The following is a 57,671-nucleotide window of genomic DNA, read 5'->3' on the forward strand; positions in this document are numbered from 1 at the left end:
TGTAAGCGTTCAGAAGCGTTTTGAAGAAGTAGACGTACTCGGATGCGTCATGCTTTGGAGCTGTTTGTATCTGCGTTTGTAGGTATGGATGGTTTCTGTGCATGGGGTGAGTGAGTATGAGAAGGGCATTCGGTGGATGCCTTGGCACTAGGAGGCGACGAAGGACGTAGCACGCTGCGATAAGCTGTGGGGAGCCGCGAGCAGGCATTGATCCGCAGATTTCCGAATGGGGCAACCCACCCAGCGATGGGTATCGTGATCTGAATACATAGGGTTACGAGGCGAACCCGGGGAACTGAAACATCTCAGTACCTGGAGGAAAAGACATCAATTGAGATTCTGCTAGTAGTGGCGAGCGAACGCGGAACAGGCCAGTCATTTTTGAAGAAGAAGCAGAACAGTCTGGAAAGGCTGACCACAGTGGGTGATAGTCCCGTATGTGTAGTGTCTTTGAGAATGCTTGAGTAGGGCGGGGCACGTGAAACCCTGTCTGAACATGGGGGGACCACCCTCCAAGCCTAAATACTCCCTAGTGACCGATAGCGAACAAGTACCGTGAGGGAAAGGTGAAAAGCACCCCGACGAGGGGAGTGAAAGAGACCTGAAACCGGATGCCTACAAGCAGTCGAAGCCTCTTATGGGGTGACGGCGTACCTTTTGTATAATGGGTCAGCGAGTTTCTGTTTGCAGCGAGCTTAAGCCGATAGGTGTAGGCGTAGCGAAAGCGAGTCTGAATAGGGCGCATAGTTGCTGGCAGAAGACCCGAAACCGAGTGATCTAGCCATGGCCAGGCTGAAGGTGCGGTAACACGCACTGGAGGGCCGAACCCACGCCTGTTGAAAAAGTCGGGGATGAGCTGTGGCTAGGGGTGAAAGGCCAATCAAACTCGGAGATAGCTGGTTCTCCGCGAAATCTATTGAGGTAGACCGTCAGGTGGTTACCCCGGGGGGTAGAGCACTGGATGGGCTAGGGGGGCCCAAAGCCTTACCAAACCCAACCAAACTCCGAATACCCGGAAGTATAGCCTGGCAGACAGACAGTGGGTGCTAAGGTCCATTGTCGAGAGGGAAACAGCCCAGACCACCAGCTAAGGCCCCCAAATCGTGGCTAAGTGGGAAAGGATGTGGGGATTCCATAACAACCAGGAGGTTGGCTTAGAAGCAGCCATCCTTTAAAGAAAGCGTAATAGCTCACTGGTCTAATAGAAACCCTGCGCCGAAAATGTAACGGGGCTCAAGCCACGTGCCGAAGCTGTGGGTGCATATCTATGATATGCGCGGTAGCGGAGCGTTCCGTAAGTCTGTGAAGGAGACGGGGTGACCCTCTCTGGAGATATCGGAAGTGCGAATGCTGACATGAGTAGCGACAAACAGTGCGAGAAACACTGTCGCCGAAAGTCCAAGGGTTCCTGCGCAAGGTTAATCCACGCAGGGTTAGTCGGCCCCTAAGGCGAGGGCGAGAGCCGTAGTCGATGGGAAACAGGTGAATATTCCTGTACCTGCCAGAAGTGACGAATGCGATATGTTGTCAGGTCTTAACGGATTGACCTGGCTTTTGGAGCATTCCAGGAAATAGCTCTGGCGTATAGACCGTACCCGAAACCGACACAGGTGGACTGGTAGAGAATACCAAGGCGCTTGAGAGAACGATGCTGAAGGAACTAGGCAAATTGCTCGTGTAACTTCGGGATAAGCGAGACCCGTTGGTGGGCAACCATTGGCGGGTGGCACAGACCAGGGGGTAGCGACTGTTTATTAAAAACACAGGACTCTGCGAAGTCGAAAGACGACGTATAGGGTCTGACGCCTGCCCGGTGCCGGAAGGTTAAGAGGAGGTGTGAGAGCGCTGAATTGAAGCCCCGGTAAACGGCGGCCGTAACTATAACGGTCCTAAGGTAGCGAAATTCCTTGTCGGGTAAGTTCCGACCTGCACGAATGGCGTAACGACTTCCCCGCTGTCTCCAGCATCGGCTCAGCGAAATTGAATTCCCCGTGAAGATGCGGGGTATCCGCGGTCAGACGGAAAGACCCTATGAACCTTTACTGCAGCTTTACAGTGGCATCAGAGACATTCTGTGTAGGATAGGTGGGAGGCTTTGAAGCAGGGGCGCCAGTTCCTGTGGAGCCATCCTTGAAATACCACCCTGAATTTTTCTGATGTCTAACCGTGGTCAGTTAGCCTGATCCGGGACCCTGTATGGTGGGCAGTTTGACTGGGGCGGTCGCCTCCCAAAGTGTAACGGAGGCGCGCGATGGTGGGCTCAGGCCGGTCGGAAACCGGCTGTTGAGTGCAATGGCATAAGCCCGCCTGACTGCGAGAGTGACAGCTCGAGCAGAGACGAAAGTCGGCCATAGTGATCCGGTGGTCCCGCGTGGAAGGGCCATCGCTCAACGGATAAAAGGTACTCTAGGGATAACAGGCTGATCTCCCCCAAGAGTCCACATCGACGGGGAGGTTTGGCACCTCGATGTCGGCTCATCACATCCTGGGGCTGGAGCAGGTCCCAAGGGTTCGGCTGTTCGCCGATTAAAGTGGTACGTGAGCTGGGTTTAGAACGTCGTGAGACAGTTCGGTCCCTATCTGCCGTGGATGTTGGAGACTTGAGAGGATTTGTCCCTAGTACGAGAGGACCGGGATGAACATACCTCTGGTGCACCGGTTGTCGCGCCAGCGGCACCGCCGGGTAGCTAAGTATGGAAGGGATAACCGCTGAAAGCATCTAAGCGGGAAACCCACCTCAAAACTAGGTCTCCCTGAGGGTCGTGGTAGACCACCACGTTAATAGGCCAGGTGTGAAAGCGTGGTAACACGTGCAGCTAACTGGTCCTAATCACCCAATAGGCTCACTCTCTTACTGTCCCCTTAAAAGGACAGCCCGTGCACAGAAATCATCCATATAACGCCTACTTCTTCATAACCAACCGTCCTCCACACACACCCTTACAGGGTGGACTGGATGACCTGGTGGCCATGGCGGGGAGAGATCCACCCGATCCCATCCCGAACTCGGCCGTGAAAACCCCCAGCGCCTATGATACTGTGGCTTAAGCCACGGGAAAGTCGGTCGCCGCCAGGTCTTCCAATCCACCCTACACAAATCTTACCCCTACAAATTTCAACACATCTTCAACCGCGGGGTGGAGCAGCCCGGTAGCTCGTCAGGCTCATAACCTGAAGGCCGCAGGTTCAAATCCTGCCCCCGCAACCACTTCCATCATAAATCTCTCATCATCAACTGCTGATCGCCATGAAATACGGGCTTATCAGACAGTTAGACGCGTCTCGACCCTCAAAAGCGGGTTGGGCAATCACCCGCGTCCATCCCACGCCATGGCCTACAGGGCCGCCTCAAATGGTTTCTCCGATCCGTTCAGAACGAAACTTGGAAACCAATGAGGAATATCATCATGCGTGATGACGCAGTGAGAATGCTGTCGGGGCCAAACCAGAGGGGCTGGTTGGCACGCAATACCAGATATGACCCGGAGACTGACCGTCTTCTGGTATGGAACATCATTACATGGAAATGGTGTCTGGCCACTACGGAAAATATCCTGGAACTCTGTCCGCTGTGCGTTCGGGGCTTCGGTGATCCAGACGGCATATGGAAGGATGCCCGGAGTAAGGCTGCCAGGCAGTCTTATGCTCCACGGCAATGCGGTGACGCTCCTGTTCATAGTGAAGCAAAGCGCAGGGAGTGGCTGAGGGAAAGCCGGAGATGGAAATGTATTCCAGAACGTATCGAAATTTTTAACATAATACAGGGCCGGTGGGTGGCGGTCACTCAGGAGAACCTGGCGGAGCATTACTCGCGTTCATATTGGGAGCCCATCGGGTTGGGTAGAGCGTGGGCAGAAATCGAGGCCGGGAGGGTTGCTGACCCCGAAACAGAATTGACGCTTCGTGAACATGCTGAATTTCTGGCCGAGCATCTGTTCGGGACACTGCGCAAAACGCCTGAAACTCCCGATGAGCGTATTTCGGTCATCGTAGAGGATTTTTATTCTGCACGGGAAGAGCAGGAGCAGCTGCTACCACCACCACCTCCTCCTCCTCCGCAGCTTCCGACATTCGAGGAGCGGCTGGACGCCCGGATGCCGGAAGTGCTCGAAGTCTGGGCTACCTCTCAAAAAGGCCACATTACCTCACGGTTGGTGGTCGAAGGTTTACTTCAGTATCAATGGCCATTGTCTACGATCCATCAACGGGCACTTGCCAAAGCCATGCGGCAAGCCGGATGGACATCGCGTAGAAATGCAAAAACGAGGTTCTGGGTTAAAAACGATTGAGGAAAATATCGCCCTTCCTCGTGAAAATATTCAGCGGGGAAGGGCCCTTAAGGGAGGGGAAGCAGATAGTCGGGTATCGGGATAAGAGTGACAGAAGCCAGCCATTCGCAGCATGCACGTTCATGACAGCTATCGACTCAACCCCCACCATTCAGAGGATCCGGCGTATCTGTCTGCTTCAACCAAAACCCGCCGTTCGGTTGCATGCGGCCCCTTACATTGGGATGGGCACCAGTTCCATCTACGCATTTCGCGTTTTTCATATGTTCTGATATTGCGCAGATAGGGGGTAATAAGTGATGGCCGACGAACTACTGTTTTATAATTACGACTTGTCGCGGGTTATCGAAAACCAGCAGGCAGAGCTGCTGAAAGAGTTCGATGCCATTGCGGACAGCCGGCTGCTCAATACCGATCTGGCCGAACTTCAGAGTTACGCGCAGCAGAAATATCAACTGGAAATGATCGAACTAGGCGAGCCGAGCGTCGATGAAGGCCGCACGAAGATGCAAGTCGGGCGGTCCGGTGGTTTCCACAGGGGCTACGACGACGACGGCTCCGTGTCGGTGGACGCTCAGCGCTACACGCTCGAAATACCTTTCACCGGCGACAAAGACTTGTTCTTCTGCCGGGGTTCCACCTTCACCATAAACCCACCGCGCGGGACAGTTAAAGAGACCGTCATCGCAACAACAATGGTGGAGCGCCAGCCCACCGCTGACCAGGTCAACGCCACGTTTGAGCGGTTCCTTAAGGACCTCGACAAGCATCTGGGCTGGTTGCGTCCCGCCGTGGTGCGCTGGAACGAATCCATCGCTGCGGTCGTCGATAGCCATGTAAAGGCTCGGCGCGCCCGCGCCGACCAGACCGGGGCCGTTGCGTCCGGACTCAAATTCGCCCTCAAGCAGCGCAATGACCGCGCTGCCACCTTCGCAGCACCAGTTACGGCCCGCAAGAAAATCGCCCCGCAGCTGCCGCAGGCACGACCGGTCGCGCGTCCTGAGCCAACCCTGAGCGATGCCATTTACCGCGATATCCTCGACACCTTGCAGCAGATGGCAGAAGTCATGGAACGTAGCCCCCATGCCTATGCCGACATGGATGAGGAAACGCTGCGCTTCCAGTTTCTCGTGCCGCTCAATGCAAAATTTGAAGGCGAGGCACGCGGAGAGGTCTTCAATTATGGCGGTAAAACCGACATCCTGATTACCTCGCAGGGGCGCAACATCTTCATCGGTGAATGCAAAATCTGGAAAGGCGCGAAAGCCTTGTCCGAAGCCATCGATCAGGTGCTGGGCTATCTCAGCTGGCGGGATACCAAGGCGGCGATTCTTCTATTCAACCGCAACCGTTCTTTTTCGGATGTGCTGGCGAAGATTCGTCCGACCATGGAGAAGCACCCGCAATGTACCAGCTTCGACGGCAAGCGTGGCGAAACGGAGTTTGCGTTCACGTTCGCGCGTGCCGATGACACAAGCCGTAAGCTTAAACTGACCTTACTTGCATTTGATGTGCCGGGACATGTCGAAGGCGGCCCATCCATGCGGCAGCTCTGATATGACCCCGAGACCGCAGGGGGATCCATAGAGATCGCCAGCAAAGATGTCTGCAGCGAGCCCATCAGCAAAGGTAGGGGAGCGATGGACACAGGTTATTTCCTGACGGAACACGTGCTTGGCGGGAACATCGGTTCACGCATTCGTAGCCCGACACCGGCTATCCCGCAATCGGCCCAAGTGGCAACAGCAGTTTGCGCTAGTCATGTCCGCTATGCGGAAAGCAATCTGAGCAGTTGCATGTTGGAGAAGAGGGCGACTACAGCCTGTCAGTTCTGTTTCTGCTGAAGCCGACAGGCTGTTTAGGAGGAAAGCGGACATATCCAGTCATCGCTCCTTCTACCACTTTGTGCTCTACTCTGTCGGTAAGTTTGGACGGGATGCGTTGGGCTATGACGTGACAATCCCAAGTTGAGCAATAGGACGATATCGGCACAATCAGTCATCCTTGTCGGCAACCCAGCGATGGTAACCGCACAGGCCTGAACCCTCTTCGTATTCTTCAAGCGTCAACGGTGCATGGCAAACCGTGCACTGGGCATCGTCCGGGATGTCGAAGCCGCAAAGGGCGCAACCACCCTCAGAGAATATATATGTTTCCTCACCGCATTTGGGACAACTTCCCACAGGAGGTTCGCCGCCCTGGGTTGCGGCGATATATGCTTCAGCGCCGTAGGCATCATCTATACCGGCAACCATGAGCGCGACGATGTCGGGCTCCTTTCCGCACGCCGAACACATGAACACAGCGCTATCCTGCGCGGTGTTGCCGTCGTCCAATTGTTTAATGAGTTTAGAACCGCAGTCAGTGCACGTAAATTCCTGCGAGGCCTCCCGCGCCCCCTCAGTCTTCCACTTTATAACCTGTAGGGTCGACCGGCAGGAATCCATCTCCTGCTGGAACAGTGTGTTGTTCTCCAGCAACGATTGCCAGCACTCTGTGCCCAGGGCATCCACCGGCTCTTCCTCTACCTGTCAGGTTGTGAGACGTCATTGGGATGATGTAGCGTGGGCGATACCGCGTTATGCTTCGTTGTTTTCTTCCGTTTGCAGGGAGACCGAATGATGCTTCAGATCCACCCACAGGCACGCACGACACCGGCTGTCCGGGCTGAGATAGCTCGTTCGTCAGAACCGACATCCGTGCTCGCCAGACGCTACGGGATCAGCGATGAAACAGTCCGTAAGTGGCGCAGGCGTGGTTCGGACGCCTGTCAGGACCGCAGCAGCCGTCCCTGGAGGCTGGCCTGGAAAGCCTCGGAGGAGGAGCGCGCCATTGTCTGTCAGCTTCGGCGTTCTACCGGTTTTGGTCTGGATGATCTGACCTTTGTCTTACGGCATTTCCTGCCGCATCTGAACCGGGACAATATCTGGCGGATACTGAAAGACGCCGGATTGAACAGGCTGCCTCCTGTTCCAAAGGCCGGACCAGTTCGGGGACAGGGAAAGTTCCGCGATTACGATCCCGGTTATGTCCATATCGATGTGAAACATCTGCCAAAATTACAGACAGCAGATGGGGACCGGCGGAAACGTTTTCTGTATGTCGCCATCGATCGCTGTTCCCGTTCAGTGCACCTGGCTGTTTATGACGCGGAAAATGCGGATAATTCCGTTGATTTCCTCAATGCCGTCAAATCGGCCTTTCCTTTCCGGATCACCCATATCCTGACCGATCGTGGCTCCTGCTTTACAGCGGACGCCTTCGAAAAAGCCTGTCATGACATGGGAATCGACCGACGCCGGACCAAGGCTTACTCCCCTCAGACCAATGGAATGGTGGAACGCTTCAATGGCCGTGTCGCTACAGAAGTACTGCAGGTCTGTGTCTCAAACCATGAAGATCTGGAAATTCTGCTCAGAGGCTTCTGTTTCGCCTACAATCATCGCCCGCAGCGTGTTCTGGGCGGCATCGCTCCCGCCCAATGCATCATCTCATGGCTTGAAAAACATCCCGCGTCACGTAATCAAGACTATATCAAACCGGCTGGTCGTGACATCATGAAACAGGTCGACGAAATCCTTGATTACGCCAATGACGTCTCACAACCTGACATCTACCACTACAGTTGCATTTTGTGTTGAGTTCTGAATCTATGGGTAACCATGATTCAGGATATGATGAGTGGCGGTACGTCTGTTGAAGAGACGCTGGAATTATGGGCGCGCTCGCTTCGGTCCGCCAAGGATCGGATGGCGCCGCTGTTCACGCAAAAACGTGTCGTAGATTCGGCCTGTGCTTTTCTTGATGTTTTGATTGGCAATGAACCACGCAAGACGGGATGGATGCGAGCGGAAGCCGCAGGAGATCCTGGTCCATGGCGGCAGCAGGCGCTTCTGGGACGCGGGCACTGGGATGCCGATGCCCTTCGTGACGTCGTCAGGGATTATGTGATTGAGCATCTGGGCACTGAAGAGGGCGTGCTGGTCATTGATGAGACCGGTTTTCTGAAGAAGGGTCAGGCGTCCTGCGGTGTGGGGCGGCAGTATACGGGATCTGCCGGCAAGATCACGAACTGCCAGATTGGTGTGTTTGGCGCTTATGTTTCGGAACGGGGGCATGCCTTTATTGACCGCGCCCTGTATCTCCCGAAAGACTGGACATCAAAGCCTGAGCGTCTGAAGCGGGCCCACGTTCCCGATGACGTGGTGTTTGCAACCAAACCGGCGTTAGCCTCGATGATGATTGAGCGAAGTATTGAGGCCGGTGTGCCGTTCCGCTGGGTTGCAGCAGACAGCGTGTATGGCGTGGGCGACGTAGAACGCACGCTTCGCCGGGCAGGAATTGGATATGTGCTTGGGGTCAAGGGCAATCACTGGTTCGGATCATGGGCAACGGAACCGCTGATTGCCGGAGAGGCGAAAGATATTGCAGCAGGACTGCCAGACCAGGCCTGGCGTCGTCTGTCAGCGGGGCACGGCACAAAAGGTGAGCGACTTTATGACTGGGCGTATCTTCCGCTTGCTGATCTGGATGCTGAAGAATTTGACTGCCCTATAGCCGGACCATGGACACGTGGCCTGTTGATCCGCCGAAACATCGCTGACGGGGACCTTGCCTATTTTACGACCTGGAGCCCGAAAGGGACAACCACGCAGGAACTGGTGAACGTTGAAGGGACGCGCTGGAGGATCGAAGAAGGGTTCGAGACGGCCAAAAACGAATTTGGTCTTGATCATAACGAGACCCGCTCCTGGCATGGTTGGCATCGGCATGTCTCTCTGGTCATGCTGGCCTATGCCGTCATGGCCAGTGTCCGTTACCAGGCAAACTCACTGAAACCGAAAAAAACACAACTCAGAACACGACAGTCCTTGTCCGCTGGTCCATTCAGGAGATCAGGCGCCTCGTCGTAAAACTTGCACAACGCAGACTACCCGTCTCTCACATCCTCAGATGGTCCGTCTTTCGACGAACGCATCAGGCCAGTGCTATCCGCGCTCACTCACGACACAAAATGCAACTGTAGTGCTACGTGTCAGGTTGTGAGACGTCATTGGCGTAATCAAGGATTTCGTCGACCTGTTTCATGATGTCACGACCAGCCGGTTTGATATAGTCTTGATTACGTGACGCGGGATGTTTTTCAAGCCATGAGATGATGCATTGGGCGGGAGCGATGCCGCCCAGAACACGCTGCGGGCGATGATTGTAGGCGAAACAGAAGCCTCTGAGCAGAATTTCCAGATCTTCATGGTTTGAGACACAGACCTGCAGTACTTCTGTAGCGACACGGCCATTGAAGCGTTCCACCATTCCATTGGTCTGAGGGGAGTAAGCCTTGGTCCGGCGTCGGTCGATTCCCATGTCATGACAGGCTTTTTCGAAGGCGTCCGCTGTAAAGCAGGAGCCACGATCGGTCAGGATATGGGTGATCCGGAAAGGAAAGGCCGATTTGACGGCATTGAGGAAATCAACGGAATTATCCGCATTTTCCGCGTCATAAACAGCCAGGTGCACTGAACGGGAACAGCGATCGATGGCGACATACAGAAAACGTTTCCGCCGGTCCCCATCTGCTGTCTGTAATTTTGGCAGATGTTTCACATCGATATGGACATAACCGGGATCGTAATCGCGGAACTTTCCCTGTCCCCGAACTGGTCCGGCCTTTGGAACAGGAGGCAGCCTGTTCAATCCGGCGTCTTTCAGTATCCGCCAGATATTGTCCCGGTTCAGATGCGGCAGGAAATGCCGTAAGACAAAGGTCAGATCATCCAGACCAAAACCGGTAGAACGCCGAAGCTGACAGACAATGGCGCGCTCCTCCTCCGAGGCTTTCCAGGCCAGCCTCCAGGGACGGCTGCTGCGGTCCTGACAGGCGTCCGAACCACGCCTGCGCCACTTGCGGACTGTTTCATCGCTGATCCCGTAGCGTCTGGCGAGCACGGATGTCGGTTCTGACGAACGAGCTATCTCAGCCCGGACAGCCGGTGTCGTGCGTGCCTGTGGGTGGATCTGAAGCATCATTCGGTCTCCCTGCAAACGGAAGAAAACAACGAAGCATAACGCGGTATCGCCCACGCTACATCATCCCAATGACGTCTCACAACCTGACAGCTACGGCGTGTCGTCAGTTAAGCCCTGAGTGTGGCACGTGAGGGTTGTAGTTTGTGTCTGCGTGTGCTGACTGTTTTCCCGTTTTTTGGAGGAGACAGAGAGATGCGGCGCTATAGTTTACGCGATGACCAGTGGGAGCGGATAAAGGATCTTCTTCCCGGTCGAGAAGGCTATGTCGGCGGCACTGCGGCGGACAACCGTCTGTTCGTGGAGGCGGTGCTGTATCGCTATCGCGCGGGCATTCCATGGCGCGACCTTCCTGCCCGTTTCGGGGACTGGAAAAACGTGCACCGGCGTCTGCGCCGCTGGTGTGAAAGCGGCGTCATCGAACGGATATTTCGTTATCTGGCCGCTGATCACGACAACGAATACATGATGATCGACAGCACAATTGTCCGGGCGCATCAGCATAGTGCAGGAGCTCTCAAAAAAGGGGTACGGATCAGGCCATCGGACGATCACGAGGCGGGTTGACTACAAAGATCCATGCCATCTGCGACGCTCTGGGCAATCCGGTGGAACTCGGCATCACACCGGGACAGGATGCCGATATCACCCAGGCGGAACCGCTTCTGGAAAACATCGACCCGGAGGCTTTCCTTGCTGACAAGGCGTATGACGCGGACAGGTTGATCGATCGGCTGATACAGCGCGGGATTACCCCGGTCATCCCGCCAAAACGCAGCAGAACGACACGACGGAAAACCGATTTTTCTCTCTACCGCGAACGGAACCTTGTTGAGAGGTTCTTCAATAAACTCAAGCAGTTTCGCGCTATCGCAACCCGCTACGATAAACTGAAATCGACCTTCCTCGCAGCCGTGCAGTTCGCCTCAATCATCATCCTGCTTAACTGACGACACGCTGTAGATGACTGGTCGGAATTTGCTGGCAACATTTCAGGCGGCACGCGCAAAGCACAGGATTTTGCCGGGCAGGTTGCCATTGAAGTAGATTTGGACTGGGAAAAGATACTGAATATTCCAGATTTCACCACCACAATCACGGCGGTGCAACGTCACGGTAGAAGGCTTTCAACAGATGCCCTGCAAGATGGGGTGGTGAACCCTCAGCAGATTTATGGTGGGGGCGGTAATGTGCTCATACACCTTGTATATTTCTATGCACAAAAAAAATGGTTACATGAAAGGATCATTCTGACTGCGGGCCGTTATGCACCAGGACCAGACTTTGATTCCAGCCCATTGCAATGTTTGGTGATGGGGCAAGCAACATGTAGTCAGCCCCGTGCCACCACGTTAACAGACGGGTATTCCTCTTGGCCCGGAACAGTTTGGTCTATGGTTCTGCGCGTGAGACCAACTAAGCCGACCTACATTACATTAGGTGCTTATGAAACCAGCCCGCTCAAAGGTGGAACAGCCGGCACGGATTGGGGAGGAGATCATATAACCGGTGCTACGCTGGCGATTGGTGGCGGGTATGAACCGGTATTTGGCGCTCATAAACTGAATGGTCACTATAAGATCGGCATGTTGTGGGATACCTCGCGGCACGCTTACAATGAAGTAGACACAGATGCGCCCACTCGTTGGCGGCATGGACAGATGATTAGCTACATTGCCTTTGACCAGATGCTTATGCGGAATGGCCAATATTCAGATAGTGGGCTTATCATTCTGGGTGGTTATACGCATGTTACTTCTGGAATATCAGTTATTTCAGACCAAGCTTACGTAGGGATTGAGGATATTGGTCAGTTTGCTGGCCGCCCGCGTGATGCATTGGGGTTAACATGGTCTGCATTACGATATGGGCCAAATATTAAATCCATATGGCAACCCGAACATGGCGCAATTCTGCTAGATCCACTCGCGCCGGATAGACCACTTTTGGCAAGCCGGGAATCAATATTTGATGCGACTTACAACGTTCATGTTGGTGACGGCATCGATATTGCTCCAGATTTTCAGTATTTTTGGCGCCCAGGAGGCTCTGGGCGTGTAAAGAATGCTGCAATATTGGGGATAAACGCTCATGTAACTTTATAAATATTTGGGCACATAATCTTACACAATATAAAGGAAAAGAAATGGGTAAATTTTCACAAAGAGCAAACTTTTAAATATGTAATGAGTTTTGTGTGGTTGTCATTGAACTTCCATACAAGTGTTTTGGTTTTGGCATCTTTTAGAAGAAGAATACTCATGTCTATGAAACCAAATGTATTGGTTCCCTCCTTTGCTGCACTAAGACCGCGTTACGTGCCTTTATGGCTTTTATGGGCATCGCTGGCTGTTTCTATCTGCGCAATGGCTTATTCATCTTTTATTGTGCCTATTATTCCTGATTTTGCGCGCTTATCCACAATAGGGCTGGACTTTATTGCATTAGGTATAGCCGTTTCTGTTATGCCCAAAAATTTTGTAATTGGTTTTTTGGCCTCCTTGCTGCCTTTCATAATCAGTTGGCGTGTTGCTGCCATACATGGTTCGTTTCCAGGTATGGCAAGTTCCACAATCGTGTTTTTAATCTATCTGGCGCTTTATATTGACTGCATGATGCATGACTGGATGCAGTATCGTCTCTCTGGATGGAATGGTCATCTGCAGTGGCAAGTTGCAACAATACGCATCTATTTTGGTTTTGATATGGTCGGGCATTTTGCAGAAAAGCTTTTTGCAGGAGCAGAGTCTTTTTATCATATGTCTCAGGTTTTTATTGGTTTTGGCCTATCCTCTGGGGGTTTTTGTGTAATTGTTGCGGGCTTGTGTGAGCTAGCAATAGCCATTGGCGTTGGTATGGGGTTTCTTACTCGGTTGGCCGGTATTGGTGCTGCGCTTTATTATATTATCGCCAATCAGTACGGTCGGCATTTTGAGGATGGATTTACGTGGAATAATCTACCAGTTGGTGGTTGGGAATATCCAATGCTCATGATCGTATTTTTTGCAAGTTTTGTTATTGCAGGGGCAGGGAAGTTCTCCATTGATGGATGGCTTATCGCGCACGGCCGGATGCCGCAATTTCTGAGACCATTTTGTGTGTCAACTCGACCAGATTATGTGACGGCCGAAAAATGAACTGGCTACACGTTACCACCAGAAAGAGATATTTTGGGAAATATTACACAGGACATGCATGTAATGTTCCGAAATAAAAATATAATAAACCACATTAAAATAATCAAATATATGTGAATAAGAAAATAAATATTACATTTATTATTTATACTGTTGTAAATTATTACTCGATATGATGATTCTCATGTCAAGTTATGTGGTGAAAGGCGTTTACATTCTTTGGTATTTTGCTGGGGATAATAAACGTCACGATGGGTCAATAATAACACTTCCAATAAGGTACCCTTGGCAATGAAAAAGATACTTGCAGCGTTTGCATCTACTGCGTTGTGTGCATCTACTGCGTTTGCTCAATCTGCATCCACAGCACCGCAGCTTAATATTACAACAGAGGCAGCGTTGGATATGGCGCATTATGCAGTTGGTTTGGCTGAAAGCCGACACCTTAAGCTATGCGTTGCAATTGAAGATACAGATGGCAATCTTGTTGCTTTTATCCGTATGCAGGGAGCATATGCCGGATGCGTAGAAGCTTCGATTGCCAAAGCTAAATCGGCTGCACGATTTGCACGCAATACTATGGAATTTTTTGAAGCAGCGCGTGCACAAAATCTTCCTATTGGTTTTGTTCCTGGCATTTTGCCATCTGCTGGCGGTGCAGTCTTTAAACAGGGCGATACTGTAGTTGGCAGCATTGGTACAAGTGGCGATACCAATGAAGCAGAACAGGCTCTTGTTGTCGATACAGCCAAGCATTTTCGTTAATGTGTCTTCCTGAAAATACAAGTTGTTAAAACAGCTTTAGGATAAGATATCAGATGAAACGTGCATATTTGGGGCCATTGGCCATTTTGGCATGCTTGTCTACAGTAACCGTGGCACATGCAGATGACAGCAAGATACTCACGCGTGATGTGCTGAGTAATGCTGGTGCAAAAAGCCTGCTTAACGCAGCTGAGGCAGAAGCCAAACAACGCGGCATGAAGGTAAGCATTGCTGTTGTTGATGGATCGGGCAGACTGCTTGCATTTACCCGGATGGATGATTCTCAATCCGGAACCGATGAAACTGCCATCAAGAAAGCACGCACAGCAGCACTATATCATTCACGAGGAAAAGTTCTTGCTGAGCGTGTCAGTCAAAATCAGGCATTTTTAACAACATTGCCGGGCATTACTGCAGTGCCAGGGTCTGCTCCTGTTATGAATGGCCAATACCTTATTGGTGCTGTGGGCGTGAGTGGTGCAACGGATGATTTAGATGATGCGGTTGCAACAGATACCGCTTCGGCCTTCCATCCCTAAAGTGTGAGGGCAGGGCAAGATTTCGAGACATCTAGATCTTGCCCATACCTGATACACTAATCTGATTTAATGATGGGTTGGTCTTACGGCCACAACTTCAATTTCAATCAACCATCCGGGATTAGCAAGCTGCGCTACGGCAAAGGCTGAACGCACAGGTAAGTTAGGTTGTGCTTTTGTGCCAAAGAATTTTTTGTAACCATCCATCATTCCTGCAAAATCCAGTTTCTTGGTTTGGGCATCGGCTACCATAAAAATATGCATCTGCACGATATCGCCCATGGTTAGCCCCATGCCTTTGAGTGTTTCCTCTATTCGTTTAAGTGAGCCTTCCGTTTGGGTTGCCATGTTACCGTAAGCTTCCAGAGATTTCGCAGGTGCCTGAGGGTTGATTACGGGAGCGCCCATACCACTCAGATAGATGGTGGAATATCCGGCTGGTACTTCAATTGCAGAGGCAATAGGAAAAGTCGCTTCGTTATGCCGTATAATATCGCTTTGGGCATATGCTGGTGCCGCTGATCCCATTGCTACAAAAACTGTTGTCGCAAGTAAGGTTGAAACCCCGAATAATTTGAAGAAACGCATGAACTTATTGCTCCTCTGCAGTCAGGTGAGGGCGCATGAGTGCCACTTCCGACGGGTTAAGTTTATCTTTGTAATTATTGCCAAAATGCGTGCGAATATAATCCACCACATCCGCAATTTGTTTGTCATTTAACAAGCCCGCAAACCAAGGCATGGCTCCGTAACCGTTAAGGATAACCGTGGCAGGGTAGCTTGCAACCTGTAAATGGGAATTATGCGCCAAGGCAGGAATTTGCGCCCCGGCTCCAACAGCACCCTGTCCATCGGGCATATGGCAGCTCTGGCAGATATGGCGATAAATAGCCTCACCTGATGGTAAGTCTTCCATTTTGCCGGATATGGCGCTTGCACTATCTGCCCGCGCCCAACCACAAGGCACAAGAATGCTCACCAGTGCCGAAACAAGAAGAAATTTACGCATCAGGCGGCTCCCAGTGCTCGTTTGTGCAAACGTGTGACGGCATCCAGCGCGGAAAGAATAGCCCCTTCTTGCCAGCATCCTACGTAAGAGGCATGTTCTCCGGCCAGAACAATCCTCTGGTCAATCGAACATAGGGTTTTGTAATGGGTTTTGCGGGCTTCTTCACTCCACATAGAACAGCACCCCAATGTCCAAGGTACGCGGCTCCAGGCAAAACTCACGCCATTAAGGAATTCCTTGCGGTATTGTGGATGAAAGGCCAGCCCCTGTTTTATGCCTTCTTCAAGTCTTTCTTGTGGTGTCATGCCGGCAAAGTCATATGCTGCTGGGCCAAACATATACCCTCCTAACAGCACGGCTGGTCCTTTGGAAAAAATACCGTGGCTTGGATAGGAAATCTGGCTGATCGGTTGATCGGTAAAGCTGATACCGCCGTAAATCTGGTCATCTTCCTCCCAAAAACGCCGTTTGAACTCCAGACCAAGTTTGACGGAAGATGCGTAAGGCACAGCGCCTATGGCTGCTTTCATGCCAGCACTTACCTGCACATCCAGTTGTGACAGAATGGAAAGGGGGATGGTGCATACACAATAATCTGCCTTGGCTTGCCTTACCGCACCAGCGTGCTGCATATCGTTATAGGTTACAGTAACGCCATTAACGTCTTGATGAATGGCTGTAACCTTGCATTGAAGTTGCAGTAAATCCCGCACCTGCTTGGTAAATGCCTTGCCAATATTATCCATGCCCCCAACAGGTTGGAACATGGTTGTCTGCATATCCAGCCGCTCATGGAATGCCATCCAGTTCCACATGCCGGATTTCCAAATTTCGTTTCGCTGCATCAGATCAGAGGGAACCGGGGCACCATTCAAGCCACCACCCTGCGGTTTTTCAAACCCACGGCGTAAGGAGCTGGTATTCCCCTTAGTATAAGCCAATTCAGGTGTAAGTGCGCCCCAGCCACGCATGGCCTCTTTAAGGTGGGCAACCTCATCCGTGCTAACCAGATCATCCAGCTTGTGTTGATCTACTGCCTTGGCCAGCAGTTCTGCTGTAAATCCATTAAAATCAGCCGCCAATTCCCGGTAGCGCACAGCTTTGCCACCAAAAGAGCCCGTTGAATGAAGCCAGCTGTTATGATTGAGCTCAATAAATGGTTCAAGCTGCACACCAAATTCGCGGCAGTAGTGCAAAAGTCCTTGATGGTGGTAGGGAATACGCCACGGGCCTGGATTAATATAATTCCCTGAAGCAAAACCAACCTTTTGCGTTGCTCCCCCCAGTTCTGTTACTGTATCTCCCCCACGCAGGCTGATATTACGACCACCACTACGTGATTGAAATTCAAGGATTTTAACATTGTATCCTGCCTTTCGTAGTTCGTAGGCGCTCAACATACCCGCAAGGCCAGCCCCCAGAACCAGAACTGATGTTCCTTTTTTTGTCCCTGATAGTTTGGGCGGGCCAGAAAAATCTGTTCCCATGGCATGACCCATGCTGGTCATGGCCTGATAAAGTGCAGCACTTCCTGCTACCATGCCAATGCGGCTCAACAGTTGCCGCCGTGTTTGCGAAGGGGTGCGTGATGGACTTGCCATTGAGTATTCCTGCTTTTTACTCATGGTCCCTTACAAAAAGAACCGGTAAAAATGCAGAACGTTTAAAATTAAACGCTCTGCATTACTTATTTTAGAAATCTGCGTTCAGGCGGCCATAGTAGTAGGCACCTGTAATTGGTACCTGCAGTGAGAACTGGTCATATGGTTGTGCACCGCGCGAATTATTGATCTGCGCAACAATACGGGGCCGAACATTGGCAATATTGTTGACGCCAACAGCCATGTGCCAGTTCTTGTTAAAGCGGTATCCAATTTCAATATCGGTCATCCAACGTGGCGTGTTTTTAAACTGGCTAAAGCACGTGTTGGAGTAAGCCAGATTTCCACCTCCAGAGCAGGGCGTGTTCTGGTTTTGCCAGTCGTAATAGGTCAGCATGGAGGTTGTTTCACCATACCGGGTTTCTCGTACGTTAAAGTCCCAGTTTTTGTAATGGTAAAATGCGTTCAGAATAATTTTACTACGTGGGTAGGCAGTCGTGATGTAGGCAATGTTTTGTGCATTCAGCAAGGAATTGCCATTTGTATCCAGAGCATTGTGGTGCAGGCGCGTGCGATTGAGATCTAGCGCCAGTGTTAAAGCCAGAGTGCCTGCTTTACGAAAACGGAACGTATAGTCTGCTTTGATATCCAGCCCCTGAGTACGCGTGCTGGCACCATTGGTCATGTAATATGCAGATACGTTGTCTGCAATCAGACCATTGGAAGGTAGCAGATAACCAAGTTGTTCAATGGCCGAAATGGCCGATGCGCCTTTAACCGTGCCACCGCCCACAATACGATCTCGCAGGTTGATCTGATAAACATCCGCTTCAACATGGAAGCCTTCAACAGGTTCAACAACAATGCCACCACTGGCACTGACAGAACGTTCAGGCTTGAGTTTGCTAGCCCCCAAAGTACGGGCTGCTTCGGAATCAACCGGCAACAGGCCGGATGCTCCGTTTGGATCCACGTTCATGGCGGAATAATGCTGCTCTGGCAGGGTAGGGGCACGAAAACCGGTGCTGATGGTTCCGCGCACACCAATGCGTCGGGTTATATCATACCGCGTAGAAACCTTGCCGTTTTCGGTATTTCCAACGTCTGTATAGTGCTCGAAACGCCCAGCAAAATCCAGATCCCAGTTTTTAAGCGGGTGGAAATCACCATCCACATAAGCGGCCCAGATATCACGGCTCCAACTACCTGCGCTTTGTGGCCCAATACCGGCGTAACCTTGTGTTCCTCCCAGAATATAGGATGCGGCATTGCCAGCTTTTAGATCATATGTTTCCAGCCGGTGTTCGCCGCCAAATGCCAGCAGCATGGGAACTTTCTGGGCAATATTAAAATGCCTCCGAAAGTCCAGATTATTGGTCCACTGTGCCAACCTGTATGTTTCAGCTCGAACTGTTGTTGGGGTCCAGCCACAACCAAGGGATGAGTAGTTGGAAGATGTTGGATCTGAAGAACAATCAGAAGACAGCATACCCGTATTGGCTGTATTTTTATTGCCAATTTTAGTTTCATCTGCACCATAAGTGGTGCTTAGATCCCAATCAAAACCAAAAAAGTTATCACCTTTAAGGCCAAGGGTTGCCGCGTAATCATCTTCCCGAATGGTTTCGAGAGGTGAAAAGCCGTAAGGATAATAAGAGGGTGCTATGGTTGGAATACGATAGTTTTCGTAGGCTTCGCCATAGCGATGCGCGTAGGTGATCAAACCATAAAAGTTGATGCCATCGGTAATTTTCTTCCCAAAATCAATGGCAAGGTTTTCCCGTGTTTCCTCTGGTGTGCTCATGATCTTGTTGGAATCCAACGGCACATTCATGGCGTTGGGCACGATACCATTATAATAGCCCGTCGTTGTTGCCCCTTCAGGCCATGACCCTAAAAGGCGATGATCTTTTGTTTTTACAACGTAATGATCTGTGTGCGTGATCTGGCCGGATATATGGATGTATCCATCTTCACCCAGCTTCAGGCCACCATCTGCATTTAATTGGTACTGCCAGCCATCACCATTATAAGCATTGGCGCCTGTCTGGGCAGACATATGCAGGCCGTGATCTTCCTTTTTTGTAATAATGTTTACAACACCCGCAATGGCATCTGAACCGTACATGGCGGCTGCGCCATCTTCCAATACTTCAATATGATCAATAGCATTTGCCGGAATCATGTTCAGATCAACGCCGGTTGAACCAAACTGCGGTCCGGCATCGGCAACAATATTTGCGGTTGAATGACGGCGCTTGCCATCAACCAGTACCAGTACTTCGTTCGGGTTAAGCCCGCGCATCTGAATGGAGGACGTAAGGGCGGCACTATCTGCGGCCATAGCCTGCACGTTAATGGAAGCATAAGTGCGGACCAATGAATCTGCTAAGTTGACCTGCCCTGAACGGCGCAAAGTTGCTGCCGATACAACTGTAACGGGAGATGTGCTCTGCCGTGCCTTGCGGTTGGTTGAATGGGTGCCGGTTGAAACATTTACGGTTTCTACATCCGTAGCATATAGAGCTTTTGTATTATTTTTTTTATGGCTGGCTGTTGCTGCCGGGGGAGCTGTAGTTTGAGCAACTGATTTACCAGCTACACTCCCAGCATGCTGATGTGAAACTTTACGGTGTGTAGCTGTTGTTTCGGTTGTTTCTGCAACTGAAAGTGAAGGCAAAACGGTGCAGAGTGTGGTGGCAAGAAGGGAAAAGCGTCTGGCTAATCGCATGTTTCATGTCCCACTGATGAAGCGTTATTGCTTTCACAGCCGTAAACTATTACGTTCAAGAAACGATATAAAAAAACATATCAGGGCCGTATATTTTGCATTGCGTTGCGGAAATGCAACATTTTTATCCCGTTCAGCTAAATCCATAAATAATTGTAAATGCAAATATCATGATGGAAGACGACGAGAGATTTCCTCATGTTCTCGGCTGAGGTATGGCGGAAAATATACGTATTTATAAGGGGATATCAGAATATTTGGCTTTAAATGTCTGCTCCATTATCGACGGAGTAATTCATCAATAGATTTCTTAAAAACCAGCATTCTATGAGGGTTACACCTTAAGAAAGTGTAGATATTTGCAGCTTGGCAAAGCGATTAAAATATTAATCTTATGCCGCAAGTAAAAGTGAGATTAAGTATTTTGTTTATGTAGCAATCCTGCGCAAGGAGCGCGCCGGGTTGCCTACCACGGTTACGCCAGAAGGCACGTTATGCGTAACAACACTGCCAGCCCCGATAATGGCGTTATCCTCAATCATAACCCCGGGCAAGATAATAGCTCCGCCGCCAATCCAGACATTTTTCCCGATGGTAATAGACTGGCCAAACTCCAGCATTTTTTGACGTAGTTCAGGATCCCGCGGATGGTCTGCCGTCAGAATCTGAACACCGGGGCCTATTTGCGTGCCGCTTCCAATCCTAACAGGCATCACATCAAGTATGATGCAGTTAAAGTTCAGAAATACATTGTCGCCTAGAAAAATATTATAGCCGTAATCACAATGAAAAGGAGGGCGGATACAGGCGTTCTCTCCAATGGCTCCCAGTTGTTCAGCCAGAGATCCCTGACGATTATTATATCGGACCAGCCATTCAGCGCATTGCGCCATGTCCTGCTGCAATTCAGGATCGCTGGCGATATACAGATCGCCAGCCAACATTTTCTGTTTTTCGCTTCGGTGCGCCATTATGTCAGATCATGCAGGGCCTTGCCGAGTGGCGCGCTGAGGTGCCAGTCAGAAAAACGCACTTTAAGGCCTTCACGCTCGGGCGTACAACACATCGGGCCAACCAGGTAAGATGTGGCCGTGGGGAAGGGGGCCAAGCGCACCAGAGGCCAAAGCTTGCCATCACCAGAGACCTGAAGCCTTAACACACCATCGGCTACGGTAGCTCGAATCCAGAAGTCTTTTGGATCGCCTTCATAAGGGGCCGTTGCCCAATCTGAACGGCCATCTGTAAGAACACTGCTGAGCATTGCGCGCCCATCAGAAAGCTCTATACCGGCCTTTACCCAGTGCTTTTCGTCAATCCGCACCATAAGCCCGGCTTGATCATACAGCTTCTCATATTCCGCACGGATACGCAGCTGTGCGGTAAAGCGTGAGGGTGCGTGGATGCCGTAAAAATGGCCACTATCACGGGTGAACCCATAAAAGGTCTCACGCCAGAAATCGGAGCCTTTGTCCGTTGTCATTTCAAGTGTATCGGCTGTGATCACGCTTTGATGGGGTTTGTTGAGCCAGACCCCATTTTGCCACGTGTCAGAAAGGCAGCTGGCGTAGGCTTTGCCACCCAAAGCCATACTGCCGGCCACTGCGCCTGCTACAATCACCGTACGCCTTGTTATGTCGGGACAATCATTTTTTTCGGGGATATGTGTCATGGTTAAGATTCTATATCATGAACAACAAAAATGAGCAGACAATATTAACACATTCATGTCGGTTCCTTTTGAAGAGCTCCATCTCCCTTCAAAAGGAAAGAGTATTGGTTTTTCCAGTAGCAAGAATGATTGCGAGTTTATGAAAGAGCCTGCTGGCCTGCGATCCGCCGAAGTAATTCAGCATGAGGTGCGTGAATACGCCCACAGAGCGCATCGCGATGGGCACGCTCTAATGGATTGTGAGCAGATAGTCCGGCATTACCAGCCAAACCAAGGAGAGCAGATGTAAAATCCGCAGCGGCATCTACAACACGCGTTTTTATAACTGCTGCATGTGCCTTTAGTTGCTGGGGGGAATGCTCTGCCTCTACATCTGCTGCGTAAAGGTGCAGCACCATGGCGTTCATGTGCAATGTAATGCTAAATCCGCCAACAGCATCGAGCATTGAAGGCAGTGTTGCCAGTGGTGCTCCCAAATTGGATGGAACGCGGTTTTTCAGGAAGTCACAAAACCACGCCAATGCGGCGGTCGCAATGCCATTATACAAAGCCCCCAACAGGCCTGTATTCCATAAAACAAGAGTATTATGCCCGATTGGCGGTGCATCAGGCGCATGTAATTCCAGTGCTGCATCGGGTGGCAAGGTAACTTCGGTAAACATGACCTCATGGCTATTGCTGGCCCGCATGCCGATGTGGTCCCAGTTTTCAAGAACAGCAATGCCATCTGCCTTGGCAGGAACAATAAAGGTACCAACTTGTGCTGGTGTCTCATCTGTGCAGGCGCATACCAGAAGCCACGATAAACCGGGAATGCCGGTTGCATAGGCTTTTCGTCCCGTTAAAACCCATCCGCTTTCCGTGCGGGTGGCAACTGTACCTGGCAATCCGCCACGAGAGGTAGATCCAAGGTCTGGTTCCGCCAAAAGGATATTCAGCAGTTGATCATGCTGTTCATCTTCTATCCAGCGGGCGACCTCATCTGAACCGAATTGATGATGTGCAATGGCAGCGCGTACCATATAATGATTGACCATAACCAGTGCTGTAGAAGCATCACCCTGAGCAATCTGCCCAACAATATCCTGCACAACGGTTAGTGTGAATGGCGTAGGGCGCGTAGGTGTAGATAGACGTAAAGACAGCAGTCCTGCCTGACGAAGATCTTCAATATTTTCCTGCGCAAAAATTCCAGTACGATCATGATGCGCGGCACGTGTGGCAAACTGTTGCTTGAGATGCCTAGCAGCATCAATGGCACTGTGCGCGGTCTGTAGATCAATTGACATGGAATATATATTTCACCATTTCTATGGGTTCGTCATAAAATACAACATTTATGACGCGAATATATCTGTCAATAACTTAGCCATGCTGATTTCTGGCCGGAGCGTATGTTCATACAAACGCTTTGGTTTTTTTATGCTGTCATGGCCAATTAAGAGAGAGAATGAAGGTGCTCAGTCACACACCTTCATTCTTGCAATGCCTGTTGATATTTTCAGGATAATACTTCGGTCTGGTTATCATTCATCAGCCGCGCGGCTTGCAAGGCCTCAGCAAATCTGGTGCGTGTTGCTTGCCCCATACGGCTCATACCGCAGGCATCGCGCATACGCGTAATGGCTTCATCATCAGGGCAATCAATGGCGATAGCGCGGCAGGCAAGATCCACCAGAGCAGGCAACGGGACTTTGGTAGGATCTATGCTTTTCTCTGAAGAGAAAGAAGACAGAGGTACGCGTGGCGCAACAGGCAGGCGTTCTGACCACAGGAATACACCCACACTTTCCTCCGTATGACCAAGCGAGGACGGAACTGCACGTTGAATGCGCTCACGTATCTCTCTGCCCACACGGGCAAAGCCATGCTCGCGCGAGAGTGTCTGGATAAGCACATCTTCACGTATAACGCCTGTCTCATCCACAATCTGGTGAATGAGTTGCGTTAATGTTGGCAGATAATCTTCCTGATGAAAGCGGGAAGGATCAATCACCGGTTTTGGAGGCGTGAGTGTAACGCTTTCAGTAGGAGCCTTGGCGTAAAGTGGTTCAGATGATGGCGCAGCTAGTGCCAACGCATCGGATAGTGGGGTTTCCGCCAGAGGTTCCGCGTGAGATGTAGCGACAGAATTGGCAGGAATCTCCTCTATTTCGGGGGGAGTTGCGCTCAGGCTTGCTGCTGCCATTGCCGCATCATGTTCTGCCTGTTCTGCCCGTTTTTTGCGTGCTTCTTCCAAAAACGCGTTCAGGGCACGGTCAACCCGTTCCACTTCACGCGGTGCATTGGTCCACCAGTCTGTGGACCAAATACGCAGGATGTTCCAGCCAAGGTTTTCAAGCACGGCCTGCCGAAGCCTATCCCGATCACGTGCAGTAGCGCTTCGGTGATATGTCGCTCCGTCACATTCAATGCCTGCTAAAAATGTGGTGGGCAGGTCGGGATCCACCACACCCAGATCAATACGAAAGCCGGATACACCTACTTGCGTTATGACATCCCACCCCTTGGCACGCAGCATAGAGGCAACTTCAATTTCGAATACACTGTCATAACCACCAACAGAACCTTCATGCGCACCAGCCAGTGCTGTTGCGCCACGTTCAGCAAAGAGCAGGAAGCGGCGCAAATCACGCACACCTGCGGCGCGTGTGCGTTCAATTGCAATCTGGTCGCCTCGGAGCGAGCCGAACACAATCAACTGTTCTCTGGCACGAGTGATAGCAACATTCAGGCGCCGTTCACCGCCTTCCCGGTTAAGCGGCCCGAAGTTCATGGAAATCTTGCCCGCAACATCAGGGCCATAAGTTAGGGAGAACAGCATAACATCGCGCTCTTCACCCTGAATATTCTCCAGGTTTTTTACAAGCAGAGGTTCTGGGGCGGCATCGCCCGTAAATCTTTCAAGGCTTGGGTCTTTGCGCACTTCTGCTTCCAGCAGATCGACAATTAGTTTTTGCTGTTCACTATTAAAGGTAACAATACCAACGGAACGTTCCCGCCCATCCCGCATGATCTTTACCGCCTCGGCAACCACCATACGTGCTTCTACAGGGTTGGTATGGGACCCGTTACGTCCGGGCTCATAAATGCCTTTGGGTACGAAACGGAATGATACCGCCTGATCTGATGTGACAGGTGAGGGGAAGGTAACGAGGTTGCCGCTATAATATGTCTGGTTAGAGAAGGCGATCAGGCTTTCATGCCGACTACGATAATGCCATTCCAGACTAATGGCAGGAATACCTGCGCCAAGGCATTCATCCAGAATGGAATCAAGGTCAGTCATTTCATCGGATATGGCTGCATCCTCCGCAGCCTTGCCGGCTATAAAGAAGTCTGTTGGCGGAAGCTGTTTGGGGTCTCCCACCACAATAACCTGTTTTCCTCGGCCAATAGCGCCAATGGCATCCCACGTTGCAATCTGAGAGGCCTCATCAAAAATCACCAGATCAAAAGATTCAGCATCGGCCGGCAGATATTGGGCCACAGAAAGAGGGCTCATCATCAGGCAGGGGGTTAACGTGCGCAGGGCGTGAGGCATTTTTTCAGCCAGTTGACGCACCGGGAGATGACGGGTCTTTTTTGCAATTTCGCGCGTTAATACCTTGTATTCAGGGTCATGCTGCCGCGTGGCTTCCCCGGGAATTTGTCCTGCCAAGCGTGCACGTATCAACCTGACGGCTAGGTTTTTCAGTTTCTCATCAAGTTCACGAAAACGCAGAATACGTCCTTCATGCGTTGCAGCCACAAAACCGCTTAACAGTGCGGAATCACTTACGGCATGCATGGTCCACCAACGGGCGTAATTTGCTTCAAAAACAGAAAGCACATCTTCCTGCGCAACCAGACCTTGCTCTATTGCAGTCACCAAAGGCGTTAAACCCAGTTGTGCTGCATGGTGGCAGGCGCGTTGCCATGCGCACCAGTCCCGCAATTCACGCGCAGAGTTTTTCCAGCTTTGTAGTTTTTCACTAACCTCGTTAAGCCAATCAGGAGCCTTGGAGTTTACCAGAGCGCTGATATTACTGGCACTACACTCAGCAAGCGTTTTCAGGGTTGTTTGTAGTGCTGAGAAGGAAGCCCGATACTGCGTGAGTGCAGTATGAACGCTGCCTCCCGGTGCCAGCAGATCCTGCCCTTCGGTGAGCAAGGTTTTGAGATGGGCGCGGGCAGAGAGGAGGGCGGCTGTGTCTGCCATACATCCGCCAAGATGGTTTCTAGCCTGCTGTCCCCATTCAAAAACAAGGTTTACCTGGTCGAAATCAGTCTCAAGTCCGCGCCATAGGGCACCGATATGTGCCTTGTGCGGTGCTTCTTCCAGCTTATTGGCAATGGTCTGGCGTTCCACCAGCTTTTCCAGATCGCTTTCGCAATCTTCCGGCATAGCTATGGCATGGTCATTTAACCGCTTGCGGATGGCTTTTTGCCCCATGGAACGCGCTATCAGCCATTTTTCTTTTGCCGTGCGCCATTCAGCAAGAATGTCAGACACTGGAAGCGTATCAACGCTTTCTTTCCAGCGTGTATTCAGGTCTTCAGTCAGGGTGCGATGTTTGGCAACCTGCTCTTTTTCTGCAAGCACTTGGCTGCAAATGTCCTGCGCGGCATCTCCAAACGCCCAACCGGCTGCATGGGGCTGTAATAAATGTGCGCATAGCGCATCAATCTGCCCGAGGCGGATAAATGATAAATTATCTGCCCCCAATGCAAGCGCCTTGACCACATCATGAGCCGCGTTGCGAAGTTCCCCCAAAGCTGCCAGCGTTGCTTTGACTGTCTCCAGCAACCGCGCCTCCCACAGAGGGGACCATTCCGTCTGCTCAAGGCCTGCCAATTGGGGAGATACAACAATATCGCCAATGCGGGCATAGAGTGTGGCCAGGTCTTCGGCCGCCTGCACTAGGTTGTCGTAATCTGTTTTTGAATGTGCATCAGCGTCACGCCACACAAGGGGGATGCGTACGATTTTTTCTTCCTGCGCACGTAATGTGATGCCAATACCCCGGTAAGGCGTCCAGCCATTTCGGCGTGGGGCATGGAGCGCGTGAACATAAGCATTCAGTTCAAGCCGCAGCGCATCAAGTGTTTGTTTTGTGTGTGCGTATTCTTCCTGCTGAAAATCTTCCAGCGCGGCCTGGGCTGTCTGGAATTGCTGGAGCACACCCATTTTACTGGCTTTGGGTGAGAACAGATCCAGACAGAACTCGGCAATACCCAGCTTTGCCAGCCGATTACGTACAACCTCCAGCGCTGTGCGCTTTTCGGCCACAAACAATACGGTGCGGCCTTGCGCTAGTGTATTGGCAATAATGTTACCAATTGTCTGGCTTTTACCTGTGCCCGGTGGGCCAATCAGCACAAAATTTTCGCCCGCAGCAGCCCGTGCCACGGCTTTAAGCTGTGAGGAATCAGCTTCCATCGGGCACACAAGATCAGCTTCAGCCAATGCCGTATCGAGATCCTGAGAAGCATCAAACCCATTGGAAGGTGTAGCACCATCTTGCTCGGGTTCTTGAACACCATTTAACAGACGGCTTGCAACATCATTGGTAGCCAGCTTGTCTCGCCGCTCAAGAAGATCTTTCCACATCAAGAACTTTGAGAAACTTAATGTGGTCAGACTAACATGTTCACGAATTTCCCATCCCGGAATGTGGCGCAGATGAAGCCGGAATGCTTCGATAATTTTTGGTACATCCAACCCTGAACCATCTTCAGGAAGGTTTTCATGTTCCAACAGGGGGATGCGGATATCATAATCCGCACGCAGCATTTCCAAAAGTGTTGTGTTTATGCGGGTTTCATCACTGTGCGCACGTAACGTAAAGGGAGATTTAATGCTGGCGCGTTCCAGAATTACCGGAACAAGAATAAGTGGCGCAAGATAAGGCTTACTCTTATCCTCTGGTGTCCACGCCAAAGCCCCTATGGTCAGAAAGAGCACATTCGTGCCGCCTTCCTGCTCCGCAGCTCTGGCTTGCCGATAAATCTCGATAAGGGCGTTCTGGAGGTTTTCTTTCTTGCGCGGGACAACAATCTCGCGCCGTGCAAGCGCCTCTATGGCATAGGCGCGTGCGGCATCCTCCTGATGGCGGTCTTGATGAAGGGATTTGTTGCGAGGATCATCCTCATCCATCAGGTCTGGCGCAGAAATAAAGCGTAAAGGTTTAGCGTTACCGCCTGCGCGCATGTCTGCCAGCATATCTTCCAGTGTGGCAGGCTCTGGGCACTCAATTTCAATTTGCTGACGGTCAGACTTCGGCAAATTAAGCAGGCGGTTACGCGCTGACATATCCAGAAGACGATTGCACCAGCGCTGAACACGATCAGCGGGGCGATCCGGTAACAGTTCTTCTTCCCGTTCCTCACGCAGGGCCGGAGGTGCCTCAAAAAGCGGCTGCTCGGAAGTATCTTCCGAGGTTTCATCAAGCGCGGTATCTGTGCGTAAACCTGGAGTAGAAAGAGGACGGATGCGGCGAAGACGTGCGCGATGCACATCAATAATTTCACGGAATGCGTCTTCGTCATCATCGCCGATATCGCGCAGGTGAGCCTCTCCGCGCTCACAGGCAGTTGCAAAGCTGGGTTTGCGGGCAGCCGTTACAAGCGTTGTTTCAAAAACGCGCAGGTCATCAAGTTTCAGGCGGTTGCGTATGCCCGGCAGATCCTGAACAACGGATGCACCTGCATCCTGCTGAGAAAGCCAGAAACCTGCAAATGCATGCCCTTTGGTAAGAACAATCAATGGGCGCAGGCCAATGGCCTCAAGGCAGGCGGCAAAAAGAACGGTGGTATCCAGGCAGGTGGCCAGCCGTTCTTCATACACCTGAGAGGGCAGGCGAATGCGTTGCCCATGTTCCACAAAAGATGCGGGAGGGTTGATGTAAGTGATGTTCAGCCCACAAATAGCACACCAGATAGCCTGCGCCTGTGCCCATACTCTGGTTTTATCGCCCTGATATCCTTCCAGCGAGGCAACTTGCCCGGCCTGCTGCAAAATATCGGCTGCATTGCGCAGAATACGGGCTATTGCTGGGTCATTCGGCAAAACAAATGCTGCAAGAATATCAGGAATACCACATAGGCCGCCCCATTCATTACGTGCCAATACGCGCACATCGCGGGTGATTTTGGTTAATTCCTGCTCTCCGGCACGTGCGGTAACTGTTACGACAGCTTTGGAAGCTTCCGTTTGGACGGAAAGCAATGCCCCATCAAGCGTGATGTCACGATCATTCAGCACGCGCAGTTCTTGGGGGCGAACCTGCTGCAACATCCATGAGCGTGGCGTAAGAAACGGAGGTTCACTGCTGATGGTAATTTCTACGGCAGGATATTCAACGTCTGTTTTGTTATCGAAAGCAAGTTCTTCAAGAACGGGAACACTGTTTTCCCACAGGCTTGCATTTACGGCTTCCTGTAGTGCGATTTGCAGCGATGGTGTTTCGGCAGGCAAGGGGTGATCGGAGTTTTCAGAAATCTGTTTTTGCTCTGTATCCACCCAAAAGTCCCCTTTATCTGCCGTTATCATGCGCTCAATAACACAACTACCGCTTGTATTATGGCAAAGTTATTCATGTTTCATAGGAAAGAGGAGTGTCTGTAATTGGTGCCAGATTTGCAAGCCGTGTATTGGCGGAATTTTTAAGTTTATAGCAGGCGGCGTACAGCTTCCAACACATCATGACGCACACGTTTGCCTAGAGAGGAGGGCAATAGGTCAAAGGCATGTACTGCATTGGCATAGACGATAAGTTCTGTTGGTACGCTTGCTTTCCATAGGCGCTGCGCAAAAGTAATATCTTCATCGCGAAATAGATCCAGCGCACCAGTAATAATGAATGTTGGCGGCAAGCCGGAGAGATCACGCATGAATGCAGGCGATAAATAACCAAATTGCGGATCATCATCAGTCAATTCTCCACGCACGGCAGACCAAGCATGTTGGTTCTGGGCGCGTGTCCACACAAACTCTCCTGTTGTCGGATCATCTGAAGGCGCATTTGTGCTGCCTGTGCGCAGATCAAGCATTGGATAAATCAGGACTTGTGCGTGCAATTTTATCTTGCCGCGATCTCGCGCCAGAAGTGCTGTGGCGGCGGCCAAACATCCTCCACCACTATCCCCCATAACCATGATGCGCTCAGAATTAATGCCCAATTCTCCCGCACTCTCATGCAGCCAGACCAGTGCGGCATAAACATCTTCCAACCCACCAGGGAAAGGCGTTTCCGGTGCCAGTCGATAATCAACCGAGACAATGAGTGTGCCTGTTTCAGATGCCAGTCGGTCCAGCATACCCGCCTGCATGTCAGGGGTTCCGGCAATCATGCCGCCACCATGGACGTAAAAAATGGCAGACGTTGTTCTGCTGGTTTTAGGTGGGTGAAACAGGATGACGCGAACATCCGGGGCTGCATCTGGGCCGGGGATCAGTCGCTCCTCATATTTGACAGCTCCAGAATTGAGGAGAGCTGTTGTCCCTTCAACCAAGCTGCGGCGGAACTCCATCAGATCATCCTGCTCTGGGTTGAAAGACGGAAATGACGCAATCATGTCGCGCTGTTCGATATCGACCAAATGCAGAGTAGTCACTGAAAGAACTCTTTATTTCTGTTGAGAAGCAACAGGATCATAAAGAACGGTTACCCAAAATAACAATGACCCTACAATAAGTTGAATTGTTGGGGTTTTCCCCATGGGACACTTAGGTAAATCGGGTAGAATTGTTTAACAAACACCAAAAAAATCGGCTTATTAGAGAATGTTTTGTTCCGATGGGTGGTCTTTTGCTCTGATAACACGCCCATATGCAGTTTTTCCAAATTCCTCTGAATATCCACTGTCATGCCATGCTACTTTGCCGCCAATAATAACATTCCGCACAACAGCATCAGGACGGTTAACAACCTGCCGACATCCAAACTGGGGACGGTGTATAAAGTGATATGTTTTTTCAGGGTTCCACCGTGCAAGAGCGATCGGATCAATAATGCAAAGATCGGCCTGCATACCAGGACGCACTAACCCCGCATGAATTCCAAAAAACTTGGCAGGAAGACCTGTTAGGCGATGAACCATGACTGAAACCTGCTTCAATCCTTCTTGCTGCGCAATTTTTAAAGCACGAAGGTTGCCATCGTAAAAACCAATATTGGCAAGATGTGCGCCGCTATCGTTAAAACCCGGTAGTGTTTGCTTGTGAAACAGGAGCTTTTTAAGTGTTTTTACATTCCGGTTTGCAAAAGTTGTTTCCCATCGCAAATCTGTATCCCATGTGCGCAGCAAATGTAAAAAGAATGCAGCATCATCTTTGATTGGGTTCGGAAAACTGGAGAAAAATACCTCTTCTTCATCAGTGGATGCGGCATTATGAGCCCCCGCAGCCTGATACATAAGAAGCCTACGATACGGGGCTTCCAGCGTGTCTCCAATCCAACTGGCAAGCGGGCACTCCGCCACAATCATGTCATTCAGATTCCGGGTAAGCACAACGCCTTCCATGCGAAAAAGCCGCAATATTTTTCTAAAAGACCAGCCATTTTTTCCTTTGAGCCACATTTTGCGGAATGCTTTGACCCATTTTGGATCGTTCAAAATGCGTGCACGGCCCAAACGGTCATCCAGTTCCAGTTCGTTAAGTGCCCGAAACTCAGGAATTTCATCAGCAATCGGATTGATGGCGCCGTCACTCCAGATGCGAAACGATGAGGAGAGAGCTTGAAAGCGCAAGTTCCCTTTGAATATGCGGGAGTTCAGTATTGAAGAAAGCAGGAGACAAAGATACATGGCAGAACGGTTGGTTTGTAGATCAATCGCTGCCAACACTGTGGTTTTGAGTGAATGCTTGTAAAGGCGTCCACTGCTGAGCATAAAGCTGCGTACAGCAACAAAAATATTGTCTTTTGAGGGCGTGGCCTGCCAAACACGATTATAACGTCGTACAATGTTTGTCAGCCGGGATAATTCTTGGAAACAAGCATATTGTGTTGGAATTTTTTTCTTTTTATTCGGTGAATTGGCCAGAAAATGAAAAGGCAGTGCATCGGTTGAGAAGCCAGCATAACCTTGAGTCATGCCAGCTTCCAGAAGTTGCTCCATATGGGCAAGTTCCTGCTGTGTTGGCTTTCTGCTGATAGATGCGGTTAACCCCATGACTGCAATTCTGAGCATGGAATGAGGTATGAGCGGCACCACATTTGGCCCTAGAGGCAGGCTTTCCAGATGATGAAGATAGCTTTCTGAATCTGACCATGTACATGCATCAGCAACCCTTTTGAGGATTGGTTTTGGCATGTTCTCAACCCGTGCAAAACAATCAACAATAGGGTCTTCGCCATTACTGCGCTGATGGCCATATGTGACCCCGATAGAGCAATTACTTATGACAACAGTTGTCGTTCCATGCCGCACCACTTCTGGCAATTCGGGAGCGAGTTCTATTTCCAGATCAAGATGAGTATGAATATCCAGTAATCCTGGCATCAGCCATAAACCCTGACATTCTATCTCAACAGTATTACATGCCGCTTCAAGATGAGATCCGATGGCAGTAATTTTACCATTCGTAACAGCAACATCTGCAATGATAGGAGGCGTTCCAGAGCCATCAAACAGAAGGCTATTTCGGCAAATAATATCAGCCATATATAGCTCCGAAAATAGCGCAGAAAGGCATGAAAAACATATGCTGACTGTTCTGTCGGCACCTAATTTATCTCATCACAACAGATTTGAAGGGTAATTGGTTTCTAAATAATTTGTTTTATATAAAAGTATGTGGAAATTAATTATACAATCAACATTTTCTGGAATTATAATTGAATAATTCAAGAAGCATTTATTAAATGTATATATTTTTCGGAAATTCAGTGAAAAGCGGGGTCTATACACAAGAATAGAACCCGCTTTATGCACGAGTTTATAAGAAAATTAAGCAGATCGCAATTTTGCGTCTGCGATTTCCTAGTTTTGGATAATATATGGACCAGCACTGCGGACAAACCTTTTGTTTGTCCGCAGTCAATGCACATTAATCAGAATACAGGTATAGGAAAATAAAACCGGCTTTCCTATTTTTTATTCTTTAGCTTTGCATCCCATGCAGCTCGCACTTCGGCAGGTGTCATTTGCTTCTGTTCTTTTTTTGGTGGCTGAGCCGGTTGCGGTTTCTTACTGCTTACTGTGCGGGATTTAGCAGGGGAAAGCTTGCTTTTTCCTACTGAACCACGTGCATGAGACAAGGCTCCGGGTGCAATACCAGCTGCAGGATTGCTGTTAACTTCCTGAACAGCACGGCTGCACAAAGATTTATCACCAACGCCAATCTGAATGGTTGGGAGCAAAGCAAGTGGTGGAAAAACAAACCCAAGACCTGCGGTCGCAGCTGCGCGGCCAAGAATTTCGGCACCAGGCAAAACGGTAGGAGACTTGATGGGGCCGGTAATATGAAACGCACCAGGCAACGAAGCGATGGTGGGGTTTTGTGAACGTGTGGTGAGTTCGTAATCCAGCTTATTCGTGCGGAAATTGATGGTACCTTTGCCCAAGGTGCGGGATTCACCCGTTTCAAGCAACAGAGTGTTAGTAGAAACGATACCGTTCTTGAGCGGCATATCGGCAATAAAGCAGCGAATATCTGTATGGGAGGGCAGGCCAATCGCGCTAAGAACAGCGTTAGCCAATTGTAGCCCCAACACACTTGGCAAGATAGCGGTAATATCCCCGCCTTGATCCAGCACCAGCGTAAGTCCCCCATTGCCAGCAGCCATTAAGGAAGCAATGGAATTACCTTTTGCTTTCAGAGTCATATGCCCACCAATAATACCTTGGGCTTTTGAATCTGTAGTGGCCTGCATAATGCGTGAAAGATCAATCCGGGCAAAATCAATCCGGGCGGTCGTATCAAACAGTTTGCCATCTGGCTTAAGGGTGGCAGAACTGGCCAAAGTGCCATTTCCAACCGCAAAATTCAGGCGTTTGAGATCAATGGCGCCATCAGTCACAAAAAACTCGGCATCAATGTTATCAAGCGGCACTTTCTGGTTTTCGATATGCGCCCCATGATACGTGACATGAGCATTCACAGCATTCAGTTTGGGAATGTTGATAGGCGTATCAGGTAGCACCGTGTTGCTTTTGGCTTCTGCTTTTTCTTCAGCCTTTGTCTTATCTGGCTTTGCACCAATAAAGCCCCCCAAATCAACAAGATTTACCTGCTTGGAATGAAGGTTTGCCTGTACGAATATGGGTTTTTCATGCGGGTTGACTTCAATGGTCCCCCCAATGTCACTCGTGCCCATTTTGCCTTCAAAATCTCGGAATACAATATGCTCACGGGTATAATCCAAAGCGCCAGTAATGCTGTAAGCTGGCGTGCGGGGAATAGGCACACCAGTGAGGGGGTACAGCAAGGACATATCTGGCCCGGCAAAGTGCAGTTTCAGGCGGGCACCAGCAAGAGTGAGGGGATGGACCACGTCACCTTTCAGTTTGGCTGTTGTTGGGCCATTTTGCACAAAAAGATCAACCGGGTAGGGTTCTTTATCTGCAACAAAAGAGAGAACTGTTCCCCCTACAAAGCGGGCTGTAATAGGTTGTTGCGCATAACGCCCCTTGGCTGTGAGGCGCAGAGCCCCACGGCTATTACCTTCTGGTGGGGTTGTTTCCACGCCCATCTGCATATCAGCCTGTAGCGGATCATGCCGAACATGCAGCGCGCCATTGGTAATGCGCAGTTCCCCAATATCAGGAAGGCTGGTTGCTTTATCTGCGTTCTTTTTATCTGTGGAGGCAGGCTTTCCGTCTGCAGTAAAGGTATAGTTGTTTTCACCATTCTTGCGGGCAAGAATATCTGCTTTGGGGTCTGTCAGCGCTATAAACGGAATATGGAGCGCATGATGCCATATGTAGGACCAGACATCGACTGAAACGGCTAATTCCTTGGATTCAGCAAATAGGCTTTTTTCCTGAGAAAAGGTCTGAGGCTGTTCAATCTTCAGGTTTTCTACGCGAATGGTTGTGATGCGGCCCAAGCCCACATGCAGATGCTCAATAGTTGTTTTACGATGGAGCATTTCTGTAGCGCGGGAATTGACCAAAGGTACAAACCAGTCCCACGACCAGAATAGAATCAGCAGAATAATGGCCAGCAGGAAGGAGCCAAACCCTATCAGCACCGGGTGTGATTTTGCTGGTGTCTGAGGGGGTGTTTCAGTCATAAGGTAGGCTCCTTGATGGTATAAAGGCCAAAAAGATTAAAATTAAAATATGTCAGGGATAGAAAAACTTATCCCGGCATTGCGTCTATATAACAAGGCCAACGCTATGTTGGGTTGCGAAGTTCCTGCCTGAAAACGGCAGAAAGGGAATGTGTGTTCCTAAAAAAGACACTCGTCCTAAATATGGCCAGAGATACCAGCGTAGGGCATACCTGTAATGCTTTGTGCTTGGATTGCTGGTTTACTTCTAAGGTTATGCCTAAACATGACTTATGATCGCATCTCATTCGGCTCAGTCTGCCAGCCTTATCCCGCGTGCCTTGCGCCATGCCAATGGCATAAAACTTCGTAAGGCTGCCCCACGCACCCAGCAAGCCGAATGGCGTCCTTCCAAAAAGAGGGCAGATCCGGTGTCTATCCTTGAGGCGCAAGGGGCGCACCGGATCAGCGCATTGCTGCCTGTGCGGTATGCACGTATGGCAGTGTCTCCCTTCGCGTTTTTGCGCGGAGCGGCGGCGGTAATGGCCGCAGATTTGGCTGGAACACTTACCGCAGGCCCAAAAGTGCAGAGCTGCGGAGATTGCCATCTGGCCAACTTTGGCAGCTATGCCTCTGCCGAAGGAATACCGGTTTTTGATATCAATGACTTTGATGAAACACTTCCTGCTCCATTTGAATGGGATATCAAACGCTTAGGCACCTCCTTGGTTCTTGCTGGACGGGAAGCAGGGCTTGCTGATGGATCTGCCCGCAATCTGGCACGCAGCATGGCACAATCCTATGCGCAGGAAATGGCGCATCTGGCCCCTATGAGTCCTTTGGAAATCTGGGCAGAACGCATTGATCTTTCTGCTGCCATTGCGGGTTTTCAGAACAAACAGGCTCGCAAAAAAGTCCAGAGCCTGCTGGAAGCGCGGTTAGAAAGCGCGCGCAAACATTTTGGCCTTGTGGCGGAAGATTGTGGAACGCCGCGTCTGACAGAAAAACCACCTTTGGTGGTGCGTCTGCCAGAACAGGATGCCGCAATACGCACAGCCTTTGCCAGATATATTGCAACACAACCTCCCGAGCGCGCTATTCTGCTTTCTCGCTATGCATTGCAAGATGTTATTTTCAAGGTTGTTGGGGTAGGGAGTGTGGGGACATTTTGCGCCATAGGTCTATTTTCAACGCCAGATAATGAAGTTTTGCTGCTTCAGATCAAGGAAGCCCAGACTTCTGTTTTAGCGCCATATCTTCAGCCTTCTCCTTTTCACAATCAGGGTGAACGTGTTGTGGTCGGGCAACGTATTATGCAAACAACATCTGATGCATTTTTAGGCTGGACGCATAGTTGTGGCACGGATGAAGCAGATGGTGAAACCGGGAACCTTTCTGTCGGGCAGCGTCAGTTTTATGTGCGCCGGTTGAAAGATCAGCGCTTGGCGGCAATTGGGGCAGAGTTTGCACAGGTTGGTCTGCCTGATTATGCGCTTTTATGTGGCCGTACGCTGGCACGTGCCCACGCACGTTCTGCCGATGTTGCCACTTTAGCTGGCTATTTAGGAGGAGGACGTGCGTTTGCTGATGCCATAGCTGGGTTCTCCGTTGCTTATGCGGATCAGACAAAAGCTGATTGGAAAGCTTTCTGTACTGCCATTAAAACTGGTCGTATTTCCACCCAACTTTCTGCATCATCATCCAAAGAAAGCACATCTCAAAAGCAGAAATCTTAAACAGCATATTACAAAGCCTTCAGCACCCCAAACACCATTAAAATCTGATTTTGGGGGTGCTGTGAATCTTGGCTTTACAAAAAACCGTCCGGCCGGTATGTTTTGTCTATGGCAAACCATAAGACACGTACGAACAATCCAGAATCCGTAAAAAGCAATCTTTTAGATGCTGCGGCTGAAATACTGATTCATGAAAGCGCACAAAAACTGACATTGAATCTGGTTGCGCAAAAAGCAGGCGTGAGCAAAGGCGGCTTGCTGCATCATTTTCCCTCCAAAGAGAAGCTTCTTGACGGATTGTTCCATCGTGAACTCAATCTCTTTAGAGATGAGATACTGGCCACCATGGAAAAAGACCCAGTGAAAACTGGGCGAGCGGCACGTGCCTATATCGGTTTGGGAAACGCATCTAACCCACAGGATAAAGGCTATATTATTCTGCGCCAGCTTTTGTCTGTCATGCTTTCAGATAGCAAACTGTCTCAGGAATGGACGCGCATTTATTGGCAAACAATAAAATCTACCGGTCTTTTTGAGGAAAGCTCACCGTTGATGATTCTATGCTGCCTGGCAGCAGATGGATTGTCACTGTGGGAAATATTAGGCGCGGAAAAACTGAATGGTATTCAATACGAAGAAATTCAGAACATTATTGAACACATCACACATTCCAAAAAGATTGAACAATGAAAGGTTTTTTATATATATTCTTTACAGTGGTTGCTGAAGTAGTGGGCACGGCAGCACTTAAAGAAACACAAAATTTCACAAAACCTCTCCCAATTTTCGTTATGAGTATTGGGTATGTGCTATCATTCCTTTTTTTATCCCTTGCCTTAAAAATTACACCTATGAGTGTAGTTTATAGTGTGTCTTCTGGGCTAGGTATTGTTTTTTCATGCCTTATTAGCAGATTTTATTTTAATCAAATCTTAGATTACTCTCAAATATTAGGTATTGTTCTTATATTTTTTGGTGTTTTGCTGTCTAATGGCAGCAATATTCACAACACGTAGAACCCCACACAATAGATCCAATGCATAGTTGTAAGTATTATGTATCATAACAGAAAAAAACAAAAGTTTTTTATAAGGCTGCTTTGATTGCAGCTTTTATATCTGCAAGTGGTTGCAAGGAAAAACGTCCTGAAACTGTATCTCCACAACAAAAGCCTGTTGAAGCAGTTCAGGTTGTACCAGCTGATCATAACTCATCAAACTATGTAGGTTTCTACACAACTGAGCATATCATATCTGTTTCTTCAGTAAGGGAAGGGAAAATCAAAAATATTCCCGTACATGAAGGCGAAATCATACATAAAGACGATGTTTTGGTTGTCATGAACAATACAGATTCAAAACTTCTTCTGGCGCAAGCTCAGAATGAGTTTGAAGAAGCACATGCCAATACACTTCAACTTTCTGATCTCGTAAAACGCAGTAATGGTTTGGATGCGATAGGTGCTTTATCTACAAGCGCAATAAAAGATAGACAATCAGCTCTTGCCATGGCGCGCGCAAAAGAAAAAGCTGCAAAAGAATCTGTAAAACTGGCTGAAAGTCATGAACAGCAAAGCATGATACGCGCTCCAGAGGATGGAACTCTCATAAAAATTTCTACGCAACCCGGTGCATTAACCGGGGCAGGAAATGAGGTTGCTGTACTGGCTGCAGGAAAGCCCGAAATTGATGTCGAATTATATGCTTCAAACTATGTAAATATTGGCGAGAAAGCCAAAATTAAGATTACAACAGGCACCTCGCAATCTATTATTACACAAGGAGAGGTGGTACGTATCAGCCCATACTTTGATGCTGAAACAAAAATAAGGCATGCACGGGTGTTATTAAAAACACCTTTGCCAATACCATTTAATGATTCAGTTCTGGTCAACTTTATTCCAGAACAAGTAAAAAATCATGTTCGTGTGCCTCTTACAGCGCTTTTTTATAAACAGGGGCTCCCTTATGTTTGGAAAGTGAGTGAAGACCAACAACATATTTCTGAACAGCGTATCACGATTATAAGCTTGAGCGGGCAAGATGCCGTTGTAACGGGGCTTTTGCCACAGCAACTTGTTGTTTCAAATGGCCCGGATCTTCTTCGCCACGAAGATATCGTGAAAATTGTTCAAATGGATGATCATTCATGATGTCCCAAAAGTTCAATCCATCTCGCTGGGCTGTGGAACATCCTCAGCTTATTGGCTTTTTGATGATTATCTCTCTTATTGCAGGGGGATGGCAATTTACAAATTTGGGTCGGGCTGAAGATCCTAATTTCACATTAAAAAGCATGACTATTTCGGCCCAATGGTCTGGTGCAAGCCCAGACGCATTGCAGGCACAAGTTATAGATCCGCTGGAGCAAGAATTACGTGGTATAGAATTTTTAGGGCCTGTTAGGGCTTGATCCAGTCTGCTGCGGCAGCGATGTGGATGACCGCGAGGAACGACGTTGCTGTTTTTTCATATCTGGTTGCGACAGCGCGCCACTCCTTGAGGCGAGCCCAGAGGTTCTCAACGAGATGCCGACACCGATAGGCCCATTTGGGGCAGGCGACCGGGCCATCGCGTCGTTTCGCGGGAATGGCTGGCCGTGCTCCCATGTCCCATATCCGTTCACGCATGGCGTTCGACGCGTAGCCCTTGTCCGCTACTACCCACAGGGGAGTGGCGGGAAGGCTGTCGAGCATGGCTGGTGCCAGAGGCAGTTCATGAGCCTGTCCAGGGGCCAGCGCAAAACCGAAGGCTTTTCCATGTCCATCAGCGATCACGCAGACTTTTGTGCCATAGCCGCCGCGAGAGCGGCCAAGTGCTTCACGATGGTCTCGCTCTTCGAAAGAGGCCCCTTTTTTTGGGCTCCCGCCGCTTTGTGGTGAGCCCTGATGTTCGTGCCATCCAGAAAAGTCATTCCGAATGCCACTCCCTGTTGTTCCTGAACCAGTGCGAGCAGCCGCTCCCATACGCCGAGCTTCGCCCAGCGGATGAAAAGCTGCGCAGCCCGCCACCACGGACCCAGTTCAGCGGGGATACTCCGCCATTTCGCGCCATTCTCATGACGCCAGAAAATCGCTGCTATCGTCCGCCGCAGATCATGTGGCGGCGTCTTGCCCCTCGGGCGAACCTCCTCAATCAGAGGTTCCCAGATCGCCCATGTCTCGTCCGTAAAGGTGCCTGTTCTGTCTCCTTCTTCCATCCCTACAATATGGGAAGAAATTCAAGATCTAACAGGCCCTAGATTCCCTTTCTACTTACTGTAACCCGTCTTTCTGTGTCACTCAGGTGTCATTAAATGATAATGCTCCAAAAGAGCAGGTTCCGCAGATATGGCAAAAAGTTCGTAATAAAGTATCTGATGTTTCTCCTTCTTTACCAGAAGGAAGCAGTCTATCTGTAAACGATGATTTTGCAGATGTGTATGGTTATACTTTTGCGCTCACAGGCCCTGAAATATCCAGTCTCTCTCCAATAGCCAAGAAAATCAAAACAGGTTTCCAGAGAATTCCTTACGTTGGAAAAGTACAGGTTATTGGAGAAATTCCAGCAACATTTAATATAGATATAGATCCTACCCGGCTAAAAAATACGGGTATAGGCTTGCAGCAATTTTCTGAATCTATACAGCAGCACAGTCTTATTGCCTCAGGAGGCATGCTGGACTTTGGCATTAATATACCTATTGATGTTTCTGGTGCCGCAGATAATCAGGAATCTATAGAGCAGATCACATTACCTTCAAAATCTGGTAATTTGCATGTTAAAGACATTGCAACTGTTAGCCGTGGATATGTTGATCCCCCATCCAGTATTGTCCGGTATCATGGCCAGCCGGCATTAATTATAGCCGTGGCAATGGCAAAAGATGGAGATGGCCTGGCTTTAGGTAAAAGGCTGAATACAGAACTGGGAAAAATAAATGGTGACCTTCCTGCAGGGCTAAAGTTTGTTCAGGTTGAAGATCAAAGTAAAATTATTAAGGAAGCTGTAAATACATTCCTTTTAAAATTCTTTTTTGCACTCCTGGTCGTGTTAGTTGTGGCCTTTGGCACGCTCGGATTTCGAAGCGGTATGGTTGTGGCATTTTCTGTGCCGCTTACCTTATCTTTTGTCGCATTATATATGAAAATATCCGGCATTAGCTTAGAGCGTATTTCTCTTGGTGCTTTAATACTGTCTCTTGGTCTGTTAGTTGATGATGCTATTATTAGTATTGAGGCCATGATTGTGCAGTTATCTAACGGCGCAAGCCGAGAGAATGCTGCATCCTACGCATGGTCGCACACTGCGTTCCCCATGCTTACGGGCACGTTAATAACAATTATAAGCTTTTTACCCGTCGGAATAGCTAAATCTACTACAGGTGAGTATGCCGGTGAAATTTTCTGGGTAAGTGCTGCGGCATTACTTTGCAGTTGGGTTGTAGCAGTGGTTTTTATACCATTACTTGGCGTATGGTTTTTACCACAACCCAAAAATACACTAGAAAATGAACCTTCGTTAGAAAACAAAAGCATTCTTCTTTTAAGAAAAATTCTTGAGTGGGTTATTGTTAAAAGAAAAACTGTGTGCGCAGTAACCATTTTTCTTCTTGTTATTGCAATATTTGGCACAAACTTAGTGAACCAGCAGTTTTTCCCATTATCGGACCGTCCAGAACTGATTGTTGATGTTGCATTACCCCCCGGCAGCTCGCTGAGTAAAACAAATAAAATTGTAAGTAATATTGAAAGCAGGATTTTATCCTTACCTTCACTGTATCATATTGAAACACATATTGGAGATGGTGCTCCCAGATTTTACATGCCTTATATTCCTGCCAGTCCCAGCGCTTCACACGCAACACTTTTGCTGGTTGCCAAGGATCTGGATGCCCGAGAAGAAATTTTCAGGAAGATCAAAGAATTTGCTAATGATATCCCGGCAAGCCTTCATGTACAAAGACTCTCTTTGGGGCCAACTGCTGATTTTCCAGTACAATATCGGGTTATCGGGCCCAATATAGATGAAATTATAAATATTTCTCATAAAATAAGAGATATTCTTAAAAAACATCTGGCACATCTGATGTACAAATTGACTGGGGCAACCGCACTTTATCTGAATCATTCAAGATGGATTCAGGTAAAGTTGTTCATTTTGGAAGTAATCGCATTGCCGTTGCACAACAGCTGCAGGCTTTTCTTTCTGGGGAAGTTGTAGGTACAATTTTCAGCACAGATAATCACCGTAGTCTGGTTATTCGTGCAGAAGAAAAATACCGTCATGACCCGCAATTATGGATGCTGCTTCCGATACAAACGCCAATGGGCAATGTGTTTTTAGGTCAATTGGGATCCTTGGAAGTCAAACAGGTTTTTCCCGTTATATGGCGGCGAAATGGAGAGCCGTGCATAACCGTTCAATCTGATGTTCTGCCGGGCGCCGAACCCTTGGACATTGTTGAGCAAATAAGACCTGGAATAGATAATATAAAAAAGCATCTTCCATATGGTTATAGAGTGGAAGTAGGAGGGGATGCCGAGCTTTCTCAAACAGCAAATGATGCGATATTTGCTTTATTACCCCCAACAGTAGGCATCATGCTGCTAGGGCCTGTTAGATCTTGAATTTCTTCCCATATTGTAGGGATGGAAGAAGGAGACAGAACAGGCACCTTTACGGACGAGACATGGGCGATCTGGGAACCTCTGATTGAGGAGGTTCGCCCGAGGGGCAAGACGCCGCCACATGATCTGCGGCGGACGATAGCAGCGATTTTCTGGCGTCATGAGAATGGCGCGAAATGGCGGAGTATCCCCGCTGAACTGGGTCCGTGGTGGCGGGCTGCGCAGCTTTTCATCCGCTGGGCGAAGCTCGGCGTATGGGAGCGGCTGCTCGCACTGGTTCAGGAACAACAGGGAGTGGCATTCGGAATGACTTTTCTGGATGGCACGAACATCAGGGCTCACCACAAAGCGGCGGGAGCCCAAAAAAAGGGGCCTCTTTCGAAGAGCGAGACCATCGTGAAGCACTTGGCCGCTCTCGCGGCGGCTATGGCACAAAAGTCTGCGTGATCGCTGATGGACATGGAAAAGCCTTCGGTTTTGCGCTGGCCCCTGGACAGGCTCATGAACTGCCTCTGGCACCAGCCATGCTCGACAGCCTTCCCGCCACTCCCCTGTGGGTAGTAGCGGACAAGGGTTACGCGTCGAATGCCTTTCGTGAACGGATATGGGACATGGGAGCACGGCCAGCCATTCCCGCGAAACGACGCGATGGCCCGGTCGCCTGCCCCAAATGGGCCTATCGGTGTCGGCATCTCGTTGAGAACCTCTGGGCTCGCCTCAAGGAGTGGCGCGCTGTCGCAACCAGATATGAAAAAACAGCAACGTCGTTCCTCGCCGTCATCCACATCGCTGCCGCAGCAGACTGGATCAAGCTCTAACAGGCCCTAATTTTGATGCTGCAATTACAACAGTTCAGCCGTGTTATACTGGTTTTATGCTCCAGTTTTTTAGGGGTGATAGGCGCTGTATTGGGCTTGCTTATTTTTAATGCCCCCTTTGGTTTTGTGGCTTTGTTAGGTTTAATTGCTCTGGCTGGAATGATCATGCGCAATACCATCTTATTGGTTGATCAAATAGAATATAATAAGCAGGATGGCTTATCCTTAAATGCGTCTGTTATTGATGCAACACTATTACGCGCAAGACCAGTTATACTTACAGCCTTAGCATCAGTTTTTGCCTTCATTCCTTTGGCCTTCAATATTTTTTGGGGACCTATGGCCATTGTCATGATTGGAGGTTTGAGTGTTGCGACATTTCTTACTCTTCTTGCCTTGCCAGCTTTTTACTTGGTGATGTTTGGTGAAAAACAAAAAGATAAGGCTGTGCAATGATTTTTATGTTTTCCAAATCCCAGAAAAATACAGTTGCACTTTTACTGTCAGGAATATTGTTGGGAGCATGCTCCCTGCAGCCTAAAACACCACTCCCCAAAGTCGCCTTACCACAAATGTGGGAGAATACTCCTGCCCAGCAGTTTAATGGGAAGGTTCAAAAAAAATGGTGGCAAAATTTCAATCAACCAGAGCTGGATAAACTTATAGATATTGGCCTTCAGGAAAATATTGATATCAATATTGCTTATGAAAAACTGCAGGCATCTCGTATTGAAACAAAAATAGCCTATGCCGCCAATATGCCAGAAATTAACGGCACAGCAGGGTATAGCAGAAATTATACATCTACAGCAGGTATAGGTGATGTATTGCGGCCTCTGTTAGGGCTAGATCAAGGTGGTTCATACCTAGAACCTAAAGGGGTTTCTTATAGTAATTTTAATACCGGCATGTTTGCATCATGGGAATTGGATTTATGGGGCCGCTATAAGTTAATGCGGAAGGTGGCAGATGCTAACCGTCAGGCTTTTCAAGATGATATTGAGGCTGTGTCTCTTTCATTCGAAGCAGAAATCTGTCGTCTTTATTTTCTTTGGCGCAATCTTGCACAAATGGTAGAAATAGAAAAACAAGCATCCAATATTTTAAAAGAAATAGAAGTTATAAATAATGCCTCATATCAACGCGGTCTCATTTCACAAACAGTTCTTCTTGAGCAAAGCAATCAGTTTCATAAGGTTTTTATGAAGTATCAGGAACTGGATAATGCACAGCAGGCCGTGCAGCGTGCGCTTTCCATGTTGGTATATAACCGCCCAGATGGCTTATCTGTAATGGATGATAGTTTTTCACCTATCGATTATACTCAGATCACACCAGCACCTTTAAAAATTCCATCCGTATTGGTGAAAAGTCGGCCAGATATTCGTGCGGCTGAACAAAGATTGCATGCTGCGTCAGCTATGGTTGGTATTGCCAGGGCAGATTTTTACCCCCGAATTACGTTTTCTGGCGAACTCTCCATAGATGCGTTAACCTTAACCGAGTTCGGATGGGGCGCACGAAATACTCAGTTTGGCCCAACGCTCACACTACCTATTTTTGAAGGTGGAAAAATTGCACGACAAGTGGAATTGCGCCAATCCGAACTCAAAAACGCTGGGCTGGAATATAAACGAACTGTTTTAAATGCTTGGAAAGAAACAGAAGACGCTCTTGCCAACTACAACATGACACGCGAACAGTATGGAAATGCTGTGCAAATGGCTGAAAATGCAAAAATCAGCTCAAAAAGGGTAGGGGTTTCTTACCGCCACGGAGATGAATCTAAAGCAGAATTTCTTGTCAGCCAGCTTGCCAACCTAGATGCCGAGATTGAGCTTTTAAACATGCAACAACGTCTGATGGAGAACTACATTCGCCTTTATGTGGTTTCAGGCGGGTAAAGTGTAGGCCTCCAAAACCTACACAGAGGCCAACGCCAACCCTTCGGCAACAGAAACAAACTCTCCACCCAATTCAACCCGATCTTCTCCAAAGCGAGACGTAAAAAGTTGTCTGACTGCGGGTACGAAAGACGTGCCCCCAGTTAGAAACACGCGGTCAATCTGCTCTGGCGCAAGAGAGGCCTGACTGAGTGCTTGATCAATACCTTCACCAAGTTTGGCAATATCAGGGGCAATCCAGCGGTCAAAATCTGCGCGTGAGACGGTTGTTTTAATATCCAGACCGGGTTGAGAGAAAGAAAGCTCAGCACTTTCCGCAGAGGATAAAGCACGCTTGGTGGCAGAAACCGCATTATAAAGTTCCTGCCCATGCTGCTCACGAATAAGCTCAATCAGGCTTTTCAGTTTTTCCGGTTCAGAAGCTGTTCGGGCAACATCTGCAATTTCATTAAGAATACGCGGGGTGCGCATCAAAGAAAGACGATGCCAGCGCGCGAGAGAGTGGTACCATTCAATAGGTACCGGCAGCGGCTCCCCTCCCATAATGCGGAATGTGCAATCACGCCCAAGATAAGGGGCCACAACATTATCAATAATACGGAAATCAAACTGGTCCCCAGCCAGCCCTACACCTGTATGGCCAAGCGGCTGTGCCCCTTGATTACTGGCGGGATCAAAACGCATGATCGAAAAGTCACTCGTCCCACCGCCAAAGTCACCAACCAGCACTGTTGCGGGCCTATCCAGCCGCTGCATGAAGCGCCAGCCCGCAGCTTCTGGCTCCATCATAACGGCCACATCTGCAAAGCCTGCCTGCGTAAAGGCCGCCCTTAGCCGGGCTTCCCCCAAGGCGTTATCTGCGTTTTCGCCTACAAAATGCACCGGCCGCCCAACCGTAACGTGGCATTCTGCCGGAGTAATATCTGTAAGCGCCATCAATTCCCGCAGGAAAGTGGCAATCAGATTTTCCAACGAAAGGCGCTGGCTAAAAACCTGTGTCTCACGAAAGCTGGCTTGAGCCAGATAAGACTTCATGGACATGATAAGCCGCGTTTCGGACGGATCATCAAGATGCGCCTCAACAGCGTAAGCGCCCACAGCCCGCTGGAGCAGCCGCCTACCGCCTTCCATCTCTTGCCATAAGGCAAGAAGCGTGGGGCAGGTTTGAGAGGAACCACCATCCGGCGTAGGGAAAGAAATGGTCTGGATGGTACGATCAGGACGCGCGATAACGATGACGCTATTGGTCGTTCCGAAATCAATGCCGATCTGGATGGGGCGGGCTGAAATAGTCATGGTTGGCGGAAAATAATGTCCACTGGCCATGCTGTCCATGCCTCATGATGCTCTACCGCACCAGATATCTGCATTTTCCTCAATAACAGGTAGGGTTAGTTCTGGGCGTTAGCTGGGGCAATCACTTTCAACGTACCATCTGGTAGGGGCCTTTGGAGCTGAAGGGCCTCTTCCGCTGGCGCATTCATCCAGATATCCAGCTCTTCCGGCTGCGTGAGAATAACCGGCATCGCTTTTGGGTGAATGGCTCCAACCTCCCGGTTGGCTTCTGTGGTCAGAAATCCAAAGAGATCATCCGTTGTTTCTCCGTCTGCCAGTTTGCGCACAGATGTCCATTGGCACCAGATCCCGGCAAAAAATGCCAGAGGTTCATCATCGCTACGGGCAAACCATACGGGTTGTGACTTACCATCTGGCAGGCGCGTGGGTTCTGAAAAAGCCGTTAGCGGCACAAGGCAGCGATGCCCCACGTGCTCCCAACGTTTCCACCACATGGAAGATGGGTGGCGGATATTGGTAACACCCCGGTCAACCTTGTGTCCCTTAAGATAGTTTGGTGGGGTGGGCATGCCCCAGCGCGCCATCATCAATTCCCGGCCTTGTGCTGTATTGCGCACAATGGGCGCCATGGTGTTGGGGTAGATATCTGGCAACGGCTGAAGATTGCCCGTGTGGTCTGCCACCACCTTTGCTGCCTTGCGAATGGCCTGTGGGTTGGATGTCATGGAATAGAGATTACACATCAGCTGGCTCCAAAGGTGCGTTAATCCGTGATCATGCTGGGTGAATGCTTTAACGCCCGCAATGCCTCTATCAGTTCAAGTGCATTCTGTGTGGCGGCACCAAAGGTAGTGTTATCATAAATTGTCCAGACATCCGTACCACATGCGCTTAATGCAGCAACGCTGTTTGCATGTGCCCGCACAGCTTCTGCGCTATACGGTGATTCATAAATGCGCGGAGAGCCATGTAGCCGAAAATAGGCAAGACCATTCCATCCTCCGGGTTGTGCAGCAGAAGCAAATCGAGCCGGATCCGCCGCAACCCGTGAGACATGCTGCCTTTTCAGCATTAGATCAACTTCAGGCTGAAACCAGCTTACATGTCTGGGTTCCAGTACCACCGGGCCGTTGATGATAACTTTCAGATCATGAAGAAACTGTTCAGCAATATCTCCGGGATAAGCAAAACTGGGGGGTAGTTGCACCAGAATAGGGCCACGCTTATTGCCCAAACCGCTGGTTTCCTCTAGTTTGCTAAGGATTAAAAGAAAGCCTTCCCATTTTGTAAAACAATTTGTTTCTGATGATAATCTTGCAGCGCTTTGCGGTGTGTCACGCTGATAATTGTACAATTGGGCAAGAGTGTTAGCAGCGCATCATAAAGGCCGTGCTCATTGGTTTCATCCAGTGCAGAGGTGGCTTCGTCCAGAAACAGAATAGAGGGTTGAAATAGAAAAACCCGTGCCAGGGCCAGACGCTGCTGCTCTCCACCAGACAGGATATTCCCCCATACTTGCTCTTCATCCAGACGAGACACGTAACCACCCAGATTTGCGGCATGAAGGGCTGCTTCATACGCGTGCAAATCATGCTTCTCTGGCAATAACGGGTAGGAAAGGGCTTGCCGCAAAGGCCCCGATGGCACGTAGCTTTGCTGCGGAACAAACATGGCTTTTGCGCTATTAAGGCACACTTCTCCACTGCCATAAGGCCATAACCCGGCTAAGCTGCGTAAAAATGTGCTCTTTCCGCTGCCGGATGCCCCGTAAATGGCCCATCGCTCACCGGCTTGAAATGTCAGGCTGCCAAAATCCAGAAATCTCTGCCCGGAAGGCAGGTTAAGAACCAAATTATGGGTTGAAACTGTATTTTGGTTTGTAGGTTTGCAGACAATACCTTGTCCCGGCTTTTGCTGTATGATGCGTTCAAATTCAGCCAGACGCTGCAATGTGGAGCGCAGGTTGGCCAGATCTGTGTAATTATCAATAAACCATTGCAAACTTCTTCGAACCTGCATGAAAGCCGCATTGATACGCGCATAAGTGCCAAACGTAAGCGCATGCGCCATAATTTTTGGCACCAGCAAAACCCATAAAATAATGGAAGCTGTTTGATTGTAAAACGTTCCCACAAAGTTGGCACGCCACGTGTAATGCACAACGTTGCGCCAATTTTTGGCAATGTGAGCCAAGTGCGTGGAAAAGCGCAGATGCTCAGCATCTTCCCCTTTATAAAAAGCAACCTGTTCAGAGTTACGTCGCAAATCAAGCAGGCTTGCGCGCAAATCTGCATCGTAATGTTGTTGCTGATAATCAGCGTTTACTAAGGGGCCGCCCACTTTTTCTATAACAAAGGAAACCAATACAGAAACAAGAACTGTTCCAAAAAACAGATAGCCGGGAATATAATAGATATGCCCCCAAAGTGGCACCGATAATGCCCCGCCGATTTCCCATAAAACAATGGAGAATGACAGCAACGTCATCACAGCCTGAATAGCATCCAACCCCAGTTTAAGAACAAGGGTTGTCATTTGTGCAAGGTCATCTGCAATACGCTGGTCTGGGTTATCTGCCTGCGCGGCATCATGCTCCAAACGGTAATAGGTTGTGTCTTTCAGGTAGTGTTGCAGATAAACCTTTGTGTTCCATAAGCGCCAGCGCATGGAAAGGATCTGTGTCAGATAGGTTTGCAGCACATAAATGCCGGCTGAAAGGGCGCAAGCCGCAATATAAACCGGCAACAGGCCTAGGGCTTTGCGCACATGGAATGCAAAAAAGGCATCAAAAAACTTTTGGTCCCAAATGCCAAACCATACGGCGGTACGCACATAAAGCAGCGAAAGCCCAATAATAAGCCCTAGCAGCCCCCATGCTTTCCACTTTTCTGCGGACACCCAGAAAGGAAGCAGAATTTTCCAGTCCGAAAAAGAATGAGAAGAAGGAGGGGGATCAGTACGTAGCACGAAGCGTTGCCATGAAATTGCGAGGGGCTGCAGGAAAGTTGAACTGCCATATACCACTGGCGCGTTCGTAATAATGGCGGTTGGTCAGATTATAGGCATTCAGTTGCAGACGCAGATTACGGTTGATCTTGTAACCAATCATGCCATCCATCGTCATGTATCCACCTTGCACAGTGGTAGCGTAACTCCCGCGCAGATTGCTGTTGGCATCTATCCCAACCCCTATGTTCAGGTCTTTCAACCGTCCATCTGGCACGGTGTAATGCACCCAGGATTTGAACATGTGGTGGGGAGAGTAAACGCCGCCAAAATCGCTGACGCGGGAATTGGACACTTTGGTATCCAGATACGTGTAGCCAATGGAAACATCCAGATTAGGCAGAATTTGCCCATCTATCTGCATTTCCCACCCCTGGCGGCGAATAGGCCCAGTGGTGACGTAAAACTGTGCATGCAGAGGGTCTTGCACCGGCTGGTTTACACTCTCCATCCGGAACAGGGCAGAAGAAACATTTAACCGGCCATGGAAATATTCCGCCTTAAACCCGGTTTCAATCTGGTTACCACGCTGGGGTGTTAGCCCGCCACCGTGATACGTTTCCTTGCCCACAGAAGGGGTGAAAATACTGGAGTAGCTGGCATACCAAGAGATATGGGGCGTAATCTGATAAACCGCTCCCAGATAAGGCGTAAGTTCTCCATGTATGTTGGATGTTGTCTGCCATTGTGTTGCTGGTGCGGGGGCAATATCGCGCAGTTTCTCGTAATAGCGTGAGGCGCGTCCGCCCAGAATAAGAGAGAGCTTTTTGGTGAGTTCAAACCGCAACTGGCCATAAAACCCCCATTGATAGGCGTAATCATCCGTGCCCCAGCCATTGGTGTTTGTGGCATAGTTAAAACAGCTCGCTGCGGGTTTCTTAACAACATCCGTGTTGTTTATGCTCACATCATTATAGATGGCGTTACAGGTGTTGTTGGCATACTGCGTAACCTGTTCGTACGAATTATAGTTAAACCCGAAAAGCGCATGATGCGTGCGGTTTAGAAAATGGAAACTGCCTTGGGCATAAATATCCGCAGAGCGTGATGAATTCGTACCCTTAAAAGCTGCAATGCCTTGGTCCCGATACTGTAAGGTACCTGTGCTGGGGTCTATCTGGTTCCAGGGTTCGTTATAAAGCGTGTTGTAACTTTGATCGTAAAATGTGCCGCGTGCAGTTGCTGACCAATCTCCCCAGAGTTTCTGGTTGAGTGAGGCAATGGTCTGTTGAGTCATGTAGTTGGAATATCCCCAACTCTGGCTAGGGTTTGCCGAGCGGCTGCCAGACCATAGCGTATTGGCCGTTGTAAGCGGCAATCCGTAATAGGGGGCCTGATTATCCTGCTGTTGCGCTGCGTGAGAAACCATAAAGGTGGTGCGCGGGGTTATATCCCACTCCAGCACCCCATAGGCCTGCCATTTGCGGGTATGGGCATATTTGTAAAAGTAATCATTATCTTCAAACAGATCAGCCGTGCGGAAGCGAAGGGTTTTGGATTTGTTCAACGCTACCGTCATATCCACATCAGCACGGTAGTTGTTAAAGCTTCCAACACTGGCGGCACCGCTTAGCACTACAGTTGCATTTTGTGTCGTGAGTGAGCGCGGATAGCACTGGCCTGATGCGTTCGTCGAAAGACGGACCATCTGAGGATGTGAGAGACGGGTAGTCTGCGTTGTGCAAGTTTTACGACGAGGCGCCTGATCTCCTGAATGGACCAGCGGACAAGGACTGTCGTGTTCTGAGTTGTGTTTTTTTCGGTTTCAGTGAGTTTGCCTGGTAACGGACACTGGCCATGACGGCATAGGCCAGCATGACCAGAGAGACATGCCGATGCCAACCATGCCAGGAGCGGGTCTCGTTATGATCAAGACCAAATTCGTTTTTGGCCGTCTCGAACCCTTCTTCGATCCTCCAGCGCGTCCCTTCAACGTTCACCAGTTCCTGCGTGGTTGTCCCTTTCGGGCTCCAGGTCGTAAAATAGGCAAGGTCCCCGTCAGCGATGTTTCGGCGGATCAACAGGCCACGTGTCCATGGTCCGGCTATAGGGCAGTCAAATTCTTCAGCATCCAGATCAGCAAGCGGAAGATACGCCCAGTCATAAAGTCGCTCACCTTTTGTGCCGTGCCCCGCTGACAGACGACGCCAGGCCTGGTCTGGCAGTCCTGCTGCAATATCTTTCGCCTCTCCGGCAATCAGCGGTTCCGTTGCCCATGATCCGAACCAGTGATTGCCCTTGACCCCAAGCACATATCCAATTCCTGCCCGGCGAAGCGTGCGTTCTACGTCGCCCACGCCATACACGCTGTCTGCTGCAACCCAGCGGAACGGCACACCGGCCTCAATACTTCGCTCAATCATCATCGAGGCTAACGCCGGTTTGGTTGCAAACACCACGTCATCGGGAACGTGGGCCCGCTTCAGACGCTCAGGCTTTGATGTCCAGTCTTTCGGGAGATACAGGGCGCGGTCAATAAAGGCATGCCCCCGTTCCGAAACATAAGCGCCAAACACACCAATCTGGCAGTTCGTGATCTTGCCGGCAGATCCCGTATACTGCCGCCCCACACCGCAGGACGCCTGACCCTTCTTCAGAAAACCGGTCTCATCAATGACCAGCACGCCCTCTTCAGTGCCCAGATGCTCAATCACATAATCCCTGACGACGTCACGAAGGGCATCGGCATCCCAGTGCCCGCGTCCCAGAAGCGCCTGCTGCCGCCATGGACCAGGATCTCCTGCGGCTTCCGCTCGCATCCATCCCGTCTTGCGTGGTTCATTGCCAATCAAAACATCAAGAAAAGCACAGGCCGAATCTACGACACGTTTTTGCGTGAACAGCGGCGCCATCCGATCCTTGGCGGACCGAAGCGAGCGCGCCCATAATTCCAGCGTCTCTTCAACAGACGTACCGCCACTCATCATATCCTGAATCATGGTTACCCATAGATTCAGAACTCAACACAAAATGCAACTGTAGTGTTAGCGCAAAATCCTGCCCCGGTTTTTTGGTGACCTCATTTACAACGCCACCCGCGCCACCAGCCCCCTGTAACAGGCCCGAAGACCCTCGCAGCATCTCGATACGATCATACATGGAAAGATCAAAACTGGCGTTATTCAGCGTTCCTGAAGCGTTTGGCGTGCCATCCACAGAAGTGGTGAGTTGGTACCCACGTGAGTAGAAATTTGAATTGGCCGTAGAGGCCGGCATAACCCGAATACCGTTAATCTGGCGCATGGCGTCAGTCATTGTCAGCATGTTGGAATCTTCCATACGCTGCTGTGTAATGACAGATACAGACTGGGGAATATCCTTCAGTGCAACCGGCGTTTTTCCCCACGCTTCTATTGTTGGCACAGTGTAGGAATGTCGGGAGCCAGATCCATATACCGTAATATTCTGATGGGTTGTTTCAGCAGATGCGTGATTTGCCGAAGATGAACACCCGCATGAAGGCCCTGAAGCGCTGCATTTTTTAGGCCCACTGGTTGAGGTTGGCGTGCAGTAGGCGGGGGGGGGGGAGCAGCCAAAGCTGGCGCACAGATAAGCGTAAGACCGCCTACCATAACCCCAAAACATGGGAGTGTTCGAAAAATACGAGACATACCTATCTGTCCTGACAGCGTCATACATAAAGGCTGACAGGGCAGGTTGATGTATCCAGCCCTTATGGCTGGTTCCCGCATAGGGCGGGAATGACAGATGCTATTATATTACAGATAGCAGCCGCAAAAACGTGTTCCTGTCAGTAAAGACATGACAGGGAAAGAGGCGGCCCACGTGTATGGGGAAGGCCCGTAAAAACACCAGCAGGCGGAGCCCGTGGGGCGCGATCATGATAGATCTGCCGCTTTGCCAGCAGCATAATGCTTAAGGCAACAAAAACCCCGATAAAGGCGATATCAGGCAGTTGCAGCAGTGGGCAGAGAGGGCAGAACCCGTTGTTATCATCATGCGAATGGTGTGCGGGATCATGCCCTTCATCATCGTCAGGCATAACCATGGCATCATCCATATCAGGGCATGCCGGGCTTTTAAGTGCTGGGCCAATATGAAGGCCGGTAAGGCGTTCAAGCGTAGCGCGGGGCATTTCCCCCAGCTGCGCATGACTTTGGAGGAAAAGCTGCCCAACAAGCCCCACCATCACGCAAATGGCCACCAGCCATCGGCTGGCAAACAGGCGCATTTTTGCGTGCGTGGTGGCTGATCTAGACAAAAATCCTCTCCAAATTGTGCTCTTGTTAAAGGAAGATTATTTGCCTTTTGTCAAGAAAGAGTAAGTGGCATTGCACAATGTGGGCTGTAAAATGGCACATGCCACAGATCAGCAAGGCTGTTCTGTGGTGGGGGCAGGTATAGCTGCTCCTATATCAGCTCTCTCGCTTTTGTGGGTGCAGGGGCGTAACCCTGTAAAAGACCTGCACGAAGCTTTTGTCAGCTTCCGGCTTTTTAAGCCGCATGCGGGTTAGACTGTTATTCCTGCAAAGAGGAAACAAACCATGTCAGCTTACAGCATTTTACGTACCGCTATTGAACAGAAAAAAGCCGTTTCTTTTACGCTTCATGACAAGCCGCAGGTTGGTTCACCGCACGCTCTGGGCAAAGGAGATGGCGTAGAAAAAGTGCTGATGTATCGTGGTGTGGATGCACATGAAAAGCGCGTGCCTGCTCAGGGGCAGTGGGATTGCCTTGCCGTATCTGAACTGAGCGACGTGAAACTGCTTGCAGATGAACCGTTCCACCAAGGTCACCCGGATGCCGCACAGCGCGCTGGCATTCGTGAAGTAGATATTGAACTCTGATATACCCCTGTTTATCGGCATCACGCTAAGTGATGCCGATAAAACCGCACATTATTTCCAAAGGTGATGGAAATGGTGCAGCGGGCCGTGGCCATGCCCGACATCAAGCGTATCACTCGCTGCAAGAGCGCCATGTAGATACGCTTTTGCCTCACGCACGCTCTCTTCCACCGATTTGGAAGGTAGTAGCGCCGCTATTGCAGCAGACAGTGTGCAGCCAGTACCGTGGTCATTACGTGTGTGAATACGGGGCGCTGCAAACTCAATAATTTCACCCGGGCCATAAAGCAGATCAACACTCTCGGTTGATCCTTCAAGATGGCCACCTTTCAGCAAAACCCATTCTGAACCCAGCTTGGCCAACTCTTTTACCCGTAAGCGCATTTCATCCAGCGTCCACATAGGGTCGGCATCCAGCAAAACGCCTGCTTCTGGCAGGTTGGGGGTAATAAGCGTTGCAAGTGGCACCAGAAGGTCTCTGATAGTGCTGACTGCACTGCTTTCCAGAAGGTGATCTCCACTTTTGGCCACCATAACCGGATCAAGCACAATATTTTTTGCACCATGATGATGCAGCCGTTCTGCAATAACCTCGGCAATGCCGATATTGGGCACCATTCCAATTTTAACGGCATCCACCCGCACGTCATCAAACACGCTATCAATTTGCTCACCCACAAATTGTGGGTCTAGCGCCACAAAGGACCGTACGCCTTGGGTGTTCTGAGCCACCACAGCCGTAATGGCCGCCATGCCATAAGCCCCCATGGCGGAAAATGCTTTAATATCTGCATGAATTCCTGCGCCACCTGTGGGGTCGGTGCCGGCAATACTCAAAACATTGGCGATCATGGTCAGGCAATTCCCTTTCCGCAAGAACGTGGCTCCCTGCCGCGCAATTCCAGCAAAAAGGATAGGGTGGCCAAACCTGTCCCTTCGCCGGCATAACCCGGATCAGGTTCAAAGGGTCATTGCGCTGCCTGTTGGCTCTGCAATCTCTCAGCCCCATGTCGGGGCACCCCTCGGTAAGGCCTAACGTATCAGGGCAAGGCCCTTTATGCACGCCATATTAAAGGTGAATCTGGCAGGCCGGGGGAACACTGCCTTTTATTTTTGCAGCACAGGGGGAGAAATGGCTACGCCGTTTTCCCATGTTTCAATAATCTTGTCGGCATTTGCTATATTGGCAGCAGGGTTACCGGCAACCACCAATACATCTGCCCGTTTACCCGGTGCCAATACACCCCTATCAGAAAGATTCAGCAAATCTGCTGCGTTCTGGGTGGCGATATGAATAGTCTGCAAAGGTGTTAGCCCCGCCTGCACGGTAAGGACGAGTTCCCGATGTTCTGCCACACCGGGCACGCGCAAAGGGGTGGCGCCGCTATCTGTGCCAAAACCGATTTTTACACCAGCATCATGCAGTGTTTTCAGGTTTTGCAGGTTCATCTCTAAAGATGTACGGGCAAAATCAGCCTGTTTGCCGGCTTTGTGCTGTGCCTGCCATGCGGGATCATTAATCTGTTTCTGTAACGGGCCAGAAAGCCCTGCTATTGCAAAGGGGGTTTGCGTCCACGGCGCGCGATCAGCCCATGCTGTTGTGGCTTCATCCAGCTGAAGGGTGGCAATATACCAGATGCCGCGGGATTTCAGCGCCGCAACCAGCTCTGGCGTAACGGGTTTGTCCCGCACGCCATGGGCAAGAATATCCACCCCAGCAGCCACAACATGCTGGGCATCTTCCAAGTCATGAATATGCGCTGCCACGCGTAACTTGCGTTTGTGGGATTCCTCCACAACGGCAGCAATAATATCCGGGCTCATTTTAACGGGCAGCGTGCCATCAAAATCATCAACCCAGATTTTAACCAGATCTGTGCCTTCATCTGCCATTGTATCTACGGCTTCTCGGGCTTCATTGGCCGTTTTGGGGCGGAAAAGCTGGTTAGGAGCAACATTTACAGGCGGCGCCCCATTGGGAACGCCAATGCCCTGATCAACCCCAAATAGATCAGCTGGCGTTTTCCCTGCATGCGCTTCCTTACGGAGCGGATCAAACACATCTGGCACGTTATTACCCAACGCCGTAACCGTGGTAACACCGTAACGACGATACTGCCCAAGTGCAGCCATAATATTGGCACGTGTATAAAACTGGGACCCCGTGGTTACGCCCTCATACTGCCCAACATGGCTGTGATCGGAAATAATGCCGGGCAGGGCAGTATCTCCTGAACGATCCAGCACTTTGGCATCTTTGGGTATGTCCACATTCTTGCCAACAGCAAGAATATGATCTCTCTGCATCACAAGAGTTGCATCTTCTATAGGAGGTGCTCCAGTGCCATCCACAATACGCACATGCGTGAGGGCAACAGGAGGGGCAGAGGCTGCAAGCGCCGGTGTTATCATGAACAGAGCGGTTGTGATAAAAAACATACGGCGCATATTGATCCCCCTAAGAGCGGCATGAACGGGAAGAAATTGGTATTCGTTCCATGTTTAGCAGATATTCATGAGCCAAGGATCACTTCTACTTTATGTAAAAGCCCATCATCTTGCATGTTCACTTCATGCATCATGTAACTTTGCAGACCATCTACGGTGATCTTTCTAACACCACGGCAGACATGATCCGGGTTTTTCACCAGAATACTGTATCGCGCTGTTTTCCATTGCAATGTTACCTCAAATTCTGGCCAATGCTGCGGAATGCACGGGTCTATCAAAAGCTTGTCTGCATGAATGCGCACGCCAAGAATGGTCTCGGTTCCCACCCGTTGCATCCAACCGGCAGAACCGGTGTACCAAGACCACCCACCACGCCCAACATGCGGGGCTTCGGAATACACATCAGCAGCAATAACGTAGGGTTCCAGCTTGTAACGGGCCGCTTGTTCCTGTGTCTGGCTATGGGTAATGGGGTTGAGCATATGAAACAACGTTTGGGCCAGATTACCATCACCCAAGGCCGCTATGGCCATAACCGTCCATAAAGCTGCATGGGTGTACTGGCCGCCATTTTCACGTATGCCGGGTGGGTACCCACGAATATAGCCGGGGTCTGGCATGGCTTTATCAAATGGTGGCGTAAGCACCAGAATGAGCCCATCCTGCTGCCGCACAAGCCTATGAATGGCAGAGCGCATGGCGTGGTTGGCCCGTTCCGGCATGGCTGCCCCAGAAAGCACAGACCATGATTGGGAAATGGCATCTATCTGACATTCTGGCATGGTGTGGGAACCTAGGGGCGTGCCGTCATCAAAATAGGCCCGCAGGTACCAATCTCCATCCCATGTGTGTTCCAGCGCTTTGGCCAGTTTACGGGTGTGTTGTTGCCATTTATCTGCCCGCATATCCTCATTACGAGCGCGAGCGATAGGGATAAATATCTCCAGTGTGGTGTAGAGAAACCAACCAAGCCACACACTTTCTCCACGGCCCTGTTCCCCCACACGGTTCATGCCATCGTTCCAGTCCCCCGTGCCCATAAGGGGAAGGCCATGCACACCCACGGCAAGGCTCCGAT

At 49.9% G+C, this 57,671-nt stretch carries 42 protein-coding genes, 1 tRNA gene, 2 rRNA genes, 3 pseudogenes and 1 riboswitch (1 of these 49 running past the window's edge); of the genes and pseudogenes, 23 read left to right on the forward strand and 25 right to left on the reverse strand.

The genetic code is table 11. The features are described 5' to 3' along the window. Positions 1-108: 108 nt before the first annotated feature. The 5 genes from QQM41_RS12295 (at position 109) to QQM41_RS12315 (ending at position 5,845) form a co-directional block, all read left to right on the forward strand. A 23S ribosomal RNA gene (locus tag QQM41_RS12295) occupies positions 109-2,851 on the forward strand. A 109-nt stretch (positions 2,852-2,960) separates the two neighbouring features. After that, positions 2,961-3,076 (forward strand): 5S ribosomal RNA (gene rrf / locus QQM41_RS12300). A 55-nt stretch (positions 3,077-3,131) separates the two neighbouring features. After that, positions 3,132-3,208: transfer RNA gene (locus QQM41_RS12305), tRNA-Met, on the forward strand. 199 nt (positions 3,209-3,407) lie between these two features. Then, positions 3,408-4,289 (forward strand): hypothetical protein, encoded by an 882-nt coding sequence (locus QQM41_RS12310; RefSeq protein ID WP_339077306.1) that lies wholly within the window; start codon positions 3,408-3,410, stop codon positions 4,287-4,289. Between the two features lie 299 nt (positions 4,290-4,588). Continuing rightward, positions 4,589-5,845: a hypothetical protein gene (locus QQM41_RS12315; RefSeq protein ID WP_339077307.1), complete on the forward strand. Its 1,257-nt coding sequence runs from the start codon at positions 4,589-4,591 to the stop codon at positions 5,843-5,845. Positions 5,846-6,283: 438 nt separating this feature from the next. On the opposite strand, the gene QQM41_RS12320 is transcribed toward QQM41_RS12315, so the two are convergent. Continuing rightward, positions 6,284-6,802, reverse strand: coding sequence for a hypothetical protein (locus QQM41_RS12320; RefSeq protein ID WP_339077308.1), 519 nt, complete (start codon positions 6,800-6,802; stop codon positions 6,284-6,286). Positions 6,803-6,910: 108 nt separating this feature from the next. Between QQM41_RS12320 and QQM41_RS12325 the strand changes: the two genes are divergently transcribed. Continuing rightward, the gene (locus QQM41_RS12325) at positions 6,911-7,930 is read left to right on the forward strand and encodes an IS481 family transposase (protein WP_339078120.1); all 1,020 of its coding nucleotides are present in this window, start codon (positions 6,911-6,913) and stop codon (positions 7,928-7,930) included. A gap of 21 nt (positions 7,931-7,951) precedes the next feature. Then, on the forward strand, positions 7,952-9,202 hold the full coding sequence (locus QQM41_RS12330; RefSeq protein WP_012812328.1) for an IS701-like element IS1452 family transposase: 1,251 nt from the start codon (positions 7,952-7,954) through the stop codon (positions 9,200-9,202). 115 nt (positions 9,203-9,317) lie between these two features. On the opposite strand, the gene QQM41_RS12335 is transcribed toward QQM41_RS12330, so the two are convergent. Then, on the reverse strand, positions 9,318-10,313 hold the full coding sequence (locus QQM41_RS12335) for an IS481 family transposase (protein ID WP_087652154.1): 996 nt from the start codon (positions 10,311-10,313) through the stop codon (positions 9,318-9,320). A 195-nt stretch (positions 10,314-10,508) separates the two neighbouring features. On the opposite strand from QQM41_RS12335, the gene QQM41_RS12340 reads away from it, so the two are divergent. The 5 genes from QQM41_RS12340 to QQM41_RS12360 all read left to right on the forward strand — a co-directional run bounded on the left by QQM41_RS12340 (position 10,509) and on the right by QQM41_RS12360 (position 14,754). Next, positions 10,509-11,263, forward strand: a protein-coding gene (locus tag QQM41_RS12340; RefSeq protein ID WP_088365012.1) for an IS5 family transposase whose coding sequence is annotated in 2 segments (ribosomal slippage) — positions 10,509-10,839 and positions 10,839-11,263 — 756 coding nt in all. Because the reading frame shifts where the segments join, the coding sequence is not laid out codon by codon here. A 99-nt stretch (positions 11,264-11,362) separates the two neighbouring features. Then, entirely contained in the window at positions 11,363-12,418 is a 1,056-nt protein-coding gene (locus QQM41_RS12345) for a carbohydrate porin (RefSeq protein ID WP_408874566.1), read from the forward strand. A 156-nt stretch (positions 12,419-12,574) separates the two neighbouring features. Beyond that, positions 12,575-13,450, forward strand: coding sequence for a DoxX family protein (locus QQM41_RS12350; RefSeq protein WP_339077309.1), 876 nt, complete (start codon positions 12,575-12,577; stop codon positions 13,448-13,450). 291 nt (positions 13,451-13,741) lie between these two features. Further along, positions 13,742-14,215: a heme-binding protein gene (locus tag QQM41_RS12355; protein ID WP_339077310.1), complete on the forward strand. Its 474-nt coding sequence runs from the start codon at positions 13,742-13,744 to the stop codon at positions 14,213-14,215. A 53-nt stretch (positions 14,216-14,268) separates the two neighbouring features. Beyond that, positions 14,269-14,754 carry a heme-binding protein gene (locus QQM41_RS12360; protein WP_339077311.1) on the forward strand — a complete coding sequence of 162 codons (486 nt, stop codon included), beginning with the start codon at positions 14,269-14,271 and terminating at the stop codon, positions 14,752-14,754. A gap of 66 nt (positions 14,755-14,820) precedes the next feature. On the opposite strand, the gene QQM41_RS12365 is transcribed toward QQM41_RS12360, so the two are convergent. The 11 genes from QQM41_RS12365 to QQM41_RS12415 form a co-directional block, all read right to left on the reverse strand. Then, positions 14,821-15,342, reverse strand: coding sequence for a RidA family protein (locus QQM41_RS12365; protein WP_339077312.1), 522 nt, complete (start codon positions 15,340-15,342; stop codon positions 14,821-14,823). Between the two features lie 4 nt (positions 15,343-15,346). Next, on the reverse strand, positions 15,347-15,763 hold the full coding sequence (locus tag QQM41_RS12370) for a cytochrome c (protein ID WP_050819849.1): 417 nt from the start codon (positions 15,761-15,763) through the stop codon (positions 15,347-15,349). Beyond that, a complete protein-coding gene (locus QQM41_RS12375) occupies positions 15,763-17,364 on the reverse strand; it encodes a flavin monoamine oxidase family protein (protein ID WP_128105363.1) in 1,602 nt (533 codons plus the stop codon). Before QQM41_RS12375 ends, QQM41_RS12370 begins: the two co-directional genes overlap by 1 nt. Before the next feature lie 91 nt (positions 17,365-17,455). Then, a complete protein-coding gene (locus tag QQM41_RS12380) occupies positions 17,456-20,095 on the reverse strand; it encodes a TonB-dependent siderophore receptor (RefSeq protein ID WP_050819847.1) in 2,640 nt (879 codons plus the stop codon). A gap of 428 nt (positions 20,096-20,523) precedes the next feature. Further along, positions 20,524-21,069, reverse strand: coding sequence for a sugar O-acetyltransferase (locus QQM41_RS12385; protein ID WP_339078122.1), 546 nt, complete (start codon positions 21,067-21,069; stop codon positions 20,524-20,526). Next, positions 21,066-21,764, reverse strand: coding sequence for a DUF1349 domain-containing protein (locus tag QQM41_RS12390; protein WP_408874567.1), 699 nt, complete (start codon positions 21,762-21,764; stop codon positions 21,066-21,068). Before QQM41_RS12390 ends, QQM41_RS12385 begins: the two co-directional genes overlap by 4 nt. A gap of 137 nt (positions 21,765-21,901) precedes the next feature. Further along, on the reverse strand, positions 21,902-23,053 hold the full coding sequence (locus QQM41_RS12395; RefSeq protein WP_339077313.1) for an acyl-CoA dehydrogenase family protein: 1,152 nt from the start codon (positions 23,051-23,053) through the stop codon (positions 21,902-21,904). Between the two features lie 212 nt (positions 23,054-23,265). Next, positions 23,266-29,298, reverse strand: a complete 6,033-nt coding sequence (locus tag QQM41_RS12400; RefSeq protein WP_339077314.1) for a DUF3320 domain-containing protein — start codon at positions 29,296-29,298, stop codon at positions 23,266-23,268. 119 nt (positions 29,299-29,417) lie between these two features. After that, positions 29,418-30,362 carry an alpha/beta hydrolase gene (locus tag QQM41_RS12405; protein WP_339077315.1) on the reverse strand — a complete coding sequence of 315 codons (945 nt, stop codon included), beginning with the start codon at positions 30,360-30,362 and terminating at the stop codon, positions 29,418-29,420. Between the two features lie 162 nt (positions 30,363-30,524). Continuing rightward, complete coding sequence (locus QQM41_RS12410) at positions 30,525-32,414, reverse strand: N-acyl-D-glutamate deacylase (RefSeq protein ID WP_339077316.1); 1,890 nt, start codon at positions 32,412-32,414, stop codon at positions 30,525-30,527. 425 nt (positions 32,415-32,839) lie between these two features. After that, positions 32,840-34,987, reverse strand: a complete 2,148-nt coding sequence (locus QQM41_RS12415; protein WP_339077317.1) for an AsmA family protein — start codon at positions 34,985-34,987, stop codon at positions 32,840-32,842. 272 nt (positions 34,988-35,259) lie between these two features. On the opposite strand from QQM41_RS12415, the gene QQM41_RS12420 reads away from it, so the two are divergent. The 5 genes from QQM41_RS12420 (at position 35,260) to QQM41_RS12440 (ending at position 39,114) form a co-directional block, all read left to right on the forward strand. Next, positions 35,260-36,702, forward strand: a complete 1,443-nt coding sequence (locus tag QQM41_RS12420; RefSeq protein WP_339077318.1) for a DUF2252 domain-containing protein — start codon at positions 35,260-35,262, stop codon at positions 36,700-36,702. Positions 36,703-36,810: 108 nt separating this feature from the next. After that, entirely contained in the window at positions 36,811-37,392 is a 582-nt protein-coding gene (locus QQM41_RS12425) for a TetR/AcrR family transcriptional regulator (protein ID WP_339078124.1), read from the forward strand. Next, positions 37,389-37,718: an SMR family transporter gene (locus tag QQM41_RS12430; protein WP_339077320.1), complete on the forward strand. Its 330-nt coding sequence runs from the start codon at positions 37,389-37,391 to the stop codon at positions 37,716-37,718. The genes QQM41_RS12425 and QQM41_RS12430 overlap by 4 nt, the downstream gene beginning before the upstream one ends. Before the next feature lie 83 nt (positions 37,719-37,801). After that, positions 37,802-38,854: an efflux RND transporter periplasmic adaptor subunit gene (locus QQM41_RS12435; RefSeq protein WP_339077321.1), complete on the forward strand. Its 1,053-nt coding sequence runs from the start codon at positions 37,802-37,804 to the stop codon at positions 38,852-38,854. Continuing rightward, complete coding sequence (locus QQM41_RS12440; RefSeq protein ID WP_339077322.1) at positions 38,851-39,114, forward strand: efflux RND transporter permease subunit; 264 nt, start codon at positions 38,851-38,853, stop codon at positions 39,112-39,114. Before QQM41_RS12435 ends, QQM41_RS12440 begins: the two co-directional genes overlap by 4 nt. Here the strand turns inward: QQM41_RS12440 and QQM41_RS12445 are convergent. Next, positions 39,104-39,900, reverse strand: a protein-coding gene (locus QQM41_RS12445) for an IS5 family transposase (RefSeq protein ID WP_082779839.1) whose coding sequence is annotated in 2 segments (ribosomal slippage) — positions 39,104-39,561 and positions 39,561-39,900 — 798 coding nt in all. Because the reading frame shifts where the segments join, the coding sequence is not laid out codon by codon here. The genes QQM41_RS12440 and QQM41_RS12445 overlap by 11 nt on opposite strands. An 86-nt stretch (positions 39,901-39,986) precedes the next feature. Between QQM41_RS12445 and QQM41_RS12450 the strand changes: the two are divergent. The 4 genes and pseudogenes from QQM41_RS12450 to QQM41_RS12465 all read left to right on the forward strand — a co-directional run bounded on the left by QQM41_RS12450 (position 39,987) and on the right by QQM41_RS12465 (position 45,032). Further along, positions 39,987-42,310, forward strand: a pseudogene (locus tag QQM41_RS12450) (efflux RND transporter permease subunit). Positions 42,311-42,331: 21 nt separating this feature from the next. After that, positions 42,332-43,128 (forward strand): IS5 family transposase gene (locus QQM41_RS12455; RefSeq protein ID WP_339076994.1). Its coding sequence is split into 2 segments (ribosomal slippage): positions 42,332-42,671 and positions 42,671-43,128, totalling 798 coding nucleotides; the frame shifts between segments, so codons are not numbered across the junction. 6 nt (positions 43,129-43,134) lie between these two features. Then, positions 43,135-43,584: pseudogene (locus QQM41_RS12460) on the forward strand (efflux RND transporter permease subunit); the annotation flags it as partial. Further along, complete coding sequence (locus tag QQM41_RS12465) at positions 43,581-45,032, forward strand: TolC family protein (RefSeq protein ID WP_339077323.1); 1,452 nt, start codon at positions 43,581-43,583, stop codon at positions 45,030-45,032. The pseudogene QQM41_RS12460 and the gene QQM41_RS12465, both read left to right, overlap by 4 nt. An 18-nt stretch (positions 45,033-45,050) precedes the next feature. On the opposite strand, the gene QQM41_RS12470 is transcribed toward QQM41_RS12465, so the two are convergent. The 8 genes and pseudogenes from QQM41_RS12470 to QQM41_RS12505 form a co-directional block, all read right to left on the reverse strand. Then, positions 45,051-46,367, reverse strand: a complete 1,317-nt coding sequence (locus tag QQM41_RS12470) for an Hsp70 family protein (protein WP_339077324.1) — start codon at positions 46,365-46,367, stop codon at positions 45,051-45,053. A 56-nt stretch (positions 46,368-46,423) separates the two neighbouring features. Then, entirely contained in the window at positions 46,424-47,071 is a 648-nt protein-coding gene (locus QQM41_RS12475; protein ID WP_339077325.1) for an SOS response-associated peptidase, read from the reverse strand. A 20-nt stretch (positions 47,072-47,091) separates the two neighbouring features. Continuing rightward, positions 47,092-47,574, reverse strand: a pseudogene (locus QQM41_RS12480) (DUF72 domain-containing protein); the annotation flags it as partial. 17 nt (positions 47,575-47,591) lie between these two features. After that, complete coding sequence (locus QQM41_RS12485) at positions 47,592-49,352, reverse strand: SbmA/BacA-like family transporter (protein ID WP_339077326.1); 1,761 nt, start codon at positions 49,350-49,352, stop codon at positions 47,592-47,594. Beyond that, the gene (locus tag QQM41_RS12490; RefSeq protein WP_339077327.1) at positions 49,282-50,982 is read right to left on the reverse strand and encodes a TonB-dependent receptor domain-containing protein; all 1,701 of its coding nucleotides are present in this window, start codon (positions 50,980-50,982) and stop codon (positions 49,282-49,284) included. Before QQM41_RS12490 ends, QQM41_RS12485 begins: the two co-directional genes overlap by 71 nt. A 40-nt stretch (positions 50,983-51,022) precedes the next feature. After that, positions 51,023-52,273 carry an IS701-like element IS1452 family transposase gene (locus tag QQM41_RS12495; protein WP_012812328.1) on the reverse strand — a complete coding sequence of 417 codons (1,251 nt, stop codon included), beginning with the start codon at positions 52,271-52,273 and terminating at the stop codon, positions 51,023-51,025. After that, positions 52,236-52,598, reverse strand: coding sequence for a TonB-dependent receptor plug domain-containing protein (locus QQM41_RS12500; protein WP_339077328.1), 363 nt, complete (start codon positions 52,596-52,598; stop codon positions 52,236-52,238). The genes QQM41_RS12495 and QQM41_RS12500 overlap by 38 nt, the downstream gene beginning before the upstream one ends. 487 nt (positions 52,599-53,085) lie before the next feature. After that, complete coding sequence (locus QQM41_RS12505; RefSeq protein WP_339078125.1) at positions 53,086-53,526, reverse strand: DUF2946 family protein; 441 nt, start codon at positions 53,524-53,526, stop codon at positions 53,086-53,088. Between the two features lie 121 nt (positions 53,527-53,647). Here QQM41_RS12505 and QQM41_RS12510 point away from each other — a divergent pair, with 121 nt between their 5' ends. Together QQM41_RS12510 and QQM41_RS12515 are read left to right on the forward strand one after the other, a co-directional pair. Next, a complete protein-coding gene (locus tag QQM41_RS12510) occupies positions 53,648-53,809 on the forward strand; it encodes a hypothetical protein (RefSeq protein WP_339077329.1) in 162 nt (53 codons plus the stop codon). A gap of 30 nt (positions 53,810-53,839) precedes the next feature. Continuing rightward, a complete protein-coding gene (locus QQM41_RS12515; protein ID WP_050819829.1) occupies positions 53,840-54,142 on the forward strand; it encodes a hypothetical protein in 303 nt (100 codons plus the stop codon). Between the two features lie 51 nt (positions 54,143-54,193). Here the strand turns inward: QQM41_RS12515 and thiD are convergent, their stop codons facing one another. The 3 genes from thiD to QQM41_RS12530 all read right to left on the reverse strand — a co-directional run. Further along, positions 54,194-54,994 (reverse strand): bifunctional hydroxymethylpyrimidine kinase/phosphomethylpyrimidine kinase, encoded by an 801-nt coding sequence (gene thiD / locus QQM41_RS12520; RefSeq protein WP_339077330.1) that lies wholly within the window; start codon positions 54,992-54,994, stop codon positions 54,194-54,196. A 61-nt stretch (positions 54,995-55,055) separates the two neighbouring features. Next, positions 55,056-55,175: riboswitch (TPP riboswitch) on the reverse strand. A 74-nt stretch (positions 55,176-55,249) separates the two neighbouring features. Next, positions 55,250-56,590 (reverse strand): amidohydrolase family protein, encoded by a 1,341-nt coding sequence (locus QQM41_RS12525; protein ID WP_339077331.1) that lies wholly within the window; start codon positions 56,588-56,590, stop codon positions 55,250-55,252. A gap of 65 nt (positions 56,591-56,655) precedes the next feature. Continuing rightward, on the reverse strand, positions 56,656-57,671 hold the final stretch of the coding sequence (locus QQM41_RS12530; protein ID WP_339077332.1) for a GH36-type glycosyl hydrolase domain-containing protein. Its footprint extends 7,543 nt past the window's final position; the window shows 1,016 of its 8,559 coding nt (coding positions 7,544-8,559); its start codon lies off the right edge, out of view; the stop codon is at positions 56,656-56,658.

The organism is Acetobacter sp. AC2005, from assembly GCF_037901235.1.
In the GTDB taxonomy this organism is placed as follows: domain Bacteria; phylum Pseudomonadota; class Alphaproteobacteria; order Acetobacterales; family Acetobacteraceae; genus Acetobacter; species Acetobacter oryzoeni.

What these genes read in the sequence shown, in the direction of transcription:
- QQM41_RS12440 (WP_339077322.1), top strand. Translation starts at nt 38,851, where the DNA reads ATGATGTCCCAAAAGTTCAATCCATCTCGCTGGGCTGTGGAACATCCT.
- QQM41_RS12410 (WP_339077316.1), bottom strand. Translation starts at nt 32,414, where the DNA reads ATGGCTGATATTATTTGCCGAAATAGCCTTCTGTTTGATGGCTCTGGA.
- QQM41_RS12505 (WP_339078125.1), bottom strand. Translation starts at nt 53,526, where the DNA reads ATGCGCCTGTTTGCCAGCCGATGGCTGGTGGCCATTTGCGTGATGGTG.
- QQM41_RS12315 (WP_339077307.1), top strand. Translation starts at nt 4,589, where the DNA reads ATGGCCGACGAACTACTGTTTTATAATTACGACTTGTCGCGGGTTATC.
- QQM41_RS12330 (WP_012812328.1), top strand. Translation starts at nt 7,952, where the DNA reads ATGATTCAGGATATGATGAGTGGCGGTACGTCTGTTGAAGAGACGCTG.
- QQM41_RS12470 (WP_339077324.1), bottom strand. Translation starts at nt 46,367, where the DNA reads ATGGACAGCATGGCCAGTGGACATTATTTTCCGCCAACCATGACTATT.
- QQM41_RS12400 (WP_339077314.1), bottom strand. Translation starts at nt 29,298, where the DNA reads ATGATAACGGCAGATAAAGGGGACTTTTGGGTGGATACAGAGCAAAAA.
- QQM41_RS12350 (WP_339077309.1), top strand. Translation starts at nt 12,575, where the DNA reads ATGTCTATGAAACCAAATGTATTGGTTCCCTCCTTTGCTGCACTAAGA.
- QQM41_RS12510 (WP_339077329.1), top strand. Translation starts at nt 53,648, where the DNA reads ATGGCACATGCCACAGATCAGCAAGGCTGTTCTGTGGTGGGGGCAGGT.
- QQM41_RS12370 (WP_050819849.1), bottom strand. Translation starts at nt 15,763, where the DNA reads ATGCGTAAATTTCTTCTTGTTTCGGCACTGGTGAGCATTCTTGTGCCT.
- QQM41_RS12310 (WP_339077306.1), top strand. Translation starts at nt 3,408, where the DNA reads ATGCGTGATGACGCAGTGAGAATGCTGTCGGGGCCAAACCAGAGGGGC.
- QQM41_RS12420 (WP_339077318.1), top strand. Translation starts at nt 35,260, where the DNA reads ATGATCGCATCTCATTCGGCTCAGTCTGCCAGCCTTATCCCGCGTGCC.
- QQM41_RS12475 (WP_339077325.1), bottom strand. Translation starts at nt 47,071, where the DNA reads ATGTGTAATCTCTATTCCATGACATCCAACCCACAGGCCATTCGCAAG.
- QQM41_RS12525 (WP_339077331.1), bottom strand. Translation starts at nt 56,590, where the DNA reads ATGCGCCGTATGTTTTTTATCACAACCGCTCTGTTCATGATAACACCG.
- QQM41_RS12430 (WP_339077320.1), top strand. Translation starts at nt 37,389, where the DNA reads ATGAAAGGTTTTTTATATATATTCTTTACAGTGGTTGCTGAAGTAGTG.
- QQM41_RS12390 (WP_408874567.1), bottom strand. Translation starts at nt 21,764, where the DNA reads ATGACACATATCCCCGAAAAAAATGATTGTCCCGACATAACAAGGCGT.
- QQM41_RS12515 (WP_050819829.1), top strand. Translation starts at nt 53,840, where the DNA reads ATGTCAGCTTACAGCATTTTACGTACCGCTATTGAACAGAAAAAAGCC.
- QQM41_RS12335 (WP_087652154.1), bottom strand. Translation starts at nt 10,313, where the DNA reads ATGCTTCAGATCCACCCACAGGCACGCACGACACCGGCTGTCCGGGCT.
- QQM41_RS12495 (WP_012812328.1), bottom strand. Translation starts at nt 52,273, where the DNA reads ATGATTCAGGATATGATGAGTGGCGGTACGTCTGTTGAAGAGACGCTG.
- QQM41_RS12380 (WP_050819847.1), bottom strand. Translation starts at nt 20,095, where the DNA reads ATGCGATTAGCCAGACGCTTTTCCCTTCTTGCCACCACACTCTGCACC.
- QQM41_RS12415 (WP_339077317.1), bottom strand. Translation starts at nt 34,987, where the DNA reads ATGACTGAAACACCCCCTCAGACACCAGCAAAATCACACCCGGTGCTG.
- QQM41_RS12395 (WP_339077313.1), bottom strand. Translation starts at nt 23,053, where the DNA reads ATGTCAATTGATCTACAGACCGCGCACAGTGCCATTGATGCTGCTAGG.
- QQM41_RS12325 (WP_339078120.1), top strand. Translation starts at nt 6,911, where the DNA reads ATGCTTCAGATCCACCCACAGGCACGCACGACACCGGCTGTCCGGGCT.
- QQM41_RS12465 (WP_339077323.1), top strand. Translation starts at nt 43,581, where the DNA reads ATGATTTTTATGTTTTCCAAATCCCAGAAAAATACAGTTGCACTTTTA.
- QQM41_RS12425 (WP_339078124.1), top strand. Translation starts at nt 36,811, where the DNA reads ATGGCAAACCATAAGACACGTACGAACAATCCAGAATCCGTAAAAAGC.
- thiD (WP_339077330.1), bottom strand. Translation starts at nt 54,994, where the DNA reads ATGATCGCCAATGTTTTGAGTATTGCCGGCACCGACCCCACAGGTGGC.
- QQM41_RS12500 (WP_339077328.1), bottom strand. Translation starts at nt 52,598, where the DNA reads ATGCTGACAATGACTGACGCCATGCGCCAGATTAACGGTATTCGGGTT.
- QQM41_RS12365 (WP_339077312.1), bottom strand. Translation starts at nt 15,342, where the DNA reads ATGCGTTTCTTCAAATTATTCGGGGTTTCAACCTTACTTGCGACAACA.
- QQM41_RS12490 (WP_339077327.1), bottom strand. Translation starts at nt 50,982, where the DNA reads ATGGTCCGTCTTTCGACGAACGCATCAGGCCAGTGCTATCCGCGCTCA.
- QQM41_RS12360 (WP_339077311.1), top strand. Translation starts at nt 14,269, where the DNA reads ATGAAACGTGCATATTTGGGGCCATTGGCCATTTTGGCATGCTTGTCT.
- QQM41_RS12375 (WP_128105363.1), bottom strand. Translation starts at nt 17,364, where the DNA reads ATGGCAAGTCCATCACGCACCCCTTCGCAAACACGGCGGCAACTGTTG.
- QQM41_RS12355 (WP_339077310.1), top strand. Translation starts at nt 13,742, where the DNA reads ATGAAAAAGATACTTGCAGCGTTTGCATCTACTGCGTTGTGTGCATCT.